The organism is Streptomyces sp. B93, from assembly GCF_018070565.1.
GTDB lineage: Bacteria > Actinomycetota > Actinomycetes > Streptomycetales > Streptomycetaceae > Streptomyces.
Map to the genome: position 1 here is coordinate 1 of NZ_JAGPXL010000037.1, position 57508 is coordinate 57508.

General features: G+C 71.5%; 47 protein-coding genes and 1 pseudogene (1 of these 48 cut by a window edge). 29 read left to right on the plus strand and 19 right to left on the minus strand.

Annotated elements, in window-relative coordinates; all coding sequences use genetic code 11:
• Window positions 1-618, minus strand: a pseudogene (locus KBY47_RS27545) (hypothetical protein); the annotation flags it as partial.
• Between the two features lie 206 nt (window positions 619-824).
• Here KBY47_RS27545 and KBY47_RS27550 point away from each other — a divergent pair.
• The 3 genes from KBY47_RS27550 to hutH all read left to right on the plus strand — a co-directional run bounded on the left by KBY47_RS27550 (window position 825) and on the right by hutH (window position 5202).
• Window positions 825-1625, plus strand: coding sequence for an enoyl-CoA hydratase/isomerase family protein (locus KBY47_RS27550; protein WP_210925572.1), 801 nt, complete (start codon window positions 825-827; stop codon window positions 1623-1625).
• Between the two features lie 817 nt (window positions 1626-2442).
• Window positions 2443-3585, plus strand: coding sequence for a GGDEF domain-containing protein (locus KBY47_RS27555; RefSeq protein ID WP_210925574.1), 1143 nt, complete (start codon window positions 2443-2445; stop codon window positions 3583-3585).
• Window positions 3586-3663: 78 nt separating this feature from the next.
• A complete protein-coding gene (gene hutH / locus KBY47_RS27560; protein ID WP_210925683.1) occupies window positions 3664-5202 on the plus strand; it encodes a histidine ammonia-lyase in 1539 nt (512 codons plus the stop codon).
• Between the two features lie 45 nt (window positions 5203-5247).
• Here the strand turns inward: hutH and KBY47_RS27565 are convergent, their stop codons facing one another.
• Together KBY47_RS27565 and KBY47_RS27570 are read right to left on the minus strand one after the other, a co-directional pair.
• Window positions 5248-6054 (minus strand): hypothetical protein, encoded by an 807-nt coding sequence (locus KBY47_RS27565; RefSeq protein WP_210925577.1) that lies wholly within the window; start codon window positions 6052-6054, stop codon window positions 5248-5250.
• A gap of 57 nt (window positions 6055-6111) precedes the next feature.
• Entirely contained in the window at window positions 6112-6426 is a 315-nt protein-coding gene (locus KBY47_RS27570; protein ID WP_210925579.1) for a hypothetical protein, read from the minus strand.
• A 428-nt stretch (window positions 6427-6854) separates the two neighbouring features.
• On the opposite strand from KBY47_RS27570, the gene KBY47_RS27575 reads away from it, so the two are divergent.
• From KBY47_RS27575 to KBY47_RS27590, 4 genes are all read left to right on the plus strand, one after another.
• Window positions 6855-8108 carry an Ig-like domain-containing protein gene (locus KBY47_RS27575; RefSeq protein ID WP_210925582.1) on the plus strand — a complete coding sequence of 418 codons (1254 nt, stop codon included), beginning with the start codon at window positions 6855-6857 and terminating at the stop codon, window positions 8106-8108.
• Between the two features lie 134 nt (window positions 8109-8242).
• Window positions 8243-9700: an ABC transporter permease gene (locus KBY47_RS27580; RefSeq protein WP_210925584.1), complete on the plus strand. Its 1458-nt coding sequence runs from the start codon at window positions 8243-8245 to the stop codon at window positions 9698-9700.
• A 49-nt stretch (window positions 9701-9749) separates the two neighbouring features.
• Entirely contained in the window at window positions 9750-10427 is a 678-nt protein-coding gene (locus tag KBY47_RS27585; RefSeq protein ID WP_210925587.1) for an ABC transporter ATP-binding protein, read from the plus strand.
• Window positions 10428-10630: 203 nt separating this feature from the next.
• A complete protein-coding gene (locus KBY47_RS27590; protein ID WP_308405312.1) occupies window positions 10631-13936 on the plus strand; it encodes a S8 family serine peptidase in 3306 nt (1101 codons plus the stop codon).
• A gap of 88 nt (window positions 13937-14024) precedes the next feature.
• On the opposite strand, the gene KBY47_RS27595 is transcribed toward KBY47_RS27590, so the two are convergent.
• Window positions 14025-14927, minus strand: coding sequence for a helix-turn-helix domain-containing protein (locus KBY47_RS27595; RefSeq protein WP_210925591.1), 903 nt, complete (start codon window positions 14925-14927; stop codon window positions 14025-14027).
• Between the two features lie 167 nt (window positions 14928-15094).
• Between KBY47_RS27595 and KBY47_RS27600 the strand changes: the two genes are divergently transcribed.
• The 3 genes from KBY47_RS27600 to KBY47_RS27610 all read left to right on the plus strand — a co-directional run bounded on the left by KBY47_RS27600 (window position 15095) and on the right by KBY47_RS27610 (window position 16932).
• Window positions 15095-16135 carry an NAD(P)-dependent alcohol dehydrogenase gene (locus tag KBY47_RS27600; RefSeq protein ID WP_210925593.1) on the plus strand — a complete coding sequence of 347 codons (1041 nt, stop codon included), beginning with the start codon at window positions 15095-15097 and terminating at the stop codon, window positions 16133-16135.
• A gap of 90 nt (window positions 16136-16225) precedes the next feature.
• Window positions 16226-16723 carry a DUF2975 domain-containing protein gene (locus KBY47_RS27605; protein ID WP_210925595.1) on the plus strand — a complete coding sequence of 166 codons (498 nt, stop codon included), beginning with the start codon at window positions 16226-16228 and terminating at the stop codon, window positions 16721-16723.
• Complete coding sequence (locus tag KBY47_RS27610; RefSeq protein ID WP_210925597.1) at window positions 16723-16932, plus strand: helix-turn-helix transcriptional regulator; 210 nt, start codon at window positions 16723-16725, stop codon at window positions 16930-16932. Before KBY47_RS27605 ends, KBY47_RS27610 begins: the two co-directional genes overlap by 1 nt.
• A 99-nt stretch (window positions 16933-17031) precedes the next feature.
• Here the strand turns inward: KBY47_RS27610 and KBY47_RS27615 are convergent, their stop codons facing one another.
• Together KBY47_RS27615 and KBY47_RS27620 are read right to left on the minus strand one after the other, a co-directional pair.
• Window positions 17032-17706 carry a M15 family metallopeptidase gene (locus KBY47_RS27615; protein ID WP_210925599.1) on the minus strand — a complete coding sequence of 225 codons (675 nt, stop codon included), beginning with the start codon at window positions 17704-17706 and terminating at the stop codon, window positions 17032-17034.
• A 38-nt stretch (window positions 17707-17744) separates the two neighbouring features.
• A complete protein-coding gene (locus tag KBY47_RS27620) occupies window positions 17745-20153 on the minus strand; it encodes a glycoside hydrolase domain-containing protein (protein WP_210925601.1) in 2409 nt (802 codons plus the stop codon).
• 325 nt (window positions 20154-20478) lie between these two features.
• Here KBY47_RS27620 and KBY47_RS27625 point away from each other — a divergent pair, with 325 nt between their 5' ends.
• Window positions 20479-22077: a hypothetical protein gene (locus tag KBY47_RS27625; RefSeq protein ID WP_210925603.1), complete on the plus strand. Its 1599-nt coding sequence runs from the start codon at window positions 20479-20481 to the stop codon at window positions 22075-22077.
• A 24-nt stretch (window positions 22078-22101) separates the two neighbouring features.
• Here the strand turns inward: KBY47_RS27625 and KBY47_RS27630 are convergent, their stop codons facing one another.
• A complete protein-coding gene (locus tag KBY47_RS27630) occupies window positions 22102-23220 on the minus strand; it encodes a hypothetical protein (RefSeq protein ID WP_210925605.1) in 1119 nt (372 codons plus the stop codon).
• Between the two features lie 132 nt (window positions 23221-23352).
• On the opposite strand from KBY47_RS27630, the gene KBY47_RS27635 reads away from it, so the two are divergent.
• On the plus strand, window positions 23353-24507 hold the full coding sequence (locus tag KBY47_RS27635) for a cystathionine gamma-synthase (RefSeq protein ID WP_210925607.1): 1155 nt from the start codon (window positions 23353-23355) through the stop codon (window positions 24505-24507).
• Between the two features lie 69 nt (window positions 24508-24576).
• Here the strand turns inward: KBY47_RS27635 and KBY47_RS27640 are convergent, their stop codons facing one another.
• From KBY47_RS27640 to KBY47_RS27650, 3 genes are all read right to left on the minus strand, one after another.
• Window positions 24577-24825: a hypothetical protein gene (locus KBY47_RS27640; protein ID WP_210925609.1), complete on the minus strand. Its 249-nt coding sequence runs from the start codon at window positions 24823-24825 to the stop codon at window positions 24577-24579.
• Window positions 24822-25331, minus strand: a complete 510-nt coding sequence (locus KBY47_RS27645) for a sigma factor-like helix-turn-helix DNA-binding protein (protein ID WP_210925611.1) — start codon at window positions 25329-25331, stop codon at window positions 24822-24824. Before KBY47_RS27645 ends, KBY47_RS27640 begins: the two co-directional genes overlap by 4 nt.
• Before the next feature lie 173 nt (window positions 25332-25504).
• Window positions 25505-26011 carry a MarR family winged helix-turn-helix transcriptional regulator gene (locus tag KBY47_RS27650; protein ID WP_210925685.1) on the minus strand — a complete coding sequence of 169 codons (507 nt, stop codon included), beginning with the start codon at window positions 26009-26011 and terminating at the stop codon, window positions 25505-25507.
• Between the two features lie 163 nt (window positions 26012-26174).
• On the opposite strand from KBY47_RS27650, the gene ilvA reads away from it, so the two are divergent.
• The 3 genes from ilvA (at window position 26175) to KBY47_RS27665 (ending at window position 29447) form a co-directional block, all read left to right on the plus strand.
• Window positions 26175-27404 (plus strand): threonine ammonia-lyase, encoded by a 1230-nt coding sequence (gene ilvA / locus KBY47_RS27655; RefSeq protein ID WP_210925613.1) that lies wholly within the window; start codon window positions 26175-26177, stop codon window positions 27402-27404.
• Window positions 27405-27621: 217 nt separating this feature from the next.
• Window positions 27622-28596 carry an ATP-binding cassette domain-containing protein gene (locus KBY47_RS27660; protein WP_210925615.1) on the plus strand — a complete coding sequence of 325 codons (975 nt, stop codon included), beginning with the start codon at window positions 27622-27624 and terminating at the stop codon, window positions 28594-28596.
• Complete coding sequence (locus KBY47_RS27665; RefSeq protein ID WP_210925617.1) at window positions 28593-29447, plus strand: ABC transporter permease; 855 nt, start codon at window positions 28593-28595, stop codon at window positions 29445-29447. The genes KBY47_RS27660 and KBY47_RS27665 overlap by 4 nt, the downstream gene beginning before the upstream one ends.
• A 95-nt stretch (window positions 29448-29542) precedes the next feature.
• Here KBY47_RS27665 and greA read toward each other — a convergent pair whose 3' ends face one another.
• On the minus strand, window positions 29543-30043 hold the full coding sequence (gene greA, locus KBY47_RS27670) for a transcription elongation factor GreA (RefSeq protein WP_210925620.1): 501 nt from the start codon (window positions 30041-30043) through the stop codon (window positions 29543-29545).
• 188 nt (window positions 30044-30231) lie between these two features.
• A complete protein-coding gene (locus KBY47_RS27675) occupies window positions 30232-30630 on the minus strand; it encodes a DUF4307 domain-containing protein (protein WP_210925622.1) in 399 nt (132 codons plus the stop codon).
• 196 nt (window positions 30631-30826) lie between these two features.
• On the opposite strand from KBY47_RS27675, the gene mca reads away from it, so the two are divergent.
• Both mca and KBY47_RS27685 read left to right on the plus strand, forming a co-directional pair.
• On the plus strand, window positions 30827-31708 hold the full coding sequence (gene mca, locus KBY47_RS27680) for a mycothiol conjugate amidase Mca (RefSeq protein WP_210925624.1): 882 nt from the start codon (window positions 30827-30829) through the stop codon (window positions 31706-31708).
• Entirely contained in the window at window positions 31701-31940 is a 240-nt protein-coding gene (locus KBY47_RS27685) for a hypothetical protein (protein ID WP_210925627.1), read from the plus strand. The genes mca and KBY47_RS27685 overlap by 8 nt, the downstream gene beginning before the upstream one ends.
• A 2-nt stretch (window positions 31941-31942) precedes the next feature.
• On the opposite strand, the gene KBY47_RS27690 is transcribed toward KBY47_RS27685, so the two are convergent.
• A complete protein-coding gene (locus KBY47_RS27690) occupies window positions 31943-35149 on the minus strand; it encodes a tetratricopeptide repeat protein (protein WP_210925629.1) in 3207 nt (1068 codons plus the stop codon).
• Window positions 35150-35482: 333 nt separating this feature from the next.
• Here KBY47_RS27690 and KBY47_RS27695 point away from each other — a divergent pair, with 333 nt between their 5' ends.
• From KBY47_RS27695 to KBY47_RS27715, 5 genes are all read left to right on the plus strand, one after another.
• On the plus strand, window positions 35483-37519 hold the full coding sequence (locus KBY47_RS27695; RefSeq protein ID WP_210925631.1) for a thioredoxin domain-containing protein: 2037 nt from the start codon (window positions 35483-35485) through the stop codon (window positions 37517-37519).
• Between the two features lie 207 nt (window positions 37520-37726).
• Window positions 37727-38989, plus strand: a complete 1263-nt coding sequence (locus KBY47_RS27700) for a glycosyltransferase (protein ID WP_210925634.1) — start codon at window positions 37727-37729, stop codon at window positions 38987-38989.
• Window positions 38986-40635, plus strand: a complete 1650-nt coding sequence (locus KBY47_RS27705; RefSeq protein ID WP_210925635.1) for a glycosyltransferase family 39 protein — start codon at window positions 38986-38988, stop codon at window positions 40633-40635. Before KBY47_RS27700 ends, KBY47_RS27705 begins: the two co-directional genes overlap by 4 nt.
• On the plus strand, window positions 40632-41816 hold the full coding sequence (locus KBY47_RS27710) for a glycosyltransferase family 2 protein (protein ID WP_210925642.1): 1185 nt from the start codon (window positions 40632-40634) through the stop codon (window positions 41814-41816). The genes KBY47_RS27705 and KBY47_RS27710 overlap by 4 nt, the downstream gene beginning before the upstream one ends.
• On the plus strand, window positions 41813-44197 hold the full coding sequence (locus KBY47_RS27715; protein WP_210925644.1) for a galactose oxidase early set domain-containing protein: 2385 nt from the start codon (window positions 41813-41815) through the stop codon (window positions 44195-44197). Before KBY47_RS27710 ends, KBY47_RS27715 begins: the two co-directional genes overlap by 4 nt.
• A 61-nt stretch (window positions 44198-44258) precedes the next feature.
• Here KBY47_RS27715 and KBY47_RS27720 read toward each other — a convergent pair whose 3' ends face one another.
• Together KBY47_RS27720 and KBY47_RS27725 are read right to left on the minus strand one after the other, a co-directional pair.
• Window positions 44259-44990: a Mut7-C ubiquitin/RNAse domain-containing protein gene (locus KBY47_RS27720; protein WP_210925646.1), complete on the minus strand. Its 732-nt coding sequence runs from the start codon at window positions 44988-44990 to the stop codon at window positions 44259-44261.
• Window positions 44991-45025: 35 nt separating this feature from the next.
• A complete protein-coding gene (locus KBY47_RS27725; protein WP_210925648.1) occupies window positions 45026-45739 on the minus strand; it encodes a hemolysin III family protein in 714 nt (237 codons plus the stop codon).
• A 350-nt stretch (window positions 45740-46089) separates the two neighbouring features.
• Here KBY47_RS27725 and KBY47_RS27730 point away from each other — a divergent pair, with 350 nt between their 5' ends.
• Together KBY47_RS27730 and KBY47_RS27735 are read left to right on the plus strand one after the other, a co-directional pair.
• Window positions 46090-47928, plus strand: a complete 1839-nt coding sequence (locus KBY47_RS27730; RefSeq protein WP_210925650.1) for a phosphoenolpyruvate carboxykinase (GTP) — start codon at window positions 46090-46092, stop codon at window positions 47926-47928.
• A 287-nt stretch (window positions 47929-48215) separates the two neighbouring features.
• Window positions 48216-48707, plus strand: a complete 492-nt coding sequence (locus tag KBY47_RS27735; protein ID WP_247695344.1) for a hypothetical protein — start codon at window positions 48216-48218, stop codon at window positions 48705-48707.
• Between the two features lie 512 nt (window positions 48708-49219).
• Here the strand turns inward: KBY47_RS27735 and KBY47_RS27740 are convergent.
• Entirely contained in the window at window positions 49220-49642 is a 423-nt protein-coding gene (locus KBY47_RS27740; RefSeq protein WP_210925652.1) for a hypothetical protein, read from the minus strand.
• A gap of 78 nt (window positions 49643-49720) precedes the next feature.
• The gene (locus KBY47_RS27745) at window positions 49721-50932 is read right to left on the minus strand and encodes a pyridoxal phosphate-dependent aminotransferase (RefSeq protein WP_210925653.1); all 1212 of its coding nucleotides are present in this window, start codon (window positions 50930-50932) and stop codon (window positions 49721-49723) included.
• 136 nt (window positions 50933-51068) lie between these two features.
• On the opposite strand from KBY47_RS27745, the gene KBY47_RS27750 reads away from it, so the two are divergent.
• Window positions 51069-51749, plus strand: coding sequence for a hypothetical protein (locus KBY47_RS27750; RefSeq protein ID WP_210925655.1), 681 nt, complete (start codon window positions 51069-51071; stop codon window positions 51747-51749).
• Window positions 51750-51753: 4 nt separating this feature from the next.
• On the opposite strand, the gene KBY47_RS27755 is transcribed toward KBY47_RS27750, so the two are convergent.
• Together KBY47_RS27755 and KBY47_RS27760 are read right to left on the minus strand one after the other, a co-directional pair.
• Window positions 51754-53367 (minus strand): amidohydrolase family protein, encoded by a 1614-nt coding sequence (locus tag KBY47_RS27755; protein WP_210925658.1) that lies wholly within the window; start codon window positions 53365-53367, stop codon window positions 51754-51756.
• Window positions 53368-53380: 13 nt separating this feature from the next.
• Window positions 53381-54649 carry an amino acid deaminase gene (locus KBY47_RS27760; protein WP_210925660.1) on the minus strand — a complete coding sequence of 423 codons (1269 nt, stop codon included), beginning with the start codon at window positions 54647-54649 and terminating at the stop codon, window positions 53381-53383.
• A gap of 138 nt (window positions 54650-54787) precedes the next feature.
• Here KBY47_RS27760 and KBY47_RS27765 point away from each other — a divergent pair, with 138 nt between their 5' ends.
• The 4 genes from KBY47_RS27765 to KBY47_RS27780 all read left to right on the plus strand — a co-directional run.
• Window positions 54788-55807 carry a sugar kinase gene (locus tag KBY47_RS27765; protein ID WP_374103118.1) on the plus strand — a complete coding sequence of 340 codons (1020 nt, stop codon included), beginning with the start codon at window positions 54788-54790 and terminating at the stop codon, window positions 55805-55807.
• Entirely contained in the window at window positions 55804-56565 is a 762-nt protein-coding gene (locus tag KBY47_RS27770; protein ID WP_210925662.1) for an IclR family transcriptional regulator, read from the plus strand. The genes KBY47_RS27765 and KBY47_RS27770 overlap by 4 nt, the downstream gene beginning before the upstream one ends.
• A 9-nt stretch (window positions 56566-56574) precedes the next feature.
• A complete protein-coding gene (locus tag KBY47_RS27775; protein ID WP_210925664.1) occupies window positions 56575-56985 on the plus strand; it encodes a RidA family protein in 411 nt (136 codons plus the stop codon).
• 70 nt (window positions 56986-57055) lie between these two features.
• Window positions 57056-57508: the 5' portion of a hypothetical protein gene (locus tag KBY47_RS27780; RefSeq protein ID WP_210925666.1), read on the plus strand. 90 nt of this gene lie beyond the right edge of the window; only the first 453 of its 543 coding nucleotides appear in the window; it begins with the start codon at window positions 57056-57058; the stop codon falls past the right edge of the window.

Sequence of the window (57508 nt, forward strand, 5' to 3'; positions counted from 1 at the left end):
GTTCGGGTGGTGCGGTTCGGGGGCCGTCTCGGGCTTGTCCCCGGGGGCCGTGGTGAGGGCCGGGGGCGTCGCCGGGAGTGTGCGGCGGGGCTCGGGGCGCGCGGTGGCGGGACCGCCGACGCCGGGGTCGGGGGCGAGCTGTACGAGGCTCAGCACGCCCGCGGCGAGGGCGAGGGCGGCGGCGACAAGCCACAGGCGGTGGGGGCGGGTACGGCGGTGACGGCCCCGGAGGCGGAAGCGGGGGCGGTCGGGGTCGTGCTTGTCGGCGGGGGTGGTCGGGCCGGGCGGGCTGGTCGGGCGGGGCGTGGGGGTGGCGCTGGGCGTGGGAGTGGCGCCGGGCGTGCCGGGGGCCAGGGTGGCTCTGGCGGGGTTGCCGGCTCCCGCGGTTTCGGTTGGCCCGGGTGTGTGGGCTTGGGTGTCGTTCGCCTGCTTGGTTCCGGTGATCTCCGTTGGTTCGGTGACCCGTGTGGTCTCGTGGGCGTCGGCGGCGGCCTCGTTGCCCTCGGCGGTCCCGTCGGCCCCGGCGGTCTCGGTCACCCCGGTTGCGTCGGCGGCGGTTCCGTCGGCCCTCTTGGCCCTGGCCGCCCCGTTCGGCTTCGTCGTGCTGTCCGTGATCACCGCAGCCCCTCCCCGATGCGCTCGCGCCCCCGATGCGCCGTCGCGGTGCGCACGCTACGCGCTGGTGTCGGCGTGGGGGCGTGGTCGGGGTGGATGTCACTCGAACGGGTGGTCGGGCATGGGGTCGGTGTCCGGTCTTCTCCCGGCGGGGCGGGGCTGCGATGATCGAGGTGGACTTTGTTAACACGCGTTAACCGGAGGGTGCTGTGAGCGAGGAGCGGTTCGGCGAGTTCGTGGTGGTGCGTCGGCACGGCGAGGGGTATGTCGCGGAGCTGGCCCTGGACCGGCCCAAGGCCATGAACGCCGTGTCGACCGAGATGGCGCGGTCCGTCACCGCCGCCTGCGCGGCCCTGGGGGCGGACCGGGACGTCCGGGTGGTCGTGCTGACCTCGACGCACGAGCGGGCGTTCTGTGTCGGCGCGGACCTGAAGGAGCGCAACTCCTTCAGCGACGCGGAGCTGGTACGGCAGCGGCCGGTGGCGCGGGCCGCGTACACGGCGGTGCTGGAGCTGCCCGTACCGGCGATCGCGGCGGTGCACGGCTTCGCGCTCGGGGGCGGTTTTGAGCTGGCGCTGTCCTGCGATGTGATCGTCGCCGACCGTACGGCGGTGGTGGGGCTGCCCGAGGTGTCCGTCGGGGTCATTCCGGGCGGTGGCGGTACGCAGTTGCTGCCGCGGCGGGTGGGGGCGGCGCGTGCCGCCGAGCTGATCTTCAGCGCGCGGCGCCTGGAGGCGGCGGAGGCGCGGGAGCTGGGGCTGGTGGACGAGCTGGTCGAGGAGGGCCGGGACCGGGAGGAGGCGCTCGCGCTGGCGTCCCGGATCGCCGGGAACTCGCCGGTGGGGTTGCGCGCGGCCAAGCGGGCGCTGCGGCTGGGGCAGGGGCTTGACCTGCGGGCGGGGCTGGAGGTGGAGGACGCGGCCTGGCGGTCGGTGGCGTTCTCGGGGGACCGCGCGGAGGGCGTCGCGGCGTTCAACGAGAAGCGCAAGCCGGTGTGGCCGGGGGAGTGAGGGAAGCCACCACCAGCGGCCCCGGCCCCGGCCCCGGCGCCGCGACCGACCGGGCCCGCACCTAGCCGTCCTAGCCGTCTGAGCCGTCGGAGCCCGGGCGGTCTGAGCCGTCTGAGCCGGGGCCGTCTGGGCCGTCGGAGCCCGAGCCGTCCGGGCCGTCCGGGCTGTCTGAGCCGTCCGAGCCGTCCGGCCGTCCGCGGTGAGCGGCGCCCCCACGACCCCTTTCCGCAGCGGCCACTGCCCCGACCCGGAGCTACCGTGCGGCCCGGACGCGGAGCTGGGCGCAGTCGGTTGCGTGGGTGCGGCAGCTCGTCCCGGCGTGGGTGGTGCTGGCCGTCCGAGCCCGAGCCGTCCGGGCTGTTTGAGCCGTCCGGCCGTCCGCGGTGAGCGGCGCCCCACGACCGCTTTCCGCAGCGGCCAGTGAAACCCGACCCGGAGCTACCGTGCGGCCCGGACGCGGAGCTGGGCGCAGTCGGTTGCGTGGGTGCGGCAGCTCGTCCCGGCGCGGGTGGTGCTGGCCGAGTCGTAGGCGCTGATCCCGGCTGCGGGGCGGTCCGGGCGCCGAGCGGGGCGTGGCCGGTGTGCGGGTGCGGCTGCTCGCAACGGTCCGGGTGGCGCCGGCTGACCCGTACACGTTGATCCCGGATGCCGAGCTGGGCGCAGTGCGCGGGTGCGGCGGCTCGCCCAGGTGCGGGCGGCCGTGCTGCCGTACCCGTACGCGTCCGTCCCGACGAGGTGCGCAGAGCGCGTCCGGGCCTGCCACCCCGCTCGGCCCATCAATGTCCCGCTTTGCGTCGAACATCCCTAGCCTGGGGGGATGGGTGACGACAAGCGGCTCGCGGATGTCGTGGCGTTGGCGCAGGGGATGGCCTCGGCGCGCACTCCGCGGGAGTCGTGGCGGGCGGCGGCGCTCGGGGCGTGCCGGGCGCTGGACGGGAGCTTCGCGGCGTTGTCGGTGTGGGAGCGGGAGCTGGGGCGGCTGCGGGTGCTGGTGAACGTGGGGGAGCGGGCCGCGGGCGAGCTGGAGTTCCCGGAGGACGAGGCGTACCCGGTGCACCAGTTCGCCGAGATCACCGAGTTCCTGCACGAGCAGTGGGCGGCGGGCGGTGAGCCCAACGCCTGGGTGGAGACCGCCGAGGGCACGGCGGCCGGACGGCCCGGGTACTGCCACCAGCGGGTCGCCGCGCTGCGCCGCCGGGGCCGCGGGTGCTGTGTGGTGGCGCCGGTGGTGCTGCACGGCCGGGCCTGGGGTGAGCTGTATGTCGCCCGTCCGGTCGGCGCGGCCGTCTTCGACCGGGCCGACGCCGACTTCGCGACCGTGCTGGCCGCCGTCGCCGCCGCGGGGCTGACCCAGACCGAGCTGCTGGAGGAGGCCCGGCGGCTGGCCTTCACCGACTCCCTCACCGGTCTCGCCAACCGCCGCTGCGTGGACATGCGCCTCGACGAGGCGATCGAGCGGTACCGCGAGGAGGGCGTCGTCGTCAGCTTGGTGGTCTGCGATGTGAACGGGCTGAAGCGGGTCAACGACACCTTCGGGCACGCCGTGGGCGACCGGCTGCTGGAACGGTTCGGCTCGGTGCTGTCGCTGTGCGGCGCCATGCTGCCGGGCGCGCTCGTGGCCCGGCTCGGCGGGGACGAGTTCTGCCTGCTCGCGGTCGGCCCGCCCGCCGACGACGTGGTGAAGGTGGCCGACGAGCTGTGCCGCCGCGCCGCCGAGCTGGAGCTGGGGGACGGGGTCGCGTGCGGGGTGGCGTCCACCGAGGAGCCGATCGGGCCGGTGCGCAGCGCCCGCCGTCTGTTCCGGCTGGCGGACGCCGCCCAGTACCGGGCCAAGGCCGAGCGGTCCGCCCGGCCGGTCGTCGCGGGCCGGGAGGGGCCGGACGATCCCGTCGTACGGCTCGCCGACACCCCCGCCGACGAGGCGGGTCCGGAGCGGCGGCGGTTCCGGGGGCGTGGCTGAGCCGGGCCGTGTAAGGGGCGGGGACGGTCCCCACTCGTGACATCGTAGGATTCACTGCGTACGCTCCTGAATATGGATATGCACACTGTGGTGGTGGGGACCTCCGGGACGACCGCGTCCGACGTGCTCGCCGTGGCGCGCGGCGGCGCCCGGGTCGAACTGTCCGAGGAGACGCTGGCCGCCCTCGCCGCGGCCCGCGAGATCGTCGACGCGCTGGCGGCCAAGCCCGAGCCCGTCTACGGCGTCTCCACCGGCTTCGGCGCCCTCGCGACCCGGCACATCAGCCAGGAGTTGCGGGCCCGGCTCCAGCGCAACATCGTCCGCTCGCACGCCGCCGGGATGGGGGCGCCGGTCGAGCGCGAGGTCGTCCGCGCGCTGATGTTCCTGCGGCTGAAGACGGTCTGCTCCGGGCACACCGGCGTGCGCCCCGAGGTCGCGCGGACCATGGCCGAGGTGCTGAACGCCGGTATCACCCCGGTCGTGCACGAGTACGGCTCACTCGGCTGCTCCGGCGACCTCGCCCCGCTCTCGCACTGCGCCCTGACCCTGATGGGGGAGGGGGAGGCCGAGGGTCCGGACGGGGTCGTACGGCCCGCCGCCGAACTGCTTGCGGCGCACGGCATCGCCCCCGTCGAGCTGCGCGAGAAGGAGGGCCTCGCCCTCCTCAACGGCACCGACGGCATGCTCGGCATGCTGCTCATGGCCCTCGCCGACCTGGACACCCTCTACAAGTCCGCCGACGTCACCGCGGCCCTCTCCCTGGAGGCCCTGCTCGGCACGGACAAGGTCCTCGCCCCCGAGCTGCACGCCATCCGCCCGCACCCCGGGCAGGCCGCCAGCGCCGCCAACATGCTCGCCGTGCTGAAGGGTTCGGGCCTGACCGGGCACCACCAGGACGACGCGCCCCGGGTGCAGGACGCCTACTCGGTGCGGTGCGCCCCGCAGGTCGCCGGTGCCGGACGGGACACCCTCGCGCACGCCCGGCTGGTCGCGGAGCGGGAGCTGGCGTCGGCCGTCGACAATCCCGTCGTACTGCCGGACGGCAGGGTGGAGTCCAACGGGAACTTCCACGGCGCCCCGGTCGGTTACGTCCTGGACTTCCTGGCCGTCGCCGCCGCCGATCTGGCCTCCATCGCCGAGCGGCGCACCGACCGGCTGCTGGACAAGAACCGCAGTCACGGTCTGCCGCCGTTCCTCGCCGACGACCCGGGCGTCGACTCCGGGCTGATGATCGCCCAGTACACGCAGGCGGCGCTGGTCAGCGAGTTGAAGCGGCTGGCCGTACCGGCGTCGGTGGACTCGATCCCGTCCTCCGCGATGCAGGAGGACCATGTGTCGATGGGCTGGTCGGCGGCGCGCAAGCTGCGCACGGCCGTCGACAACCTCACCCGGGTCATCGCCATCGAGATGTACGCCGCCACCCGCGCCGTCGAACTGCGCGAGGGGCTGACCCCGGCCCCGGCGACCCGGGCCGTCCTGGACGCCGTACGGGAGGCGGGGGTGGGCGGGCCCGGCCCGGACCGGTTCCTGGCGCCCGACCTCGCGGCGGCGGACGCGTTCGTGCGGGGCGGGCACCTGGTCGCGGCGGTGGAGACGGTGACCGGGCCGCTGCGGTGAGGCGGACGGGCGGGGCGCGATGGCACACCGGGCCCCGCCCGCAGGTCACTTGAGCTTGGCGGCCTGGGCGTCGATCACCGCGGCGGGGACCTCGTAGACCTCCTCGCCGCCGGACATCATCGCGCCGAGGTTCAGCGTGTAGTACGTCGCGATGGTGCTGCCGTGCCGGACCACCTGGGCGTGCACGGTGGCCGGTTCGCCCTCGGTCTCGTCCATCTCGGCGGTCACGGCGAACGCCACCGACTCGTCGCCGCTGCCCGAGGCGTCCTCGGACTCCACCTTGGTGATCTTGGCGTCCTCGCCGTCCGAGGCGGCGGAGAAGCCGTCCGCGCAGCCCTCGACCGCGTCGGAGACGGACTTCATCGTCTCCCCGGCGCCCTCACCGTCGTAGGAGGAGAGCGTGACGATCGTCATGTCGACGTTCAGCACGCTGGTGAAGGCGTCCTCGAACGCGGCCTCGCCCAGATCCTCCAGGGACTGGGAGGCCGCGTCGGCCGGCTCCTTGTCCTCGGTGGCCATGCGGTTGGTCTCCGCCGTCGGCTCGCCCGGCGCGAGACCGCTCATGACATGGGCGATCGGCAGGCACTTCGCGTCCGCCTGCATGTCGTCCTTGGAGCCAGCGAAGGTGTCGTCGACCGGCTCGATCTTGTAACCCTCGACATCGCCCTGAGCGAGGATCAGCTTCTTCAGCTCGGCCGCGCCGAGCGCCTTGGCGGCCTGCGTCTCCGACCCGGAGCCGGAGTCCTTGGCGTCGCCCGTCGCTCCGCTGTCCGAGCAGCCCGTGACAAGGGCGAGCGACAGCACGCTCACGACGGCCGTGGCGCCCAGTCGCGCACCCGATGATCTCTTCATGAGCGGACTATGAGGATGAGGTCAAGGGCACGTCAAATCGACCGAATTTTCGGGCAGTTACAGCCCGAGCCGCTCGCGACGCACCGAATACACCACGAATCCGGCGCCCAGGGTGAGGCAGAGCGTGCCGCCGACCACGTAGGGGGTGCTGTCGAAGCTGCCGGTGTCGGCGAGCCGGGTGCCGGTCTCCGAGGTGGTCACCGAGGCGGCCCTGGCCTGTGTCGTCTGCGTGGCCGCGGGCTGCTGTCTGGCCGGGGCCTCTCCTGTCGCGTCGGCGGATCCCGTCGCGTTCGCGGAGGGGACGAACCACAGGGCTCCCAGCAGGGTGCCTGCGGCGGTGGCGGTCAGCAACGGGCGGCGAGCGGATGACACGGAATATCGATCCCCTTGTGGCACTGGCGAATTGGCCGTGTGGCCCGATGCTAATGAAAGGCCGGGGTCATGGGAAAGCCACGGGAGGCAAGGGCCGTACGGGCCATGGTGGAAAACGTGGGTTCGGTTGGTGTTTGTCGGGATTTCTCCCTGGGTTCGGGCGGGGCGTCACGCATGTCACAGCGTCCGCCCGGGGGCGGATTGAGCGATGAGCCTTGGGGAAATCGTGACCATGGAGGGAACCGCGACCGGCGGTTTTGTCGTCTCATGGGACGCAGTGACCGACCAGGCGCCGTCCCGCAGCGACGGGACGTGGCGTGCCCCACACATCGCGCGTATGTGGAACGGGACGAACCGGTCGTAGCGTTGAAAGTTCTTGACGGGGACTCCGGGGTTTTGGGGATTCGGTAACGATGGAGAAGCGTGTGATGACGAACAGTAGGCGGCGCCGGGGCCTGACGGTCGCGTCCGCCCTGCTCGGCGGGGTGCTGGTGCTCTCGGCGTGCTCCGGCGACGACGGCGGCGACGACGCCGCGGGCGGGGGCAACGAGACCTCGGCCGCCAAGGTCGACGAGGCGGCCGCCGCCAAGACCTCCGAGGCGCAGATCAAGATCACGCCGAAGGACGGTTCGGCCAACGCCTCCATCAACAACTCCGCCGCCGTCACCGTGAGCAAGGGCACGCTCACGGAGGTCACCATGCAGACCGCCGACGGCGCCGCCGTCGAGGGCGAGATATCCGCCGACAAGACGAGCTGGAAGCCCAGCGGTCAGCTGGAGCGCTCCACCACCTACAAGATCTCGGTGACCGCCGAGGACTCCGAGGGCCGCGCCGCCCACGAGAACGCCTCCTTCACCACGGTCTCCCCGGACAACAGCTTCCTCGGCTACTTCACGCCGGAGGACGGCTCCACCGTCGGTGTCGGGATGCCCGTGTCGATCAACTTCGACAAGGCGATCACCAACAAGGCCGAGGTCCAGAAGGGCGTCACCGTCACCACCAGCAGCGGCCAGGAGGTCGCCTGCCACTGGTTCAACGCCAACCGCATGGACTGCCGCCCCGACCAGTACTGGCAGGAGGGCTCCACCGTCACGCTGGAGCTGGCGCTCGACGGCGTCGAGGGCGCCGAGGGTGTCTACGGCGTCCAGCAGAAGAAGGTCTCCTTCACCATCGGCCGCAACCAGGTCACCATCGTCGACGCCCAGACGAAGCAGATGAAGGTCACCCAGGACGGCAAGGTCGTCAAGACCATCCCGATCTCCGCGGGCGCCCCCGAGAACAAGACGTACGAAGGCCAGATGGTGATCTCCGAGAAGTTCGAGGAGACCCGGATGAACGGCGCGACGGTCGGCTTCACCGACGACGACGGCAAGGGCGAGTACGACATCAAGGACGTGCCGCACGCCATGCGCCTGACCACCTCCGGCACCTTCATCCACGGCAACTACTGGGGCGACCCGTCGGTCTTCGGCAACGTCAACACCAGCCACGGCTGTGTCGGCCTCCAGGACAAGAAGGGCGCCGACGACCCGAACACGCCGGGTGCCTGGTTCTACAACAACTCGATGGTCGGTGACGTGGTCGTCGTCCAGAACACCGGCGACAAGACCGTCGCGCCGGACAACGGACTCAACGGCTGGAACATGAGCTGGGACCAGTGGAAGGCGGGCTCCGCCGTCTGACGCTTCTCCAGCAGCCGTCGTGAATGCCGCCCTTCGGGGCGGCATTCACGTTTTTCCGGGCCTCGCAAGCCTTCTCATCGTCCTCTTATCCCAGCCTTATCCCTTCATCAGGGTGCCTCCCTAGCTTGCGGCGCATGTTCTTCACCTACCTGAGGCGCGAACTGCGCCGCCGCAGAAAGGCGGCCCTCGTCGTCGCCTCCGGACTCGCGCTGGGCATCGCGCTGGTCATCGTGGTCAACTCCGTGTCCTCCGGCATGGGCAAGGCCCAGGACAAGGTCCTCGAGTCGCTCTACGGCCTGGGCACCGACATGACCGTCACCAAGGCGGCCAGCGCGCCCACCGAGGGGGACACCGAACGGCCCCGCTTCCGGTTCGACGCGCAGGACAGCGACTCCGACGAGGAGCAGAGCACCGACCGTGTCATGGTCCAGGGCTTCCAGACGCTGTCCTCCTCGACCGTGGGCGAGGTCGCCGAGCAGAACGGCGTCTCCGACGCGGTCGGCGGGCTGAGCCTCCAGGTCATCAAGGTCAGCGGCCAGTTCACCCGGGGCCAGTTCCAGCAGGACGGCAGCGGCGGCGAGCAGCAGGGCGGCGGCCCGGGTGGCGGCACCGGAGCGCCCGGCGGCGAGGTGATGGGCGGCGGCGCCGACTTCGACGTCAACAACTACTCGGTCTACGGCACCGACGTCACCGAGCCCGCGCTCGGCCCGCTGACCTCCTCCAAGATCACCAGCGGCCGTACCTTCAAGTCCTCCGAGACCAATGCCGAGGTCGCCGTCGTCGACTCGGCGTACGCGGAGGAGAAGGAGCTGAAGGTCGGCTCCACCGTCAAGATCAAGGACGTGAAGTTCGAGGTCGTCGGCGTCGCCACCGCCGACAGCGGCGACTCGGCGGCCAACCTCTACATCCCGCTGAAGCAGGCCCAGACCCTCAGCGACTCCAAGAACAAGGTCACCACGATCTACGTCCAGGCGACCGACTCGCAGCAGATCGACAGCGTCAAGTCGGAGATCCAGAAGAACATCTCCGGTACGACGGTGACGACCTCCGCCGACCTCGCCGACACCGTCTCCGGCTCCCTCTCCACGGCCTCCTCCCTCGCCACCAGCGTCGGCAAGTGGCTGTCGGTCGTGGTGCTCGTCGCCGCGTTCCTGGTCGCCGGGCTGCTCACCTCCTCGGCGGTCTCCCGCCGGGTCCGCGAGTTCGGCACGCTCAAGGCGCTGGGCTGGCGGTCGGGCCGGGTGACCCGGCAGGTCGTCGGCGAGGCCGTGGTCAACGGGCTGGTCGGCGGTGTCCTCGGCATCGCGCTGGGCCTCGCGGGCGCCTACGCGGTGACGGCGGTGAGCCCCACGCTCCAGGCCCAGTTGGGTACCGGTGGCGGCACGGGCGGTCCCGGGGGCATGGGCGGCGGCGGGCCGATGCGGGAGGCCGCGTCCCGCACGCTGGAGGTCGCCCTGACGGCGCCGGTCAGCGTGGCGACCATCGGTCTCGCGGTGGGTCTCGCCGTGGCCGGCGGGCTCATCGCGGGGGCCTTCGGCGGCTGGCGGGCCTCGCGGCTGCGCCCGGCGGACGCGCTGCGGCGCGTCGAGTAGCCGCAGCGCGCAGCCGACCCCCACCGCACCGACAGGAGTTGTAGTCCCCATGTACGAACTCAAGGCCGTCACCAAGCGCTACACGCGCGGCAAGGAAACCGTCCACGCCCTGGACGGCATCGACCTGACCATCCCCGACGGCGACCGGCTGGTCATCCAGGGCCCGACCGGAGGAGGGAAGTCCACGCTGCTCCAGATGCTCGGGGGCCTGGACCGGCCCACCTCCGGTGAAGTGGTGCTGGACGGGACCGACCTGGCCAGGCTGCCCGAGGCCCGGCTCACCCGGGTGCGCAGCGAGAGCATCGGCTTCGTCTTCCAGAGCTTCAACCTCATCCCGACGCTGACCGCCCAGGAGAACGTCGAGACCGCCCTCGTACCCCTCGGGGTGAAGGCGAAGGACCGGCGGGAGCGGGCCGCCGAGGCGCTGCGGTCGGTAGGGCTCGGGGAGCGGCTCGGGCATCTGCCGGGCGAGATGTCCGGGGGCCAGCAGCAGCGCGTGGCGATCGCACGGGCGCTGGTGAAGCGGCCGAAGGTGCTGCTGGCCGACGAACCCACCGGCAACCTCGACGAGTCGATGCGCGACGAGATCATGGACGTACTGGAGTCCATGTGGAAGGAGCACGGGCTCACCTTCGTGATGGTCACCCATGACTCGGCGATCGCGCGGAAGGCGCCGCGGCTGGCCACCATCAGGAAGGGGCGGATCTCCATCAGGGAGAACGCGTGAACTGATGGCCTATGAGCTGACCGTGTAACAGTCATGTCATAGAAGCCGAGTTGTGGCCGAGTGTTCTATTGAGGTCGCTGATCACCCCCCGGCATACTGCGTATTCCGGGGGGCGGACGCTAATGCGTGCGATAACTCCCTCGGCCGGGTGAAGGGGAATTCATCCGGGACCTCATCTCCCAGGGGGAGTTTTGCGCACACAAGTGAAGAGAGTCGGTGTCGCCGCCGTAGCCACGGCAGCCACCGTCGCCCTCGCCGCGGGCCTGACCAGCCCGGCGTCGGCGAAGCCCACCGACGGGGCGGAGCAGCGCGCGACCGGCGCTGCCGGGATCTCGGCCAAGCAGCGCGTCACGCTGATCACCGGCGACCGGGTCACCGTGGACGCCAAGGGACGCGTCGTCGGCCTGGACCGGGCCGACGGGCGTGAGCACATACCCGTGCAGGTCCGCAAGGTGGACGGCCGCACCCTGGTGATACCCGCCGACGCGGCCCGCCTGGTCGCCACCGGCAAGCTGGACCAGCGGCTGTTCGACGTGACCGAACTGAGCAAGGCCCAGGCCCGCAAGGGACAGAAGAACGCCCTGAAGGTCATCGTCGGCTACAAGGGCGCCGCCACCGCGGCCAAGGAGGACGTCCGCGACGCGGGCACCCTGCGCCGCACCCTGAAGTCCCTGAACGCGGACGCGGTGCAGACCCCGCACGAGGAAGCCCCGCAGCTGTGGGACGCCCTCACCAACGGGGAGAAGACCGCCTCCGGCGTCGCGCACGTCTGGCTGGACGGTGTCCGCAAGGTCACCCTCGACAAGTCCGTGCCGCAGATCGGCGCCCCCAAGGCGTGGGAGGCCGGTTACGACGGCAAGGGCGTGAAGATCGCCGTCCTGGACACCGGCGTGGACACCACCCACCCGGACCTGAAGACGCAGGTCACCGCCTCGAAGAACTTCACCACCGCTGCCAACGCCACCGACAAGTTCGGCCACGGCACCCATGTCGCGTCCATCGCGGCCGGTACGGGCGCCAAGTCGGGCGGCAAGTTCAAGGGCGTGGCGCCCGGCGCCAGCATCCTCAACGGCAAGGTGCTGGACGACGAGGGCTTCGGCGACGACTCCGGCATCCTCGCCGGGATGGAGTGGGCGGCCGCGCAGGGCGCCGACGTCATCAACATGAGCCTCGGCGGCTTCGACACCCCGGAGATCGACCCGCTGGAGGCGGCGGTCAACAAGCTGTCCGCCGAGAAGGGCGTGCTGTTCGCCATCGCGGCGGGCAACTCCGGCCCCGAGACGGTTGGTTCGCCCGGCACCGCCGACGCCGCGCTCACCGTCGGCGCCGTCAACGACAAGGACAAGCTGGCCGGCTTCTCCAGCACCGGCCCGCGCGCCGGGGACGGCGCGATCAAGCCGGACGTCACCGCGCCGGGCGTGGAGATCACCGCCGCCTCGGCCAAGGGCAGCCTCATCGCCCAGGAGGTCGGCGAGTCGCCCGCCGGTTACCTGACCATCGACGGTACGTCGATGGCGACCCCGCATGTCGCGGGCGCCGCCGCGATCCTCAAGCAGCAGCACCCGGACTGGTCGTACACCGAGCTGAAGGGCGCGCTGACCGGGTCCGCGAAGGGCGGCGCGTACACGCCGTTCCAGCAGGGCTCCGGCCGCATCCAGGTCGACAAGGCGCTCAAGCAGACCGTGATCGCCGACCCGGTGTCGGTGAGCTTCGGGGTGCAGCAGTGGCCGCACACCGACGACACGCCGGTCACCAAGGAACTGACGTACCGCAACCTCGGCACCACCGACGTGACCCTGAACCTCGCGGTGAAGGCGACCGACCCCAAGGGTGCCGCGGCCCCGGCGGGCTTCTTCGCGCTGGGCGCGACCACGGTGACGGTCCCGGCGGGCGGCAAGGCCTCCGTGGACATGACCGTCAACACCAAGCTGGGCGGCACGCTCGACGGGTTCTACTCGGCGTACGTGACGGCGACGGGCGGCGGCCAGAGCGTGCGCACCGCCGCGGCCGTCAACCGTGAGGTGGAGTCGTACGACGTCAAGGTCAAGCACATCGGCCGGGACGGCCAGCCGACCGACGCCTACAACACCGCGCTGCTGGGCTACTCGGGCCTCGGCGCGGACCGCGGCTACCAGGTGCCGCCGGTGGAGTCCGGCGTCACCACGCTGCGGGTGCCCAAGGGCACCTACCTGCTGGACGCCTGGATCGCCAAGGACTTCGTCGACCTCAAGGGCGGCCTGGACTGGGTGGTCCAGCCGAAGCTGAGCGTCACCAAGAACACCTCGGTGACCATCGACGCCCGTAAGACGAAGGCGGCGGACATCCGGGTGCCGGACACCTCGGCCAAGTCGAACTTCGCGATGATCAGCTACTACTACGACCGGGCGGGCGGCTTCGGCTTCGGCGCGGGCTCCTTCGCCGACCTGCGCATGGCCCACCTCGGTCCGGAGATCCCGAGCGGTCTCACCCAGACCTGGAGCGGCCAGTTCACCAAGGGGTCGGGCACCGAGTACGACGTCGCCACGACCGCCACGGTGAAGAAGATCGTCGGCAACAAGGTGCGGCACTTCAAGAAGAGCGAACTCGCCACGGTGAAGGCGGGCCTCGGCGCCGCCGCCTCCGGCAAGACCGGCGCGCTCGCCCCCTGGGGCGTCTTCCCCGAGGACTTCGTCTTCGGCGCGGAGATCGAGCGCAAGCTGCCCACCAAGCGCACCGTGTACCTGTCGACCGTCGGCGGCATCCGCTGGTCGTTCGACTTCTACCAGCTCGGCAAGAAGGACGCGCAGGGCATCCCGGTCACCGAGGCGTACTACTCGGGCGGCGACCCGAAGAAGTACACGGCGGGCAAGACGTACTCCACCAACTTCAACCGTGCGGTCTTCGGGCCCACGCTGAACACGGACTACGGCCTGTTCCGCGAGGGCAACGAGATCTACGGCCTGGTCCCGCTGTTCGCCGACAGCTCCAAGCACGCGGGCTCGTCGCTGTTCACCTCGGCGAAGACGTCCCTGTACCGCAACGGCACCAAGGTCGGCACCAACGACGACCCGCTCTTCGGCGAGGAGTCGTTCAAGGTGCCGTCCGGTGACGCCCAGTACAAGCTGACCACCTCGGTCAAGCGGAGCACCAAGCTGGCCGCCGCCTCCACGCGGATCGACGCCAGCTTCACCTTCCGCTCCAAGAAGTCGAGCGCCGACATCGTCCGGCTCCCGGCCTCCACGGTCCGCTTCGGCGCCAACACCACCCTCGACAGCAAGGTGACGGCCGGCCGCACGGCCACCGTCCCGGTCACCGTCGAGGGCGCGGCCAAGGGCTCCAACCTGAAGTCGCTGGCGGTGTACGTGTCCTACGACACCGGCAAGACCTGGAAGAAGGTCACCGTCAAGAGCGGCAAGATCAAGGTGAAGAACCCGGGCAAGGGCAAGGCGATCTCGTACCGCGCCAAGGTCACCGACAAGAAGGGCAACACGTCGGCGGTCACGATCTACAACGCCTACTTCGGCAAGTGACCGGGACGTCGGCAGCACGCTGCTGACCCGCCCCGAGGGCCCCGCGGAGGCTGAGCTTCCGCGGGGCCCTCCGCCGTGCGCCCAGGCCCTAGGTGGAGGCGCCCGCCCGGGACGCGTCGGCGCTCCAACTGGCCAGCAGCCGCAGCGCCTCCGCCGACGGTGAGCCGGGTTCGGCGTGGTAGACGACCAGCGACTGCTCGGTGTCGTCGGCCAGCCGGAAGGTCTCGAAGAGGAGGTTCAGCTCCCCGACCACCGGGTGCCGCATGGCCTTCGTGCCATGGCTCTTCTCCTTGACGTCATGGGTGGCCCACAGCCGCCGGAACTCCTCGCTCTTCACGGACAGCTCGCCCACCAGCGCCGACAGCCGCGGATCGTCCGGGTGGCAGCCCGCGTCCATCCGGAGATAGGCCACGATGTCGGTGGCCTTCTGCTCCCACGGCACGAACAGGTCCCGGTAGTCGGGCCGCAGGAACACCAGCCGTGCCCAGTTCCGCTCCTGCGCGGGCAGCCCCGACCAGTCCCCGAAGACGGCGTCGGCCATCCGGTTCCAGGCGAGGATGTCCGAGCGCCGCCCGACGACGTACGCCGGAACGTTGTCGATGGTGTCCAGCAGCTGCCGCAGCGCCACCCGCACCTGCTGGGTCCGCCCCGCCTGCCGCCGCTTGAGCTGCCCGGGCCGGACCAGATGCGTGAGGTGCGCGTGCTCGGCCTCGGTCAGCCGCAGCGCCCGCGCGATCGCGTCCAGCACCGCCGCCGACACGTTCCGCCCGGTGCCCTGTTCCAGCCGGGTGTAGTACGCCACCGACACCCCCGCCAGCTGAGCCAGCTCCTCCCGGCGCAGCCCCGGCACCCGCCGGTACCGTCCGTGGTCCGGCAGTCCTACGTCCGCCGGCTTCAGCCGGGCGCGCCGGGTGCGCAGGAACTCGCTCAGCTCGGCACGCCGGTCGAGGGCGCCGCCGCCGGACTCGGGGGTGGAGGGCTGCTGGTCCATGCCCTTCAGTATTCCGGGCGGGCCGCTGGTCGTACGACTGTGAGCCTGACCCTGCCAGTGGTAGGCACAGCGAACGTAGGCACAACGGTGGCCTGGGTGAATCGGGGACGGCCGAGCAGGCTGGTGGGCGGACATCCTGATCTGCCTTTCCCAAGGAGAACCTCGGCATGACCTCTGTCGCCGCCTACGCCGCCCCCGCCGCCAAGGCTCCGCTGGAGCGGACCACGATCGAGCGCCGTGCGGTGGGCGAGCACGATGTGCTGATCGACATCAAGTACGCCGGAATCTGCCACTCCGACATCCACCAGGTACGGGAGGGCTGGGGCGAGGCCATCTTCCCGATGGTCCCGGGCCATGAGATCGCGGGCGTGGTCTCCGAGGTCGGCCCCGGCGTGACCCGGTTCGCCGTCGGTGACCGCGTGGGCGTCGGCTGCATGGTCGACTCCTGCCGGGAGTGCGACAACTGCCGGGCCGGTCTCGAGCAGTACTGCACCGGCGGCAACGTGATGACGTACAACGGCGTCGGCAAGGACGGGCGGCCCACCTACGGCGGCTACTCCGAGAAGATCGTCGTCGACGAGAACTTCGTCGTCCGCGTCCCCGACGGTCTCGCCCTCGACGAGGCCGCGCCGCTGCTCTGCGCGGGCATCACCACCTACTCCCCGCTGCGCCACTGGCAGGCGGGACCCGGCAAGAAGGTCGCGGTCGTCGGTCTGGGCGGTCTCGGCCACATGGCCGTGAAGCTGGCGCACGCGCTGGGCGCGGAGGTGACGGTGCTGTCGCAGTCCCTGCGCAAGAAGGACGACGGGCTGCGGCTGGGCGCCGACCACTACCACGCGACCAGCGACCCCGAGACGTTCCGGGCGCTCGCGGGCCGTTTCGACCTGATCGTCTCCACCGTCTCGGCCCCGCTCGACTTCGGCGCCTACCTCTCGCTGCTGCGGACGGACGGTGCCCTGGTGAACGTGGGCGCCCCGGAGGAGCCGGTCTCGCTCAACCTCTTCTCCGTGATCGGCGGCCGCAAGACCCTCGCCGGGTCCAGCATCGGCGGCATCCGGGAGACCCAGGAGATGCTCGACTTCTGCGCGGCGCACGGCATCGGCGCCGACATCGAGGTGATCCGCGCGGACCAGGTCAACGACGCGTACGAGCGGGTGCTGGCGAGCGATGTGCGGTACCGGTTCGTGATCGACGCGGCGACGATCTGACGCACGCTGCCGTACCCTCACTTGCCGAGCCTATCGACTTTCGATAGATTTCCATCGTAGGGCGATTGGTGACATGGAGGGTGAGGGGCGATGGGAAGACTGACGGTGCTCGCGTTGCGTGCCGTACTGGTGGCGCTGCTGGCCGGGTCGCTGTTCGTGCAGACGGTGATGGTGCCGCTGCTGGCCATCGACATGGAGGGGCTCGACGAGGACGTGGCGCATCTGCGCGTCCCCGTCCTGGTCATCGTCGTCCTCGGGGTCATGACCGCGCAGGCCGTCCTGATCGCCGTATGGCGGCTGGTGACGATGGTGCGACGCGGGACCGTCTTCTCCCACCAGGCCTTCCGCTACGTCCATGTCGTCATCGGCGCCTTCGTGGCCGCCGCGCTCGTGGTGTTCTCCCTCGCCGTCGTCCTCGCGCCCGGTGAGGGGGTCGCGCCCGGCGTGGTCCTGCTGGTCTGCGGGCTCTCCCTGGGACCGTTCGGCGTCGCGCTGATCGTCCTGGTGCTGCGGATGCTGCTCGCCCAGGCCGTCGACCGCGACCTCGAGGCGGCGCGGATGCGGGCCGAGCTGGCGGAGGTCATCTGATGGCGATCGTCGTCGACATCGACGTGATGATGGCCAAGCGCAAGATCTCCGTCGGGGAACTCGCCGAACGCGTCGGCATCACCCCCGCCAACCTGGCCGTCCTGAAGAACGGCCGCGCCAAGGCGGTCCGCTTCACCACGCTGGCCGCGCTGTGCGAGGTGCTGGAGTGCCAGCCGGGGGACCTGCTGCGGTGGGAGGCGGAGGAGTAGGGCGGGCGTGCGGACGCGGGGCCCGGCCGCGGTGCGGGGGCGGGACCCGGACGCGACCGCCGCACCCGGGCCCCGTCGCTCGGAGGCCGCCTCAGCCCGTCACCCGGTCCGGCGCTGGAAGGCGCGGGCCGCGCTGCGGCGCTTGGCGTCGAAGGCGTCGACCGCCCCGGCGCCCTCGTTGCCCGGCCCCGCCTCCCAGCCGCGGATCTTGCGGGCGACGCCCTTGAGACGCGGGTGGCCGGGCGGGACGGCGATCTCGAAGTGCGACTCCTTCGGCGTGGCGAAGTCGCCGCCCCAGACGACCACGCCGTCCATTTCGGTGAGGATGTCCCGGACCACGACCAGCTCGTTGGGGTACAGGTTCCCCCGCGAGCCGACCGGGTAGGCCAGCGGGCGGATCGCGACGGCGGTGCCGGACAGGTGGTTGGACTCGTAGTCCGCCGCGACCTCGCGGTCGTCGGACCAGCCGTGGACGTCCCCGGAACGCAGCTGGTCGATCTCGTAGTTGAAACGTCTCGCCACGTGCAGCAGGACGGTCGCGGCATCCCCTTCCGCGAGCTGGACGCGGTAGCCGCTGCCCTCGATGCGGAACGACGTGGCGGTCGCAAGGACCTCCCAGCCGTTCGCGGACCGGTCCTTGGTCCAGCTGCGGCCGGCCGCGGGGGCCGAGGCGGGGGCTGCCGCGGCCTCGCCGACCGTGGTGAGACTGAGCGCGCCGACCACGCCGGCGGAGGCACCGACGAAGCTGCGCCGGGACAGAGCGGTCCTGATCATGACCGGGGTTCCTTTCGTTTCGAGGTCGGGCCTGGCCGTCAACGGCGCTGGGCGCGCGCACGCGCGTCGCGCAGGAACCGCTCGTGGTTGGTCTTGTACTGGGTGGCCATACGGCTCTCCATGCCGCGCCGGGCGTTGAGCGCGTCGACGAAGCCCTGGCAGAAGTTGTTGACCTTGTCCGTGCCGCCCGGGAGGAGCTTGTAGTCGTTCGGGAGCACGGCGCCGCTCTTGGTGATCAGGCCGAGCTGGGCCGCCATGATCTTCGCCTCGGTGCCGCACAGGGCGTAGTTGGCCGAGTTCTTGCAGGTGGTGGAGGTGCCCCAGCGCTTGGTGAAGTAGTCGTTGAAGCGGCGCAGGCCACCGCCGCCCTGGTAGTGGTTGCGGACCGCGTCGAGGATGTTGGTGCCGCCGCGGACCGCGCGGGCGAGGAGGTAGCCGTCGGCGTCCTCGATGAGGTCGGTGAAGCCGAAGGAGGAGGAGACGCCCGGGACGGCGAGCTTGGCGTGGCAGAAGTCGAGCGGGTTGGCGTACTCCTCCTCGGAGTGGCGCCAGTCGGACCAGAAGGTCATGAAGTCGCCCGCCCAGCCGCCGACGTCGCCGCCGTTGGCCTCGCCGAGGTCGCCGGGGTGGTCGATGAGGACGTGGGCGTTGGCCGTGGCCATCATGTGCTCGGCGCCGAGCGAGTATCCGGTGAACGGGTCGGTGAAGGACTTCTTCACCGACATGCCGTTGGAGTTGGCGTACTCGACGAAGTCCTCGTCGTAGCCGCCGATCAGGATCTTCCACTGCCAGTCGCCGTAGGCCCGGTGGCGGATGTACTCCATGACGAGCTGGCTGCGCCGGGTCCCGGTGGCGCCGTACGAACCGGCGAGGCTGTACAGCCTGCTGACGTAGTTGATGAAGTCGTCCGCCGGGCCCGCCTGGTCGTCGACCGAGGAGACGCCGGGGTCGGAGCCGGAGACGACGTCGCGGTCCAGGTCGAAGGTGTCCGAGCCGTTGACGACCTGGAACTCCTTGATCTGGTTGAACGACCAGTTCCCCGGCAGCGGGAAGCCGAGGTTGCCGGAGAAGCCCCAGGACATGCCGGAGACGAAGGAGTGCCGGGCGAACGTCTTCTCCGTGACGTTGATGCAGACGTTGCGGGACCCGTAGACGCCGTGGTTGTACTTCTTGCCCTGGCTGGCGAGCCCGGCCTGTACGCCGTGGAAGTAGGTGACGATGCCGTAGGGGTGGCCGTCGATCTCGTCCTGGGTGGCGTCGTAGTCGACCGCGAAGTAGATGGTGGTGCCGCGGTTGAACTTGTAGTTGGAGGCCAGCTGGTGGGCGTTGAGGGCGTGCTGGTAGCCCTGTGAGTAGGTGAAGTCGGACAGCTGGCGGGCGTTGTCCTGGTAGATCGGGAAGACCTTCAGACCGGCGCCGAAGATGGTGGCCAGCTCGCCCGGCTTGATCTCCTTGTCGAGGGTGGAGCCGGGCGGGTCGTAGATGTAGCGGCCGACGACGCGGTAGCCGTTGTCGTACAGCCACTTGGCGCGGGAGGCGGTGATCTCGAAGCGGGTGTCGCTGCCGGTCGCGGGGCGGTCCGGGTCGCCCATGGAGACCAGGAGCTGGGCCCAGGTCTGGTAGTCGCCGCGTTCGGTGACGGTCAGCTTGCTGAAGGCCTGGAAGTCCTTCACCCAGTTCTGGATGTCGCTGTTCCAGGAGCTGGTGAAGCTGGCGCGCGGGGTACCGGCACCGGGCGTCGGCTCGTTGAAGACGCAGCCCGCGGAGAAGAACTGCATGAAGATGCCGGAGGAGCCGGGGCCGACCGTGTTGGCCTTCAGCCCGGCCTGGGTGCCGGGGCCGAAGTTGCCGGTCGGGGTGAGGCCCAGCTCGTACTGGATGCCGTACATCAGCGACTTCTGGACGTCGCGGGAGTAGATGCCGTCGCAGGGGCCGATGTTGAACTCGCTGCGGGTCCAGTAGCGGCCGTTGAGCCACCGCTGGATGCTGCGGATCTTGTCGCTGCCGCCCGCGACGACGACGTACGCGTCCATGTTGAGGATCGCCTTGGCGATCTTGGCGTTGATGACGCCCTCGCCGCCGATGCCCATGTTGTCGCGCAGCTGTTCGACGGCGGCGCGGGTGACACCGGTGTACCAGCCCTCACTGCCGGGCTCGACGGCCCAGTAGCCCTTGCACCACAGGCCGTACTCCAGGACGGCGACGATGTTCCGGTTGGCGTCCCAGCCGAAGCCTATGTCGCCGAGCGCGGCGAACCTGGAGGCGGTGGTGGGGCCGAAGGAGGCGACGACCGGGCTGATGCCCAGCTCGTGCTGGAGCCCCATGATCAGCGAGTTCATGGTGGACCAGCCGGTCCGGCCGTCCTCGGGGCAGCGCACGTACCCGGAGACGTTGCCGTAAGTGGAGTTCACCCATTTCTGGGCTCTGAGGACCTGCTCATCCGCCACAGCTGTCACCTTCCGCTCAAGAACATGGCACAGCGCCGGAGACACCTCGGCTCCGGCACCGTGGCGGGAAGTGTATGAACCGGAACTCTTCGTTCCGTCCCTTGGCGCAAGGGAGTTGCTCACGCGGACGACGGCCGCCGCGGGTGCGGCTCGCCCGGCCGGACCACCCCGGTTGCCCCGCACATCACCTCAGGTGACCGCGTGTATACCAAGAGTGCTTGCGTTGGGCGGAGCGCACCGACGACGGGGCGGGCCGCGCCTCACGGCACCGTGTTGACTGGGAGAGACGCTCGTGGGCCGTATCGCGCCGAGAATGTGGTGGTCGTTGACAAGCGTGATGCTCGTCGCCGTGGCCGGGTGCGGTGAGCACCGTGCCGGCGCCCGGTCGGAGCCGACCGGCGGCACGATCACCGCCGGGCTCGTCGCTGACCTGCGCAAGGACGGGTTCGAGGTCAGCCCCGGATACCCGAAGCTCTACACCGAGCAGGACTGCGAGGACTACACCTACCCGAAACTGAGGAACTGCTACGCCAACAACCCCGCCGCCCCGTACGTGGTCCCCGTGGTGAAGAGCTGGCCGGACGAGTACGTCGATCCGGCCCTGACCAACGCCTTCGGGCGGACGAAACCCGGCTACACCTCGACGTACCGGCTCGACCCCCGGGACGCGCTCGTGATCTACGGCAAGATGCCGCCTCCGGGCCGCTACATGGGCCTGCAGACCTGGGAGTTCAGCCAGCACGGCCGCTGGCGGACCAGTGACTACCTCAAGTGGGAGCGCGAACTCGACGTGCCCATGCACTTCCTCTTCGACACCGTCCCACCCGGCGACAAGCGGTCGGAGCGGACCCAGAGCGTCTCGGCGCTCGGGGACATCGTGAACAACGTGGTCATGGAACGGCAGTCGGGCTACTCCTTCGAGAAGAGCCGGTACTTCATCGTCACCCCGAGCGCCACCACCGACCGCGCCGTGCGCAGGGCCCTACAGGCCCAGGGCGTTCCGGGCCGGGACATCTTCACCGAGCAGATCCCCGACCGCGACAGCAGCGGCCAGATCGGGCCGCTGGGCATGGGCAGGAACACCCCCGACTTCCTGACGGCGTTCCGCTACGCCCTTCCCGACGCCGGCCAGGAGGAGGCGGCGGCCGAGTGGCGGCGCGACCCCCCGCTGACGGTGATGCGCGTGCGCGCCCCCGCCTCGGCGGGTCCCGTCCAGCGTTACGGTCCGCTCACCTTCGCCGAGCGGACGGCCGACAGCGAGACCCACCTGGCGGGCGACCTGGGGAACCTGGTCAGCGCCGTGTGCGACCGGATCCGCACCACGACGCACCTGAAGGCCAAGGACTGCACGCGGCCACTGCCGGACTCCACGCGGTTGGTCGACCCGGTGGAGGAGTACGGGTGGACCGGGCCGTACTGCCGGGAGGTCAACATGGACTGCCTGGGCGACCAGCAGGATGCCGCGTACTACCTGTCGCAGCGACCGCTCCCGCTCGACTCGGGGGAGGTCTACGCCGTGGTCAACACGCTCGCCACCGAGACCGGGAACGCGACCTACAGCGCGCTGTCCGTCAACGACGCCTCGATGCTGGCCGGGGTGGCGAACGTGCTGGACACGACCCTCAAGGGTTCCGCCGACGGCTACGCGAAGACGGTCAGGAACACCGGCAAGTTCTTCGTGCACTACTTCACCCGGGACTGCGGGGTGCTGCGGGGCATGCCCGGCTGGCCCAGGAACTGCACCGACATCACCACCGAGATGCTGCCTTCGAGCAGCGACCCCTCCGCGGTGGGCGACCCCGCCCTGCGCGGCACGCTCGTGGCCGGGCCGCGCAACTACATCAAGCCGGGCACCGAACGCGGCCCGGACAGCAGCAAGCTGCTGACGCCGAGGGTGCTCACGTTCACCCAGCCCGGGAAGTAGCCGGACGCTGCCGGGGGCCGGTGCTCAGCTTCGCAGTGTCGCCGGGCTGCCGCCGTTCGCCTCGTAGCCCGCGACCGCCAGGGCGCGGTACACCGCGAACTCGGCGGCCGGGTCGGGGGAGTGCGTCCACGGGAGGGCGCCGACGTGGCCGTCGACGTGGACGAGCTGGGTCATGGCCTCCGCCCAGCGCTCGGCGCGGACCAGGAAGAAGATCAGCAGATGGCGGACGTGCGCCAGCATCGGGTCGTCGGAGCGGGCCGAGTGCACCGCGTGCAGGGCGCCGTGGATCGCCTTGGTGACGACCTCGCCCTGGTAGAAGCCCCGGACCAGGTTCAGCTCGGGGAGGTGCTCGAAGACCGAGAACAGCGGCATCGCCGCGAGCAGCGAACCCTGCGGCGCCCGGGCCGCCGCGGCCTCCGCGAACGACGTCGCCAGCTCACGCGAGCCGTGCCACTTCTCGCACCAGTAGTGCAGGGCCGCCAGATGGGCGCCCATGTGGTTCGGCGCGCGGTCCAGGATCTTCAGCCACACCTGCTCGAACTCCGGGCGGGGATACGCCAGGCCGCGCGCCACGGACAGCTCGACGATGTACGGGATCGGGTCGCCGGGCGCCAGCAGCGCCGCGTCGGAACAGGCCGACCTCGCCTCCTCCATGATGATCCGGAACTCGTCCGTGCCGGGCGTCGCCGTCCGCCACGCCTGCTGCACCAGGAACTCGGCGTGCACCGCGGCGCCGCCCGCGTCCTTCGGGTGCTCGGTCCGCCAGTTCCGCAGCCACTGCCCGCCCGGCAGCTCGCTCACTCCGCCCGGACGCTGCGCCAGCTCCAGGGACGCGGCGCCCGCGAAGGCCTGCACGCGCTGCCAGCGCAGCTCGCCCTCCGCCTCGGTGCCGGCCAGCAGCTGCGCCGCCGCGCGGTAGTCCTGGGAGCGCTGCACCAGGTCCAGCACGTCCAGCAGGTCCTGGTCGGGGCCGGGCATGCGCACGTCCAGCTCCTCCTGCCGCACGAAGCCGTAGTCCGCGGGGTCGGCGGCGTCCGGGTGGCCCGCCGGGACCTGCTCGATCACGCCCCGCCTGCGCCGTACGAGGGGCAGCACCACGAAGCCCAGCATGACCAGCGCGATCAGGACCCAGAGAATCTCCATGCCTCAAGCGAACCAGACGCCGGTGACAATTGGCCAACCCGTGCGAGCGGCCCTGTGGAAAACTCCGGCGGCCGGTGTCCGATGTGTCCGCCGGGCGCCGTTCGCGCCCCGGGCGCACTACGCTCGGTGCCCATGAGCGACAGGCACATCAGTCAGCACTTCGAGACCCTCGCGATCCACGCGGGCAACACCGCCGACCCCCTCACCGGCGCCGTCGTCCCCCCGATCTACCAGGTCTCGACCTACAAGCAGGACGGCGTCGGCGGCCTGCGCGGCGGCTACGAGTACAGCCGCAGCGCCAACCCGACCAGGACCGCGCTGGAGGAGAACCTCGCCGCCGTCGAGGGCGGCCGCCGCGGTCTCGCGTTCGCGTCCGGACTGGCGGCCGAGGACTGCCTGTTGCGTACGCTGCTCAGCCCCGGTGACCACGTGGTCATCCCCAACGACGCCTACGGCGGCACCTTCCGGCTGTTCGCCAAGGTCGTCTCGCGCTGGGGCGTGGAGTGGTCGGTCGCCGACAGCTCCGACCCGGCCGCCGTACGGGCCGCGATCACCCCGAAGACCAAGGCGGTCTGGGTGGAGACCCCCTCCAACCCGCTGCTCGGCATCACCGACATCGCCGCGCTCGCGCAGGTCAGCCGGGACGCGGGCGCCCGCCTCGTCGTCGACAACACCTTCGCCACGCCCTACCTCCAGCAGCCGCTGGCGCTCGGCGCGGACGTCGTCGTGCACTCCCTCACCAAGTACATGGGCGGCCACTCGGACGTCGTGGGCGGCGCGCTGGTCGTCGCCGACGAGGGGCTCGGCGAGGAGCTGGCGTACCACCAGAACGCGATGGGCGCGGTGGCCGGACCGTTCGACTCGTGGCTGGTGCTGCGCGGCGTCAAGACGCTCCCGGTGCGCATGGACCGGCACAGCGAGAACGCCGCCAAGGTCGCCGACATGCTCACCCGGCACGCGCGCGTGACGCGGGTGCTGTACCCGGGGCTGCCGGACCACCCCGGTCACGAGGTCGCCGCGAAGCAGATGCGGTCGTACGGCGGCATGGTCTCCTTCCGGGTCGAGGGCGGCGAGGAGGCGGCCGTCGAGGTCTGCAACCGGGCGAAGGTGTTCACGCTCGGCGAGTCCCTGGGCGGTGTCGAGTCGCTGATCGAGCACCCGGGACGCATGACGCACGCGTCGGCGGCCGGATCGGCCCTCGAGGTCCCCGCGGACCTGGTGCGGCTCTCCGTGGGCATCGAGAACGTCGACGACCTGCTGGCCGACCTCCAGCAGGCGCTGGGCTGAGCAGCCGGTGGGCCGTGGTCGCCGACGAAGATGACCACGGCCCACTCGCTCGGACGAGGGCGGTCCGTGTCACCAGTCCGTCAGCGTCGGTGTCGTCTCCGAGGGCTGTCGTGTCCAGGGTTCGGCCACCAGCGCCCACACGGTGAACGCCAGCACCGCCGCGCACAGCAGCAGCCACAGCAGACGCCGGGTGGTACGGCGGCGGCGCAGGATGCGGGTGCCGCGGCGCACGGCGTCGGGGTACAGCTCGGGCGCCGTCCTCGGCGGCGTGCCGACCATGATCCGGCGGGCGGCCGCCTCGCGGTCGGCGCGGCTCATGACGCCGCCACCTTCGCGCCGCCGACCACGGCCGGTGCCGGGTCCCGGGGCGGGTGCAGCAGCAGGGCCGTCGCCCGGTCGCAGAGCGTGCGGACGCGTTCGAGGGGCAGCCCGAGCAGGGCCGCCGTCTGCTTCTCGGCGACGGCCTCGTACAACCTGAGGACGACGACCAGCCGCTCCTGCGGCGAGAGGTGGACCAGCGGGCGGCGCGGGTCGGGCCGGGCCCGCCGCAGTCCGCCGTGGTGGTGCCAGGCCGCGTGCGCGAACCGGGTGACCAGGAGGCTGCGGGTGCGTTCGTAGGGATCCTCGCAGCGCACCCCGTCCCAGCGGGCGTAGGTGTGGGCGAGGGCCAGGGTCAGCAGGCGCCGCGCGCGCGGGTTGTCGTCCGGGGGCTCGGCGGTGAGCAGGGTGGCGGCATGCAGCAGCCGGCCCGCCGCACCGGCGACGAAGGCCTCGAACTCGCCGTCCCGGCGGTTGGCTCCCCGGGACGCTCGCCGTTCTCGCACCGTGCCTCCCCCATGAGGACACGGGCCCCGGCCAGGACGACGACACGGCGTACGAACCCGCGTACGAGGGGACCAGGACCCGGTCTCATCTGAGGGCAGGGGTGCCCTTTCGGTCAAGAGCCGCGCACCACCGGCGTGCGGGCACCGGGCCCCGCGTCACCCGGCCGGAGGCGTCAGGACGGCGTCGACTGCTCCGCCACCGGCATGCCCTGGGCACTCATCCGGGCGGAGAGGGACTGGTTGAAGCGGGTGAGGAGGGTGCAGAACGCCTCGCGCTCCTCCGGCGCCCACTCGTGGGTCAGCTCGGCCATCAACTGACGCCGCGAGGAGCGCACTTCCTCCAGCCGGGAGTGCCCGCGCGGGGACAGCTGGAGGACGACCGCGCGCCCGTCCTCGGGGTGCGAGGTGCGCTTGACCAGGCCGGTGTCGACGAGTGGAGCCACCTGCCGGGTGACCGTCGAGGAGTCGATGCCCATGCTCGCGGCGAGCGCCTTGACACCCATCGGCCCCTCCTTGTCGAGCCGGTTGAGCAGCAGGTACGCGGCGCGGTCCATGGAGTTGCGCACCTGTCCGACGCCGCCGAGCCGGGTCTGCTCGGCACGGCGGGCGAACACCGCCACCTCGTGCTGGAGCGTGTCGAGAAGACCGGTGTCACCGACGGTCGTCATGTCCATCGACATTTCAGGTGTTGTGGGCATGGCGGGGGGCTCACTTCATTGCCGGGTGCTTGGGTTGGGGGACAGGTTACGCGGCTGGAAGGCGGCCCGTAGCTGCGCCGCCAAAACCGGTCTCGGTGGTTGGTCACAGCGGTCGTCGGCGCGTGTGAACTGCGAGACTTGAGGCATGAACTACCGCAAGTCCACTCCCGTGCCGCCCGTCACCCTGGACGACGTGCGGGGCGCGCAGAAGATGCTCACGGGTGTGGCGCGGGTGACCGCGATGGAGGGCAGCAGGCATCTGACGCAGCTGGTCGGCGCGCCGGTGCACTTCAAGTGCGAGAACCTCCAGCGGACGGGTTCGTTCAAGCTGCGCGGCGCGTACGTGCGGATCGCGGGGCTGCTGCCGGAGGAGCGGGCCGCCGGGGTGGTCGCGGCGAGCGCGGGCAACCACGCGCAGGGCGTGGCCCTGGCGTCCGCGCTGCTCGGGGTGCGGTCGACGGTGTTCATGCCGAAGGGCGCCCCGCTGCCGAAGATCAGCGCCACCCGGGAGTACGGCGCCGAGGTGCGGCTGCACGGCCAGGTGGTCGACGAGACGCTGGCGGCGGCGCAGGAGTACGCGGCGCGGACGGGTGCGGTGTTCATCCACCCCTTCGACCACCCGGACATCATCGCGGGGCAGGGCACGGTCGGCCTGGAGATCCTGGAGCAGTGCCCGGAGGTGCGCACGATCCTGGTGGGGGTCGGCGGCGGTGGTCTGGCGGCGGGGATCGCGGTGGCGGTGAAGGCGCTGCGGCCGGACGTGCGGATCGTCGGGGTGCAGGCGGAGGGCGCGGCGGCGTACCCGCCCTCGCTGGCCGCGGGGCGGCCGGTGGCCATCGAGCGCCCGGCGACGATGGCCGACGGGATCAAGGTGGGGCGGCCGGGCGACGTGCCGTTCCGTATCGTCGGCGAGCTGGTGGACGAGGTCCGCACGGTCACCGAGGACGAACTGTCGACGGCGCTGCTGCTCTGTCTGGAGCGGGCCAAGCTGGTGGTGGAACCGGCGGGGGCGAGCCCGGTGGCGGCGCTGCTGAGCGAGCCGGCCGCGTTCGAGGGTCCGGTGGTGGCGGTGCTGTCCGGCGGCAACGTCGATCCGGTGCTGATGCAGCGGGTGCTGCGGCACGGCATGGCGGCGCAGGGCCGCTACCTGGCCGTACGGCTGCGGCTGACGGACCGGCCGGGTGCCCTCGCGACGCTTCTCGGGGTGTTGTCAGTGGTGGACGCTAACGTCCTCGATGTGAGTCACGTACGGACCGATCCACGGCTCGGGCTCACGGAGGCGGAGGTGGAACTGCACCTGGAGACGAAGGGTCCGGCCCACTGCGCCGAGGTCGGTGCCGCCCTGCGCGACGCGGGTTACCTGGTCATCGACTGATCCTCAAGCTCTGGTCCACCCGTTCGAGCTAATTGCATTGAGAGACGCGATACATCGCGATACGGTGGTGGTCGCGCACACCGCTTGGCGCACCACTGGACCGCCCTTTCCGCCGGGCGGATCGAAGCACAGATCCCCAGGCTTTTCGAATCAATTTCGAAGCCACCCCCTCGAACACGACCGAACACGACAACAACCCAATGACGTGGAGACCTATATGCCAGGCGCCATCTACGCCGAAGGCCTGGTCAAGACCTTCGGCGACGTAAGGGCTCTCGACGGCGTCGACCTCGACGTCCCGGAGGGCACGGTCCTCGGCCTGCTCGGACCGAACGGCGCGGGCAAGACCACCACGGTCCGCTGCCTGACCACGCTGCTACGCCCCGACAGCGGCCGAGCCGTGGTCGCCGGACTCGACGTGCTGAAGCACCCCAACGAGGTGCGGCGCTCGATCGGCCTGTCCGGCCAGTTCGCCGCGGTGGACGAGTACCTGACCGGCCGGGAGAACCTCCAGATGGTCGGGCAGCTCTACCAGATGCGGCCCAAGGACGCGAAGGCCCGCGCCGCCGAGCTGCTGGAGCAGTTCAACCTCGCGGACGCCGCCGACCGTCCGGCCAAGACCTACTCCGGGGGCATGCGCCGCCGCCTCGACCTGGCGGCGGCGCTGGTCGTCTCCCCGCCGGTGATGTTCATGGACGAGCCGACGACCGGCCTCGACCCGCGCAACCGCCAGCAGCTGTGGGAGGTCATCAAGCAACTGGTCTCCGGCGGTACGACGCTGCTGCTGACCACGCAGTACCTGGAGGAGGCCGACCACCTCGCGCACGACATCGCGGTCGTCGATCACGGAAAGGTGATCGCCCGCGGCACCTCCGACCAGCTCAAGGCCCGCACCGGCGGCGAGCGCGTGGAGGTCGTGGTGCACGAGCGCGAACACATCGCGACCGCGGAGGAGGTGTTGCGCGGCTTCGGCAAGGGGGACACCAGCGTCGAGGAGCACACCCGCAAGCTCACCGTGCCCGTCACCGGCGGCGCCAAGCTGCTCGCCGAGGTCATCCGCGAGCTGGACTCCCGGGGCATCGAGATCGACGACATCGGCCTGCGCCGCCCCACCCTCGACGACGTGTTCCTGTCGCTGACGGGCCATGTGGCCGAGGCCAAAGATGAGAACGAGAAGGAGGCCGTCAGGTGAGTGCCGTCACCGACACCGTGCGGGTCGCCGCGCCGTCGAACCCGCTCAGCCAGTCCGTGCGCGACTCACTGGTCGTCGCCAAGCGCAATCTGATCCGGATGTCCCGGATCCCGGAGATGGTCATCTTCGGGCTCATCCAGCCCATCATGTTCGTGGTGCTGTTCAGCTATGTGTTCGGCGGCTCGATCAACGTCCCGGGCGCCGGCCTCAGCGCCTCCGGCTACCGCGAGTTCCTGATGGCGGGCATCTTCGCCCAGACCGTCACCTTCGCCACCGCCGGAGCGGGCGCGGGCATCGCCGACGACATGCACAAGGGCCTGATCGACCGGTTCCGTTCCCTGCCCATGGCGCGCGGCGCGGTCCTTACCGGCCGTACCCTCGCCGACCTGGTGCAGACGGCGCTGACCCTGATAGTCCTCGCGGTGGTCGCCGTCCTGGTCGGCTGGCGCACCCATGAGAACTTCGGCAAGGTGCTCGCCGGGTTCGGTCTGCTGCTCCTGCTCGGGTACGCGTTCTCCTGGATCGGCGCCCTGATCGGCCTGTCCGTGCGCACACCCGAGGCGGCCACCTCCGGCGGTCTGATCTGGCTGTTCCCGCTGACGTTCATCTCGAACGCCTTCGTGCCGGCGGAGAACATGCCGACGTTCCTCCAGACCATCGCCAACTGGAACCCGTTCAGCGCCACGGTGCAGGCCTGTCGTGAGCTGTTCGGCAACCTCCCGGCGGGCTATCCGGTGCCGGACGCCTGGCCCATGCAGCACCCGGTGCTGGCGTCCTTCCTGTGGTCGCTGCTGATCCTCGCGGTCTTCCGGACGCTGGCGGTGCGCAAGTACCGCTCGGCGACCGCCTGACCCGGCCCGGCCTCCGGATCCCGCACTCCGGACACGGCGACGCCCCCGGCATCCAGGGATGCCGGGGGCGTGCCGAGGTCCTGCGGGATCGGCGGTCAGGCGCTGTAGGGCTCCGCCTTCAGGATGCGCACCGAGGCCTTCTTGCCGTTCGGCAGCTCGTACTCCGCGTCCTCGCCGACCTTGTGGCCGATGACGCCGGTGCCGAGCGGGGACTGCGGCGAGTAGGTCTCGATGTCGCCGCTGGCGTACTCGCGCGAGGCGAGCAGGAAGGTCAGCGTGTCGTCCTCGTCACCGTCGAAGGCGATCGTGACGACCATGCCCGGCGCGACGGCGCCGTCAGCGGAGGCGGGTGCCTCGCCGACCTGCGCGTTCTCAAGGAGCTGGGTCAGCTGGCGCACGCGGAGCTCCTGCTTGCCCTGCTCCTCCTTGGCCGCGTGGTACCCGCCGTTCTCACGCAGGTCGCCCTCCTCGCGCGCGGCCGCGATCTTGGCGGCGATCTCCGTGCGCGCAGGACCAGTAAGGTACTCAAGCTCGTCCTTGAGCTTGTTGTACGCCTCCTGGGTCAGCCAGGTGACGTTCTCGCTGGTCTGGGTCACAGGGTGCTCCTCGTCGGTACTGGGAATACAAAGCATCGCCCTACCCAGAAGAATGTTCCTTCAGGAGTGGGCGAAACCACGAGCCTAACAATTCGGGGGCGGAAGGGGGAGGACATAACTCACTAAAGTCATGTCAACGCAGGTCAGCGCCTACGTATTCCGGATGACACCCGGAGCGGCCCGGAGGCTCAGTCGGCGTGGCAGCCGACCAGCTCGGCCGTGGAGCCCGGCGCCGTGGTGCGGAGGGTGACCACCTGGGTGACGGTGGTGGCGTCACCGCCGAAGCGGAAGTCGGCCCGGCCCACCTCGGCCCCGTCCTCGGCCTGGGAGCGGACGGTGCAGTAGCCGGAGACGTCGGCGTCCTTCTCGATCTGGAGGCGCACCTTCACGGCGTCGTCCGCCAGATCGAAGCTGATGACCTGGCCGCTGACCCTGTTCCCGCCGATGTAGTGGTAGGCGAAGTAGCCGATCACGGCGACGAGTACGGCGCCCAGGACGGCGCCGACGACCTTGAGCGTGCGGTTGGCACGTTCGTCCGAGGAACGGCCGTAGCGGCCCTCGGGCAGGCGCGTGCTCGCCGTGCTCATGATCGTCGTCCTCCCGGTCGTCTCCGAGACCGTTCAACGGGCCCGGGGGCGGAATTATTCACACTCCGATTCCGTCACTATAGAAGGCCCGCCCGTCACCCGACCGCCGCCCCTCAAGGACGCCCCTGCGGGGCGGCACCTATTGGATTCCGTTGCGCCGCCGCACACAGGGCGCCGACCGACTGAGGATTGAGTCTTGACTGACCAGCTGCGACTGATGGCCGTGCACGCCCACCCCGACGACGAGTCGAGCAAGGGCGCGGCCACCATGGCGAAGTACGTGTCCGAGGGGGTGGACGTGCTGGTCGTGACCTGCACGGGCGGGGAACGCGGATCCATCCTCAACCCCAAGCTCCAGGGCGACAAGTACATCGAGGAGCACATCCACGAGGTCCGCAAGAAGGAGATGGACGAGGCCCGGGAGATCCTCGGGGTGAAGCAGGAGTGGCTCGGCTTCGTCGACTCGGGCCTTCCCGAGGGCGACCCGCTGCCGCCGTTGCCGGAGGGCTGCTTCGCCCTGGAGGACGTCGACCACGCGGCCGGGGAACTGGTGCGCAAGATCCGCGCCTTCCGCCCCCAGGTGATCACCACTTACGACGAGAACGGCGGGTACCCGCACCCCGACCACATCATGACCCACAAGATCACGATGGTGGCGTTCGAGGGCGCGGCGGACACGGAGAAGTACCCGGAGGACGAGTACGGACCGGCGTACCAGCCGCTGAAGGTCTACTACAACCAGGGCTTCAACCGTCCGCGCACCGAGGCGCTGCACCAGGCGATGCTGGACCGCGGGCTGGAGTCGCCGTACGGGGACTGGCTCAAGCGCTGGGACGAGTTCCAGCGGGCCGAGCGGACGCTGACCACGCACGTCCCGTGCGCCGACTTCTTCGAGATCCGTGACAAGGCGCTGATCGCGCACCGTACGCAGATCGACCCGGACGGTGGCTGGTTCCGCGTGCCGATGGAGCTCCAGAAGGAGGTCTGGCCGACGGAGGAGTACGAGCTGGCGAAGTCGCTCGTGGAGACCTCCCTCCCCGAGGACGACCTCTTCGCGGGCATCCGCGACAATGCCTGACATGAGCGCAAGCCTGGCACTGACACACGTCGCGACCCTCGCCAAGGAACTCGACGAGGACAAGGTGACGCCCGGCGTCCTCGGCTTCATCGTGTTCGCGGTGATGGCCCTGGCCGTGTGGGCCCTGATGAAGTCCATGAACCGGCACATGGGCAGGGTCGACTTCAAGGAGGCCCCGGAGCCGGACGGCGCCGCGTCCGACTCCGGAGCCCCGCGGCCCGGCAAGGGCTGACCTCACGGCGTCGCCGGTACCGCGACCCCCATCACCTCGCGGGCGTGGCGGCTGGGCACCATGCCGAGCCGCCATGCCTGCCATCCCGCCTCCAGGCTGATGCCCCGCTCCAGCAGCAGCTCGTAGGCGCCGACGAAGTCGTCGAGCTTCTCGTCCCGCGCCGGGTGCCCCGCCCGGGACAGCTGGGCCAGCTCCTCCTGCGCCACCGCCGTGCCGACCTCCACCCCGCCGGGGGCGGCGTACGGCAGCAGGGTGCAGCGCAGGAAGCGCGCCCAGTCCTCCCCGCGCCGGTCGCCGTAGGAGGCGAACAGTCCGGCCGCCTCGTCGCACAGGGTGAGGGCCTGCTGGGCGCGGGCGTTGCCCGCGTCGACGACGGCCAGCTCCAGGCAGGTCCAGGCCTCGCCGTGGGCGACGCCGATGCGCTGGAAGTCGGCGCGGGCGTCGACGAGGAGCTGCCGGGCGAACCCTGAGTTGCGCAGCGAGCCGGTCTGGGCGGCGCGCTGGTCGCGGGTGACCCGGGCCGAGTGGTGCCGGGCGCAGGCCAGACCGTAGACGTCCCGCATCCGGGAGAACATCGTGCGGGCCCGCTCCAGGTCCCGGACGGCCTGCTCCAGATCGCCGGTCTCCTCCAGCGCCTGCCCGAGGTAGTACAGGGTCCAGGCCTCGCCGCGGGCGTCCTCGTTGTCGCGGTGCCGGGCGGCGGCGCGGCGCAGTTCGCTCACCGCGTCGGTGGCGTCCCCGGCGACCAGGCGGGCCCGCGCCAGCTGGGTCAGGGCCCAGGCCTCGCCGCGGGCGTCGCGGGTGCGGCCGTAGCGGTCAAGGGCGCTGCGCAGCTCCGCCTCGGCGCGCGGCACGTCGCCGAGGCGCAGGCAGAGCTGGCCGAGCTGGAAGTGGGCCCAGGCCTGGCCGTGCAGGGACTCGCCCGCGCGGTGCAGTTCCAGGGAGCGGGTGAGCAGGTCGAGGGCTTCGGCGAGGTGGGCGCGGTCGCGTTCGACGGCGGCGAGGGCGTGCATGGTCCAGGCCCGGTCGGTGGCGAGGGCGGGGGAGGCCTGGAGGTCGAGGGCCTCGCGGAGCTTGGCGGCGGCCTCGGTGAGGTTGCCCTGGTGGTGCAGGGTGATGCCGAGGGAGCACAGGGCGCGGGCGGCGCCCGCGTCGTGGTGGGCCTCCCGGTAGAGGTCGACGACCGAGGTCAGCGTGGTGCGGGCCTTGTCGAGTTCGCCGAGCTGGCGGGCGGCGATGCCGGTGCGCCACTGCACGGAGCGGATCAGGAGCCCCTGGTCGACGGCCTGGGCGAGTTCGCTGATCTCGCCGAGCCGGTAGAGGTCGCCGCGCAGCAGGCAGTAGTCGCACAGCGCGCCCAGCAGGTTGAGCACCGCGCCCTGGTCGACGCCCTCGGCGTGCCGCAGGGTGGCGGTGATGAAGCTGGACTCGTCGTCGAGCCAGCGCAGGGCCTCGTCGAGGGAGGTGAAGCCGTGCGGGCCGAAGCGGTCGGAGCGGGTGGACATGTTGCCGTCGACGAGCCGGAGCACGGAGTCGGCGAGGTCGGCGTAGTTGACGATGAGGCGTTCCTGCGCGGCGGCGCGTTCGGCGGGGTCCTCCTCGTCGAGGAGGCGGGCGTGGGCGAAGGCGCGCACCAGGTCGTGGAGGCGGTAGCGGTCGCCGCGGACGTGGTCGATGAGCCCGGCGCGGGAGAGGGCGACGAGGTGCCGGGTGGCGTCGGCCTCGTCGGTGGCGAGGAGGGAGGCGGCGGCCGCCGCGCCCAGCGAGGCGCGTCCGGCGAGGGCCAGGCGCCGCAGCAGCCGCCGGGCGGGCTCGGGCTGGTCGGTGTAGCGCAGCCACAGGGCCCGTTCGACGGGCTGGACGGGGCCGTAGGCGCCGAGGTCGGTGGCGAGCTGCCGGGGTGAGCGGGGGCCGAGGGAGGACCCGGCGACGCGCAGCGCCAGCGGCAGCCCGCCGCACAGCTCCCGGACGTGGTCGGCGGATTCGGCGTCGTAGGGCCCGGCGGTGTCCTGCGCTGCGGCGTCCAGCAGTTCCTCGGCGCCCGCCGCGTCCAGCGGCTCCACGGGCAGGTGGTGCACCCAGGCGGGCAGGTCGGCGGGGAGTTCCAGGGGCTCGCGGGCGGTCACCAGGACGAGGCTGTCGGAGCGCTCCGGGACGAGGGTGCGGATCTGCTCGGGGTCGGCGGCGTCGTCGAGGACGACGGTGACGGGTACGCCGGTCAGGTGCTGGTGGTACAGCTCGCTGAGGCGTTTGACCTGCTGGTCGGGGGACGACCGCTCCCGGAACAGGAGTTGTTCGCGGGAGGCGCCGAGCCGGTTCAGCAGGTGCAGCAGGGCGTCGCGGGTGGGCAGCGGCGGCTCCTGGGGGCTGTCGCCGCGCAGGTCGACGACGCAGGCGCCGCGGAACTGGTCGCGCAGATCATGGGCGGCCCGTACGGCGAGGGTCGTACGGCCGCTGCCGGGCGCCCCGTGCAGGACGACCACGGTGGGCCGGGTCCGGGTGCTGGCGCGGGCGGCCTGCACCCACTGCCGGATGCGGCCCAGTTCGGCGCGCCGCCCCGCGAACGGGCCGACGGGGTCGGGGAGTTGGGCGAACGACTGCTCCAGTACGCTCCGGCCGCGGGCCTTGGCGCTCTTGTCGGCGCCGCGCAGCTGCGGCCCCGACTTCTTCCCGACCGGCCCGGTGGACGCGGCCAGCACCCGCTGCTGGTCGAGGAACGGCCGGATGCCGCGTACCTCCAGCGCGGTCAGCCACTGGAGCCGCAGCTGCTCGGGCCCGCCCGGCTGTCCGGCGGCCCCGGCGCGGTGGTGGGCGGCGGGCAGGTGCGCCCCGGCGACCTTGACGACCGTCGCCGCGGCCCCGGCGACGCCGACGGTCACCCCGGCGCCGAGGGCGGTGCCGGCGCCGGTACCGAGCGCCAGGTCGGCGACGACGGCGGCGAGCCCCGCCACGCCCGCCACCAGCAGCGGGGTCCCGGCGCCCTCACGGGCGTACCGCTGGGCGAAGGTGAGCCGTCCGGCCTCGGACTCGTCGAGGGCGTGGGTGTAGGCGGCGTACTCCTCCGCCGCGGTCTCGGCCATCGCGTCCAGCGCGCCGCGCGCCCGGGTCAGCAGCACCTGTCCGTCGGTACGGCCGCCCGAGCGCCGCACCTCCTCCTCCACGGCCCGCCGCAGCAGCCGCTCGGCCTCCGCCCGGTGCGCGTCCCGCATGTCGTGTCCCCCTCCGGCGGATCACTGTCCTTGGTCATCAAGTGTGCTGCGGAGGGGCCGACATGGGGAGGGGGCCGGATCATCCGGCTGTGTTGCGTGTGAGGTTCCCGGCCGGCACGGGCCCGGCGTCCGGTCGAGTCCGGCCCGGGTGGACGGCAGCGGTTCGGCTCGGCCGTCGGACACGTCGCCGTCGCGGACCGGGACGGTCAGGAGTATCCGGGCGTCCTCGCAGGGGGTGACCGTGGGGAAGGGGCCCGTGCCGGGGGTGATCTCCCAGGGAGCCCGCCGACGTGCCACCGGCGTCCGGTGGGGTACTGCGGCAGGATGGACCCCATGCCGAACCGACTCGCGCACGAGACCTCGCCGTATCTGCTCCAGCACGCGGAGAACCCGGTCGACTGGTGGCCCTGGTCCGACGAGGCCTTCGCGGAGGCGCGGCGGCGGGACGTGCCGGTGCTGCTCAGCGTCGGGTACTCCAGCTGCCACTGGTGCCATGTGATGGCCCACGAGTCCTTCGAGGACCGGGCCACCGCCGAGGTCATGAACGACCACTTCGTGAGCGTCAAGGTCGACCGGGAGGAGCGGCCGGACGTCGACGCGGTGTACATGGAGGCGGTGCAGGCGGCCACCGGGCAGGGCGGCTGGCCCATGACGGTGTTCCTCACCCCGGACGCCGAGCCGTTCTACTTCGGCACTTACTTCCCGCCCGCCCCCCGGCACGGGATGCCGTCCTTCCGGCAGGTGCTCCAGGGCGTCCACCAGGCGTGGACGGACCGGCGCGACGAGGTCACCGACGTGGCCGGGAAGATCGTCCGGGACCTCGCCGGGCGGGAGGTGTCCTTCGGCGGCAGCGGGGTGCCCGGCGAGGAGGAGCTGGCGCAGGCGCTGCTCGGGCTGACCCGGGAGTACGACCCGCAGCGCGGCGGGTTCGGCGGGGCGCCGAAGTTCCCGCCGTCGATGGTGGTGGAGTTCCTGCTGCGGCACCACGCGCGGACCGGGGCCGAGGGTGCCTTGCAGATGGCGCAGGACACCTGTGAGCGGATGGCCCGGGGCGGGATCTACGACCAGCTCGGCGGCGGTTTCGCGCGGTACTCCGTGGACCGCGACTGGACCGTGCCGCACTTCGAGAAGATGCTCTACGACAACGCGCTGCTGTGCCGCGTCTACGCCCACCTGTGGCGGTCCACGGGCTCCGCACTCGCGCGCCGGGTCGCCCTGGAGACCGCCGACTTCATGGTCCGCGAACTCCGCACCGAGCAGGGCGGGTTCGCCTCCGCGCTGGACGCCGACAGCGACGACGGCACGGGCAGGCACGTGGAGGGCGCGTACTACGTCTGGACGCCCGCGCAGCTGCGGGAGGTGCTCGGCGACTCCGACGCCGAACTCGCCGCCCAGCACTACGGCGTGACCGAGGAGGGCACCTTCGAGGAGGGCGCGTCCGTGCTGCTACTCCCGCAGCGCGAGGGCGTCGTCGTGGACGCCCAGCGGATCGACTCCATCAGGCGGCGGCTGTTCGAGGCGCGCTCGGCGCGGCCCGCCCCAGGCCGGGACGACAAGGTCGTCGCCGCCTGGAACGGCCTCGCCATCGCCGCGCTCGCCGAGACCGGCGCCTACTTCGACCGCCCTGACCTGGTGGAGGCCGCGGTGGCCGCCGCCGACCTGCTGGTCCGGCTGCACCTGGACGACGCCGCCCGGCTCACCCGCACCAGCAAGGACGGCCGGGCCGGGGCCAACGCGGGCGTGCTGGAGGACTACGCGGATGTCGCCGAGGGGTTCCTGGCGCTGGCCTCGGTCACCGGGGAGGGCGTCTGGCTGGAGTTCGCCGGTTTCCTGCTCGACCATGTGCTGGCCCGCTTCACCGACGAGGAGTCCGGCGCGCTGTACGACACCGCCGCCGACGCCGAGCGGCTGATCCGGCGCCCGCAGGACCCCACCGACAACGCCGTGCCGTCCGGCTGGACCGCGGCGGCGGGCGCCCTGCTGGGCTACGCCGCCCAGACCGGCGTCGAACCCCATCGCGCCGCCGCCGAACGGGCGCTCGCCGTGGTGAAGGCGCTCGGGCCGCGGGTGCCGAGGTTCATCGGGTGGGGGCTGGCGGTCGCGGAGGCGCTGCTCGACGGGCCGCGCGAGGTCGCCGTCGTGGGACCGGCGCTGGACGACCCGGGCACCCGGGCGCTGCACCGCACGGCCCTGCTGGGCACCGCGCCGGGCGCGGTGGTGGCGTACGGGACCGTCGGCAGTGACGAGTTCCCGCTGCTCGCCGACCGGCCGCTCAGCGGCGGTGAGCCGACGGCGTACGTCTGCCGTCATTTCACCTGTGACGCCCCGACGACCGATCCGGAACGGCTGAGGGGCACGCTGAACCGCTGATCAGACGGCTGGAGCGATTCGTTCCGGATGTCCGGATCGGGCGGGCGTCCGGATAGATGCCGTTTGCAGTCATCCTGTTGCGAAACATGGTTTTCATCGAGATACCTCCCGCGTTTCACACTTCCCCCCTAATCTCTGCACAGTGGCGCGACAGGTTGGGGCCTTTCGTCGCGCTTGGGGGGATTGTGAAGATCTGGGGGGATCTTTTTGCTGACGTCCGTCTTCGTCGCTGCCGTTTCGCTCGCCCTGTTCTGGATGGCGGCCTTCACCCTGTGGTGGCAGATGCACGCGTGGCGCACGCCCGAGGTGCTGGCCTCCACCCGGTTCAGCAGTCCGGACGGCGCCGCACACGTGTCGTTCTCGCTGCTGCTCCCGGCACGGCACGAACAGGCCGTGCTGGACCACACCATCCAGCGGCTGCTGGAGTCCAGCCACACCGACTTCGAGATCATCGTCATCGTCGGCCACGACGACCCGGAGACGACCGCGGTCGCCGAACGGGCCGCCGGCCGTGACCCGCGGGTGCGGGTCGTCGTCGACACCCACGAGAAGAAGAACAAGCCCAGGGCCATGAACACGGCGCTGCCGCACTGCCGCGGCGACGTCGTCGGGGTCTTCGACGCCGAGGACCAGGTCCACCCCGAACTGCTCGCCCATGTCGACCACGCCTTCCGCACCACCGGCGCGGACGTGGTCCAGGGCGGCGTCCAGCTGATCAACTTCCACTCCAGCTGGTACAGCCTGCGCAACTGCCTGGAGTACTTCTTCTGGTTCCGCTCCCGGCTGCACCTGCACGCGCAGAAAGGGTTCATCCCGCTCGGCGGCAACACCGTCTTCGTCCGCACCGACGTCCTCAGGGCGGCGGACGGCTGGGACCCCGACTGCCTCGCCGAGGACTGCGACCTGGGCGTCCGCCTGTCCAGTACCGGCAAGAAGGTCGTCGTCGCCTACGACTCCGACATGGTCACCCGCGAGGAGACCCCGGGCTCGCTGCTGTCGCTGCTCAAGCAGCGCACCCGCTGGAACCAGGGCTTCCTCCAGGTCTACCGGAAGAAGGACTGGCGCCAACTGCCCACCCTCGGGCAGCGACTGCTCGCCCGCTACACCCTGATGACCCCGTTCATGCAGGCCTTCACCGGTGTCGTCATCCCGCTCAACGTGGTGATCGCGCTCTTCCTCGACGTCCCCGTCGGCATCGCCTTCATCACCTTCCTGCCGGCCGTCACCGCCCTGGTCACCTTCGTCTTCGAGGTGGTCGGGCTCCATGACTTCGGCCGGCAGTACGGCCTGCGCGTCCGCTTCGTCCACTACCTCAAGCTCGTCGTCGGCGGCCCGTTCTACCAGGTGCTGCTCGCCGGAGCCGCGGTCCGCGCGGTCTGGCGCGAGCAGCGCGGCCGCAACGACTGGGAGCTGACCAGCCACGTCGGCGCACACCTCGCCCATGTGACCCGAGAGGACGTTCCCGCGTGACCTCCACCCTTCCCGCGGCGACCGGTGTCAAGGTCCCCGCGTGGCGGACAGCCGCGCCCGAAACACGCCCGGCCGAGCGCCCGACACCGCCCCGACGGCTGCGTTCCTCCCGCCCCGACCTGCTCCTGTGCGGCCTGCTGCTCGTGGCGGTCATGCTCGTACAGGGCTGGAACATCGCCGCCTACCCCACCCTCAGCGACGACGAGGGCACCTACCTCGCCCAGGCCTGGGCCGTCCAGCGGGGCGCGGGCCTCGCCCACTACACCTACTGGTACGACCACCCGCCGCTCGGCTGGATCCAGCTGGCCCTGCTCACCTGGATACCCGCCTGGCTCAGCCCCGAGTCGATGACCGTCGGCACCATGCGCGTGGTGATGCTGCTGGTCAGCGCCGTCAGCGCGGTCCTCCTCTACGTCCTCGCCCGCCGACTAGCACTGCCCCGCTGGGCCGCCGGCCTCGCCATGGCCCTGTTCGGGCTCTCCCCGCTCTCCGTCGTCCTCCAGCGGGAGATCTTCCTCGACAACCTCGCCGTGATGTGGACGCTGCTGGCGTTCTGCCTGGCCGCCTCGCCCAGCCGCCATCTGTGGCACCACTTCGGCGCGGGCGTCGCCGCCGCGACCGCCGTGCTCACCAAGGAGACCATGCTGGTCGTCCTCCCGGCGCTGCTGGTCACCATGTGGCGGCACAGCCACCGCGACACCCGCAAGTTCGCCGTCACCGGCGCCGTCACCGCCTGCGCCCTGATCGGCCTGTCGTACCCCCTCTTCGCCCTGCTCAAGGGCGAACTCCTCCCGGGCAGCGGGCACGTCTCCCTCTGGGAGGGCGTCAGGTACCAGATGACCAGACCCGGTTCGGGCTTCATCCTCGACGAGGGCTCCGGCTCCCACGGCGTCTTCCAGTCGTGGCTCTACTACGACCGTGTCCTGCCGCTCGGCGGACTCGCCGGAGCCCTGCTGCTGCTCGCCGTGTGGCGCTGGTCGGTCACCGCCCGCGCCCTCGCCGGACCCGCCCTCGCCGTCGCGGTCTTCGCCGCGCTGGCACTCCGGCCCGACGGCTACCTGCCCGCCATGTACGTCATCCAGGCGCTGCCGTTCCTCGCCCTCGTCCTCGCGGGCGGCACCGCCTCCGTGGCCCACGCCGTGCTGCGCCGGGGCCGCCGCCCCGGCGAACGGCGCTGGACGGTCGGCGGCCGGTACGCCCTCGCCGCTGTGCTCGCGATCGGCGCGGGCGCCTACGTCGTACCGCGCTGGTACGAGGGTGACCGCACCGCCGTCACCGCCGACGCCAACGCGCCCTACCGGGCCGCCGCGAAGTGGCTCGGCAGCGAGGTGGCCGAGCCGCGGGAGGCCCGGGTCCTCGTCGACGACGCGCTCTGGCTGGACCTGGTGCACTCCGGGTACCGGGCCGGGGACGGCGTCATCTGGTTCTACAAGGCCGACCTCGACCCGTCGGTGAAGGAGACCATGCCGCGCGGCTGGCGGGACCTGGACTACGTGGTCGCCTCGCCGACGGTCCGCCGGGACGCGGCCGACCTGCCGATCGTCCGGGCCGCCATGGAGCACTCGACGCCGGTCGCCGTCTTCGGCACGGGCGAGGACCGTATCGAGATCCGGCGGCTCGACACCGCCGCGGGAGGCGCCCGATGAGCCAGGAGTCCACCGTCCCCGGCGAGTTGGGCGACCCGGCCGCCATCGCGGCCGAGGTGGCCGAACCCGGCGCCGTCACCATCGTCGTACCGACGTTCAACGAGTCCGCCAACGTACGGCGGCTGCTCCACCAGATCACCGAGTCGGTGCCCTCCCGGCTGCCCTGCGAGGTCCTCTTCGTCGACGACTCCACCGACGACACCCCGCACGTCATCGAGGAGGCGGCGAAGGACTGCCCCTTCCCGGTGGCCGTGCTGCACCGGGAGGAACCCGTCGGGGGCCTCGGCGGCGCGGTCGTCGAGGGGATGGCGGTCGCCGGGTCGGAGTGGATCGTCGTCATGGACGGCGACTGCCAGCACCCGCCCTCCCTCGTCCCCGACCTCGTCGCCACCGGCGAGCGGGCGGGCGCCGGGCTCGTCGTCGCCTCCCGCTACATCACGGGCGGCAGCCGCGCCGGGCTCGCGGGCAGCTACCGCGTGGCCGTGTCCCGGGCGGCGACCTGGCTCACCAAGTCCCTCTTCCCGCGTAGGCTGCACGGCATCAGCGACCCGATGAGCGGCTTCTTCGCCATCCGCCGCAGCGCCGTCACCGCGGAGGTCCTCAAGCCCCTCGGCTACAAGATCCTCCTCGAACTCGCGGTGCGCAGCCGGCCCCGGCAGGTCAGCGAGGTCCCCTTCGTCTTCCAGGAACGGTTCGCCGGGGAGTCCAAGTCGAGCGCGCGGGAGGGCCTGAGGTTCCTGCGCCACCTGGTCGGACTGCGCACCGCCTCGCCGCTCGCGCGGATGGCCGTCTTCGGGCTGATCGGCGTCAGCGGGTTCGTGCCCAACCTGCTCGCCCTGTGGGCGCTGACCCACGCCGGGATGCACTACGTGCCCGCCGAGATCCTCGCCAACCAGCTCGGCGTCGCCTGGAACTTCCTGCTCATCGAGCACCTGCTGTTCCGCGACCGACGGCTGTTCCGCCGCTGGTGGGACCGGCTCGGCCGGTTCGCGCTGCTCGCCAACGCCGATCTGCTGCTGCGCATCCCGCTGATCGCGCTGCTGGTCGGCCGGTCCGGCATGGACGCGCTGTCCGCCACCGCGCTCGCGCTGGTGATGACCTTCGTCCTGCGCTTCGTCGGGACCGAGGCGCTCGTCTACCTGCCGCGCAGACCGCTACGCAAGAAAGGGAGAGCCGCATGAGGCACAGGAAGAGAACAGCGCTGCTGGGGGTGGGCGCGCTCACCGCCGGCCTCCTCCTGACCGCACCCCACCCCGCGTCCGCGGCCAACCTCATCGCCAACCCCGGCTTCGAGACCGCCGGGACCGGCGACATGCCGTACTGCTGGTCCAAGTCGGGCTGGGGCGACAACGACTTCGGCTTCGAGACGGTCGCCGACGCGCACTCCGGCTCCAAGGCCATGAAGGTCACGCTGACCCGGCGCGTCGACGGCGACCGCAAGGCGCTGATCACCGAGTCCGCGCAGTGCGCGCCGCCGGTGAGCACGGGCAGGCAGTACGACCTCTCGCTCTGGTACAAGACGACCACCCCGGACGCCAACATCACGCTCTTCCGGCACGACACCACCGCGGGCTGGCAGTACTGGACCGACCTGAAGACCCTCGACATGGCCGCCGACTGGACCGAGGCGACCGTGCGCACCCCCGAGGTCCCGGCGGGCACCGACCGGATCTCCTGGGGCGTGTCGGTGTACGGCACCGGCTCGGCGACCACCGACGACTACACGATGGAGCAGGTCCCCGACGTCACCCCGCCGCCCGACTGCACCGGCACCGCCGTCCAGTGCGCCGACGGGTCGTGGGACGTGCTGCCGGTGCGGAACCCGGTCCGCTCCATGCACTCCGTCGTGCTGCACAACGGCAAGGTGCTGCTGATCGCGGGTTCCGGCAACAGCGAGGAGATGTTCGAGGCCGGTACCTTCACCTCGGCGGTCTACGACCCGGCCGACGGCTCCTACCGGGTCATCCCCACGCCCGACGACATGTTCTGCGCCGGGCACGTCCAGCTCCAGGACGGGCGGGTGCTGGTGATGAGCGGCAACAAGGGCTATCCGTCGGCGGACGGCACCATCGGCTACCAGGGGTACAAGGACTCCTACGTCTTCGACCCGGAGACCGAGACGTACACCAGGACCAACGACATGAACGACGGCCACTGGTACCCGTCGGCGACCATCCTCGGCAACGGTGACGTGATCTCCTTCGGCGGACTGAAGGAGGACTCCACCGGCTCGGTCACCGCGGAGGTGTTCTCCGAGGCCGAGCAGCAGTGGCAGCCGCTGTGGAAGGTCAACCAGACCTGGTCCTACTGGGGCCTGTACCCGTCGATGATCCTGATGCAGGACGGCCGCCTCTTCTACTCCGGCAGCCATGTCTTCGGCAACAACATCCCCGGCACCGGATCGGCGATCTACGACTACGACGCCAACACGGTCACCGAGGTGCCCGGACTGCGGAACAAGGACGAGCGGGACCAGTCCGCGTCCGTGCTGCTGCCCCCGGCGCAGGACCAGAGGGTCCTCACCCTCGGCGGCGGCAACATCGACTCCAACCCGGACGCGAACCGCCTCACCGACATCATCGACCTGAAGGCGGCCAGCCCGCAGTACGTGGCGGGACCGCCGATCCCGCAGGGCACCGTCGACCTCGGCAACGGGCCCGTCCCGCAGACCGGTGACCAGGGCAAGATGTACGTCTCCGCGGTGCTGCTGCCCGACGGCAAGGTGCTGGAGACCGGCGGCGCGCTGCACAACCGGGCCGACCCGGTGTACGAGACGTCGATCTTCGACCCCGGCACGGAGACCTTCGACCCCGTCGCCGCCGACCCCGAGGCCCGCGGCTACCACTCCTCGGCGTTCCTGCTCCCCGACGGCCGGGTCATGGCCACCGGCGACAACCCGGGCAACGGCAGCTGGAACCACGACGTGTCCGTCTACACCCCGCCCTACCTCTACAGGGGCGACCGGCCGACGATCACCTCGGTCATCGACACCGAGTGGACCTACGGCGACACCCAGCGCATCACCGTCGACCGCCCGATCGCCAAGGCCGAGCTGATCCGCCCGGCCGCCGTCACCCACTCCTCCGACCCCAACCAGCGCTTCGTCGACCTGCCCCTGTCGGTGGACGGCAACAACGTCGACCTCAACGTGACGAGCAACCCCAACCTGGCGCCGCCCGGCTGGTACATGCTCTTCGCGGTCGACGCCAACGGGGTGCCGTCGGTGGCCGAGTGGGTGCACCTCCAGGGGCCGCGGGCGCTCGCCTCCGCCCACGTCCACGCCTTCGCGGACGCGCCCGAGGGGAAGGTCACTGGACCCGGCAGGAAACGCGCCGCACACCCGGTCGCCCCGACGATCTCCGGCTGCGACCGCCACTACGGCTCCGCCAACGTCTGCGTCCCGACGGCCTTCCCACCCACGGTGAAGGCGACGGCCAAGGCCCGCTGCGCATGGCTGCGGGCGAACGACTACGGCCCCTTGAAGCTCAACGGCACGGACGACCCCCTAGAACTGGACCGCAACGGCGACGGAACGGCGTGCGGCAAGCAAGACGCCCTGTAGGGGCGCGGGGAACTGCGCGACAAGCCACAACGGCCCCGCAGTCGCCCACAAACCGCAACCCTCAACGGCGCTCCGAACGCAACGCAAGGGCGCGCTCCACGATCGCTTCCAGCTGATCGTGGTGCGCGCCCTTCCAGTACGCCCGCCCACACTCACCACACCGCGCGAACACGTCGTACGACCGCCGCGTCCCGCCCTTCAACTGGTCCGCGACCTCGTCCTTCGTCGCCGTACGCAGCACCCCGTTGCAGGCCGTGCACCGCGTCCACGGCCGCAGCTCGGGCGCGAACCGGTCCAGCACGTCCTGGAGCTGTTCGTCGGGCCGCGTGCTGTACACGAACGCCCCCGCCCACAGCTCACGGCGGCGCAGCAGCCCCCGGTCGCGGCTGAGCATCACCCGTTTCTCGGCCGCGGAGCGGGTGGCCAGCGCCGGATCGCCGATGTCCGTCGACTCGTACGCCGTGTCCACGCCGAGCAGCCGCAGCCGCCGCGCCAACGTGCCGAGGTGGACGTCGAGCAGGAACCGCAGCGGGGCCCCCGCGACCACCTGTGGCCGGGGCACGGCCCGCACGCTCACGGCCTCCCCGCCCACCGGGACGTGCCCGGTGGCCACCGCCTCCCCGTCCACCAGCAGCTCACCGACCTCGGTGAGCGGCACGCCCAGGGACTCCACGACGTGCCCGAGCGTGGACACGCCGTCGGTGACGACCGGGGTGCGTCCGGCCCGCCGGGCGGCGGGCAGGAAGACATGGAGTTCGGCGGCGAAGTCGACGTGGATCTCGGGTCCGTTCACGAGGCCCAGGATGTCAGGTCGCCCGCCGCCCGGTCCTACGCGTGCTGGTACGCGACCAGCGAGATCCCCACGTAGTGCGCGATGAACGCCGCCAGCGTGAAGGAGTGGAAGACCTCGTGGAAGCCGAACCAGCGGGGGGAGGGGTTGGGGCGCTTGATGCCGTAGATGACCCCGCCCGCGCTGTAGAGGACGCCGCCGACGATGACGAGGACGAGGACGGCGATGCCGCCCGCGCGCATGAAGTCGGGGAGGTAGAAGACGGCCGCCCAGCCCATGGCGATGTAGCAGGGGGTGTAGAGCCAGCGGGGGGCGCCGACCCAGAAGACGCGGAACAGTATCCCGGCGAGGGCGGCGGCCCAGATGCCCCACAGCAGCCACTGCCCCTTGGCTTCGGGCAGCAGCAGGATCGTCAGGGGCGTGTAGGTGCCCGCGATGATCAGGAAGATGTTGGCGTGGTCCAGCCTGCGCAGGAGGCCGTCCATGCGCGGGGACCAGTTGCCCCGGTGGTAGAGCGCGCTGACGCCGAACAGCAGGCAGGCGGTCAGGGCGTAGATCCCGCAGGCCACTCGGCCGCGCGGGGAGTCGGCGAGGGCGGTGAGCACCAGGCCCGCGACGAGGACGGCGGGGAACATGCCCAGGTGCAGCCAGCCCCGGAGCTTGGGCTTGATCGGGTGCGGCAGGGAGAGCGCCGCGGAGACGCGGCCGGCGGCCGGCGTGTCCACGGGCGCGTCGGGGACGGACGCAGTCATGGGTCGCATCGTACCTACGGAACCGTAAGTTACGGATCAGTCCGTGGCCGGTAGTGGCCATCGTCTCATGCCAGTTGGGGTCCGGGGAGCGCCCCCCGGGTGGCGTAAAGAATCAGTTGGCTGAACGCAATGTGCACGTAAAGTGACATTTCATACGTGGTGATGGTCACGTCGCTCAGTTGTGAGGCCCTCTGGACAGATGGGCACTCGCATCGCATGATCATATGAGTGCGGTCGGCACCGGATGAGCGCACGCACGGGAATCCCGCCCCGCGCAGCGTCCGGGTCGCGGCCCCTACGGGGCAGACAACGACATATCCCTCACGACAAACCCTCACCTAGGAGCGATCGTGGCGCGCGATATCGCGGCTCCCCCCGTCATCCCCACCAACCACCAGGAACTGATCTCGTGGGTCAACGAGATCGCCGAACTGACCCAGCCGGACGACGTGGTCTGGTGTGACGGATCCGAGGCCGAGTACGAGCGGCTGTGCGGGCAGCTCGTCGAGGCGGGCACCTTCCGCGAACTCGACCCGATCAAGCGCCCCAACTCCTACTACGCGGCCTCCGACCCCACGGACGTGGCCCGCGTGGAGGACCGGACCTTCATCTGCTCCGAGAAGGAGGCCGACGCCGGTCCCACCAACCACTGGAAGGACCCCGCCGAGATGCGGGAGATCTTCAGCGGGAACAAGGGCCTGTTCCGCGGCTCGATGCGGGGCCGCACCATGTACGTCGTGCCCTTCTGCATGGGCCCGCTCGGCTCGCCGCTGTCCGCGATCGGCGTCGAGATCACCGACTCCGCCTACGTCGCCGTCTCCATGCGCACCATGACCCGCATGGGGCGGCCCGTCCTGGACGAGCTGGGAGACCAGGGCTTCTTCGTGCGCGCCGTGCACTCCCTCGGCGCCCCCCTGGAGCCCGGCCAGCAGGACGTCCCCTGGCCCTGCAACCAGACCAAGTACATCTCCCACTTCCCGGAGACCCGCGAGATCTGGTCCTACGGCTCCGGTTACGGCGGCAACGCCCTGCTCGGCAAGAAGTGCTACGCCCTGCGCATCGCCTCCGTCATGGCCCGCGACGAGGGCTGGCTCGCCGAGCACATGCTGATCCTCAAGCTCACCCCGCCCCCCTTTGCTTCCAGCCGGGTTGAGCCCAAGTACGTCGCCGCCGCCTTCCCCTCCGCCTGCGGGAAGACCAACCTCGCCATGCTGGAGCCCACGATCTCCGGCTGGACCGTGGAGACCATCGGCGACGACATCGCCTGGATGCGCTTCGGCGAGGACGGCCGCCTGTACGCCATCAACCCCGAGGCCGGTTTCTTCGGCGTCGCGCCCGGCACCGGTGAGCACACCAACGCCAACGCGATGAAGACGCTGTGGGGCAACGCCGTCTTCACCAACGTCGCCCTCACCGACGACGGCGACGTGTGGTGGGAGGGCATGACCGAGGAGCCCCCGGCCCACCTCACCGACTGGAAGGGCAACGACTGGACCCCCGAGTCCGGGACGCCCGCCGCGCACCCCAACGCCCGCTTCACCGTCCCCGCCGCGCAGTGCCCGATCATCGCGCCGGAGTGGGAGGACCCGAGGGGCGTGCCGATCTCGGCGATCCTCTTCGGCGGGCGCCGCGCCACCGCCGTACCCCTCGTCACGGAGTCCTTCGACTGGAACCACGGCGTCTTCCTCGGCGCCAACGTGGCCTCCGAGAAGACCGCCGCCGCCGAGGGCAAGGTCGGTGAGCTGCGCCGCGACCCCTTCGCCATGCTGCCGTTCTGCGGCTACAACATGGGCGACTACATGGGCCACTGGGTCGACGTGGCCAAGGGCAAGGACCAGTCCAAGCTGCCGAAGATCTACTACGTCAACTGGTTCCGCAAGAACGACGAGGGCAAGTTCGTCTGGCCCGGCTTCGGTGAGAACGGCCGCGTCCTGAAGTGGATCGTGGAGCGACTGGAGGGCAGGGCCGAGGGCGTGGAGACGCCGATCGGCGTCCTGCCCGCCAAGGGCGCCCTGGACACCGACGGCCTCGAACTGTCCGACAGCGACCTGGACTTCCTGCTCACCGTCGACAAGGACGTGTGGCGCGAGGAGGCCGCCCTGGTCCCCGAGCACCTCAACACCTTCGGCGACCACACGCCCAAGGAGCTGTGGGACGAGTACCGCGCCCTGGTCCAGCGCCTGGGCTGAGGCCCCACGCGGGCTGACGCCCACCCCCGAGAACCCCCGCGGCCGGCCCCTCGATGGGAGCCCTGACCAGCGATCGTCACGGTCGGCCGCGGGCGGCGGCACACATGTCACGAACCGATGCCCCGCACAACGGCGTGCGGGGCGTGCTGCCGCCGCCCCCGACGGTGTGCCCCCTTGATCACAGGATCTTCACCCCTGTTGCATGGGTGACACACGGGTCTCGTCGCGTCCTACGGGGCCCAACACAGCTGGAGTCCGACGGGCCCGTCCCCGCCGGGACGCTGAAGGTGACGGCGACCCGGACGGACGCGGGCGGCAGCCACGACCTGGGCCCCGCCACCGTCAGGTCCGACGGCACCTTCACCGTCCTCGACGAGCCAGACCTGGTCGGCGAGGCCACCTACACGGTGTCCTTCCTCGGCGACCTCACGCACCGACCCGCCACCGACCTCACCCACACGGTGACCGTCGGCAAGGCGCCCACCTCGATCGCGCTCACCGCCCCGGCGGAGGCGTCCCTGTCGGGCGGCGTGCACGCACATCACCGGCACGTTCACCGCGCAGGGCAAGGCGCTCCCCGAGCGGGCGACGCTGAGGTGGAGCGGACCGACCGGCTCGGCTCGGGCACGCTGTCGTCGGTGACGGTCGCCGCGGACGGCACCTTCACCATCGACGACCTGCCGCGCACCCGCCGCGACACCACCTACACGGTCAGCTGGCCCGGCGACGACCCGCACCAGCCGTCCACCGCGGCGGCGACGGTGTACGTCACCCGCTGAGCCCGCCACGGTCCTCCAGGTACCGCGTGTGCGACTCCTGGCGAACGCGTCGACGGCCTCGGGAACGTCCTGCCGTACCGTGCGGGACACCGCGTGCACCCCCTCCGGGTCGGTGGAGAGGAGCCGGCCGACGGTGCGGCCGTCCTCGGTGAGCGGTACGACGGTGTGGTCGCTGTTGACGGTGGTGTCCGGGTAGCGGACGGTCAGGTCGTCGGTGCCGTCGACGCCGTCCGCCATGAGCAGGGAAGTCCGCCTTCTCCGAGCCGATCACCGCGCGCACGGTCTTCGTTGCCGTGCCCTGGTCCCCGTTGTCCCGGCCCGCTACGACGGCTGCCACCACTCCGCCGATCAGCACGACCGCGAGGACGATGCCTGCGATTCTTCTACCGGGGCCGGTACGCAACGGGCGCCGGGCGGGTGCGCCCGGCGCGCCGGTGGTGTGTGGCGCCCGGTCCGCGCGTCGCTGCGGGTGCACGCGGACCGGGGCCGTCAGGGGGAGGAGCCCGGTGGGCTCAGCGGGACGCCAGCACGCGGGGTTCGAGGGCGGCGGCGTGGGCGTCCATGCGCTCGGCGGAGAGGATGGCGGCGGCGGTGTCGGCGCGGGACGCGGCGACGACCAGGGCGCGTCCGGCGAGGGTGTGCGCCCGCCGGTGCAGGGCGGCGAGGTGCTGCTCGCCGGTGGCGGCGGTCAGCGGCAGCCGGGCCGGTGCACCACCTCCGCGCAGCCGGGTGACCTGCTCGGCGAGCCGTTCGGCCGCGGTGTCCAGGTCGGCGGAGGGGGCCAGGGCGCGCAGCTCGTCGGTGACGCCGAGCAGGGCGGCGAGGTGGCCCGCGAGCTGGATGTCCAGCTCTTCCTCGCGGGAGCGGTGGGGGAAGTCGGTGGTGCGGCCGGCCATCGTGCTGTGGACCGACTTGTCGCGGATCGGTTCGTACATGGGATGGCCTCCTGTGCAGTGACAGAAGCCATCCTACATTAGATCTCGTCTAAAGTTGTGTCGTTCAAAAAGAACCGCTCAAGGCTGGCTGTAGCCGTCCAGGAAGTTCCCGATCCGCCCCATCGCGTCCCGCAGGTCCCCGGCCGACGGCAGGGTCACCACCCGGAAGTGGTCGGGCTCCGGCCAGTTGAAGCCGGTGCCGTGCACCACCATGATCTTCTCGCGGCGGAGCAGGTCGAGGACCATCCGCCGGTCGTCCTTGATCTTGAAGACCTTGGGGTCGAGGCGCGGGAAGAGGTACAGGGCCCCCTTCGGCCGTACGCAGGACACGCCGGGAATCCGCGTCAGCAGCTCGTACGCCACGTCCAGCTGTTCCTTCAGCCGCCCGCCCGGCAGCACCAGGTCGTTGATCGACTGCCGTCCGCTGAGCGCGGCGGCCACCCCGTGCTGGCCCGGCATGTTGGCGCACAGCCGCATGTTCGCCAGGATCGTCAGACCCTCGATGTAGGAGTCGGCGTGCGCGCGCGGCCCGGAGACCGCCATCCAGCCGACCCGGTAACCGGCGACCCGGTACGCCTTCGACATGCCGTTGAAGGTGAGCGTCAGCAGATCGGGTGCCACGGACGCGGTCGGGATGTGCACGGCGTCGTCGTAGAGGATCTTGTCGTAGATCTCGTCCGAGCAGACCAGCAGGTTGTGGCGGCGGGCGATGTCGGTCAGCCCCTTGAGCACCGCCTCGTCGTACACCGCGCCCGTCGGGTTGTTCGGGTTGATGATGACGATCGCCTTGGTGCGGTCGGTGACCTTGCGCTCCACGTCCGCGAGGTCCGGCGTCCAGTCCGCCTGCTCGTCGCAGCGGTAGTGCACCGCCGTACCGCCGGACAGGGACACCGCCGCGGTCCACAGCGGGTAGTCCGGGGCCGGGACCAGCACCTCGTCGCCGTCGTCCAGCAGGCCCTGCATCGCCATCGTGATCAGCTCGGAGACGCCGTTGCCGATGAAGACGTGCTCGACGTCCGTCTCGATGCCGAGGGTCTGGTTGTGCATCACCACCGCCCGGCGCGCGGCCAGCAGGCCCTTCGCGTCGCCGTAGCCGTGGGCCGTGGAGACGTTGCGGAGGATGTCCTCCAGGATCTCCGGCGGGCACTCGAAACCGAACGCGGCCGGGTTGCCCGTGTTCAGCTTGAGGATGCGGTGACCGGCAGCCTCCAGCCGCATCGCCTCCTCGAGCACCGGGCCCCGGATCTCGTAACAGACGTTGGCGAGCTTGGTCGACTGGATCACCTGCATGTCTGGGAGCTTACGGCCCGGTAACGCTCCATGGGTGGTGTTGTCCGCCACGTGGAACCCTGCGGGACCCGGAAGTATGTCCCGTTATCGCCGTCCGCTGTCTCAGGAGTCCCTTCGGTCCCTACAATGCCCGGCCATGTCCGAGCACCCCCAGCAGCCGCACCCGGAGGACGGCGAGCCGAAGGTCTACCACCCGCAGGCCGCCGAGACCCCCGCCTACGAGGAGTACGCCGACCCCGCCGCCGCACACGGCTGGCAGAACGCGTACGACGAGACACGCGAGCTGCCCACGGTCGCGGACGGGGAGCACCCGGCGCCGCCCACGGCACCTCGCGTTCCCGATGTCGCACCCGGGTTCGCCGCCACCGGGCGCCCCCGCGGCGGCCGGGGCGCGCGCCGCAAGCCCAGCGCCTGGCGCTCGCGCCGCACGGCCGTCGCCGCCGGTGCCGTGGGCGCAGTCTCGGCCGCCGCGCTGATCGCCGGGTTCACCTTCTCCGGCTCCTCCTCGGGCGGCTCCGACGACCAGCGCGACCGTACGGGCGTGCCGTCCGCCGGGGACACCGACCCCACCCCGACCCCCGGCACCAGCGGCCCGGACGCCTCGGACGCCTCGGACGGCGCGGGCGGCGGCAAGCCGTCCGGCTCCGCCTCCCCGTCCCCGAGCACCAGCAGCGGCGCGGGCGACGACACCGACGGCAAGGACGACAAGCCGTCGTCCACCGCCCCCACCACCACCGCGCCCGCGGGCGGCGGCGGTCCCGGCAACTCCGATCACAAGCCCGGCAACGGCCAGGGCACCACCAAGGGCCCGAAGTAGCGGCTCACACCGGCGTACGCCGCACCGACCGGCCCGCCAGCACGTCCGTGCGCCGCCCGTCCTCGATGACGAACCGGCCGTCGACCAGCACGTGCGGTATGCCGGTCGGCAGGGCGCGCGGCTGCTCGAACGTCGAGCCCGCCGCCACCGTCTCCGGGTCGAACAGCACCAGGTCGGCCCGGTGGCCCTCGCGCACCAGCCCCCGGTCCGGCAGCCGCAGCCGGGCCGCCGGGCGCGAGGTGAGGTGGGCCACGCACTCCTCCAGCGACAGCACGCCCAGCTGCCGCACGTACCGGCCGAGGTAGTGCGGGAAGGTGCCGTGGGCGCGCGGATGTGGCCGGGCGCCCTGGAGGATGCCGTCCGAGCCGCCGGTGTGGACGCGGTGGCGCATGATGGCCCGCACGTTCTCCTCGTGCCCCACGTGCTGGAGGACCGTCGTCCCCAGCCGGTCCGCCAGCAGCAGCAGCCGCGCGGTCACCCAGGGCGCCTCGCCGCGCGCCTTCGCCGACTCCTCGACCGTCCGGCCCACGTACTCGGCGAGCGCCGGGTCCGCCACCCCGGAGATCTCGACGGTGTCCCACTCCACCGGCACCCCGTGGCAGCCGTCCGACCCGGCCACCTCCAGGTCGTACCGGATCCGCCCGGCCGTCTCCTCGTCCGCCAGCCGCCGCAGGACCTCCCCCGGGCCGCCCGCGTTCGCCCAGCCGGGCAGCAGCGCGACCAGGGTGGTGCAGCCGGGGGTGTACGGGTAGGTGTCGAGGCTGAGGTCGGCACCGGCCGCCAGCGCCTCGTCCAGGAGCGCCAGCAGCTCCGGGGCCCGGCCCTCGTTCACGCCGAAGTTCATCGTCGCGTGCGCCAGGTGCAGGGCGCAGCCCGCCTCCCGGGCCAGGGCGACCATCTCCTGGTAGGCCTGGAGCGCCCCGGCGCCGTAGGAGCGGTGGTGCGGGCAGTAGTAGCCGCCGTACCCGGCCACCACCCGGCACAGCTCGGTCAGCTCCGCGTCCCCCGCGTACATCCCCGGCGTGTACGTCAGCCCCGACGACATCCCGACCGCGCCCTGCGCCAGTCCCTCGGCGACCAGCCGCCGCATCCGGTCCAGCTCGGCCGGGGTCGCCGGGCGGTCCTCCCAGCCGACCACGAGCGCGCGGACCGTGCCCTGCGGGACCAGGTACGCGGCGTTCACCGCGACGCCCCGGTCCAGGCGGTCCAGGTACTCGCCGACCGACCGCCAGTCGAAGTCGATGTCGTCGCCGGGGCCGTTCCAGCCGGTGACCGCCCGGCGCACCGCCTCCAGGGTGCGGTCGTCGACCGGCGCGTACGACAGCCCGTCCTGGCCGATCACCTCCAGCGTGACGCCCTGCGCGGCCTTCGCGCTGTGGTCGGGGTCGCGCAGCAGCGCCAGGTCGCTGTGGGCGTGCATGTCGATGAAGCCGGGGGAGAGGACCAGGCCCTCCGCGTCCAGCTCCCGGGTGGCGGTGGGGCGCTGACAGCCCGCAGCCGCCGCCTCCTTGACGATCGAGACGATCCGGCCGTCGTCGATCGCGACATCGGCGCGGTACGAGGGCGCGCCGGAGCCGTCGACGACGTCGGCGTCCCGGATGACGAGGTCCGCTGCCATGCTGCCGGTCCTCCTAGAAGAAGGTGCGGACGTAGTCGACGACGGTGCCGTCCGCCTCGGCCACCGGGATCAGCTGCCACTTGTCGAACGCCGTGCACGGATGCGACAGGCCGAGGCCCACCCAGTCCCCGACCTCGAGGTCCGCCTCCGGGCCGGTGCGCAGCCAGGCGTGCTGGTCGGACAGGGCGGTCACCTCCACACCGGCCGCCGGGCGCTCGGCGCCGTCCCGGCGGACCACCTGGGCGACCGGCAGGTCGAGGTCGTGGGCGGCGTCCCGCTTGCCCGCGTTGACGAACGCCTGCTCCGCCGACGGACGGGAGACCACCTGCGCCCACAGCCGGAACGCGGGCTCCAGGGCGCCCTCCTCGGGGACCCGGTTGAACGGGGTGAGCCTGCGGTAGTGCACGTCGTCGTGGGAGACGTACGCGCCCGAACGCAGCAGCTTCAGCACCGGCCGGGACAGCTCGGGGATCTCCGCGAAGACCTCGGCGACCGCGTCGAACCAGGCGCTGCCGCCCGCGCTGACGACGATCTCGTCCACCCCCGTGAACCGGCCCGCCTTGTCGAAGTCGACGGCCAGCGCCACCAGGGCGCGCAGCCAGGCCGTCACCCGCTCCGGACTCGCCCGCGGCACCTCGCCCTCGTACCCGGCGACACCGACCAGCCTGAGCGCCCCCGGCACGGCCGCCACCGCGTCGGCGACCGCGGCGCACTCCGCCTCGGTGCGCACACCGGTCCGGGCGCCTTCCCCCGCGGCCAGCTCCACCACCACGTCCACCGGGCGGGCGGACCCGCGCAGCGCCTCGGCCATCAGCTGGACACCGCGCACCGAGTCCACGTAGGCGACGAGGCGGAAGTCCGGGTCGGCGGCGAGTTCGGCGGCGATCCAGCGCAGGGCGGCCGGGTCGACGACCTCGTTGGCGAGGAACACCCGCCGCACGCCGAACGCCCTGGCCACCCGTACCTGGTGGGGGACGGCCAGGGTGATGCCCCAGGCGCCGTGGTCGAGCTGGCGCTGGAACAGCCGCGGGGCCATCGACGTCTTGCCGTGCGGTGCGAAGGCGAGGCCGTGGCGGGCCGCGTACGTCTCCATGAGCCGCAGATTGTGTTCCAGGCGCTCGGCGGAGAGGGCGAGGACGGGCGTGGTGAAGCCGTCGGTGAACAGGTTGCGGCGCTGGGCGGTCAGCTCGCCGACGGTCAGGCCGTCCGCGTCCGGCGGGAGGCCCTTGAAGCGGTGGTCGACGCGTTCCGCGGCGAGTCGGGCGAGCGCCTCGTGGCTCATGGAACCTCCCTGATCAGGTGCGTTGCGGTGAACGCAACGACCATTGCGTATATCGCTTGCCGCTGTCTAACATCTCGGCCATGCGGGGTCAACGGATCCGTACCCCGTGCGGCCCGCCGCAGAGGAGACCCGACGATCGTGACCGACCACGGACCCTTCGACGTCGTCGCCCTCGGCGAGTCCATGGTCACGTTCCTGCCCACCCGACCCGGCCGCCTCGCCGACGTCCCCTCCTTCGACCGCGGCATCGGCGGCGCCGAGTCCAACGTGGCCTGCGCGCTGGCCGCCGCCGGACACCGCACCCGGTGGGTGAGCCGGGTCGGCGCCGACGGGTTCGGCGACCACCTGGTCGCGGCCGTCGCCTCCTACGGCGTCGACGTGTCCCAGGTGGCCCGCGACCCCGGCCGCCCCACCGGTGTCTACTTCCGCACCGCCGGGGACCGGGCCACCGACGCCCACGAGGTGGCCTACTACCGCGCCGGGTCGGCGGCCTCCGCGATGACACCGGGGAACGTGGACCTCACGGCGGTGCGCCACGCACGCATCCTGCACCTGTCCGGCATCACCGCCGCGCTCTCCGACGGCTGCCTGGAACTGGTCCGGGAACTGACGGCCCCCCGACGGGGCCGCCCGCTCGTCTCCTTCGACGTCAACCACCGGCCCGGACTGTGGCGGGACGCGGACGGCTCCGCCCTGCTGCGGGACCTCGCGCGCCGCGCCGACCTCGTCTTCGTCGGCGAGGACGAGGCCTGGGGACTCGACGGCCCCCGCGCCGTGCGCGCCGCTCTCCCCGAACCCGAGGTGCTGGTCGTCAAGCAGGGCCCCGCCGGAGCCACCGCCTTCCACGGGCCGCACGCCACCTTCGTACCGGCCCTCGACGTGGACGTCGTCGCCGAGGTCGGCGCCGGGGACGCCTTCGCCGCCGGGTTCCTCTCCGCCACCCTGCGCGCCCTCGCCGTCCGCGACCGCCTCCGCCACGGCCACCTCTGGGCCGCCGCCGCCCTCACCGCCCCCGGCGACCTCGTCGCACCCCCGGCCCGCGACCACGCCGACCGCCTCGCCGCCCTCGACGACGAGACGTGGGGGAGACTTCGACTCGGCCCCGGCTGGACCGACGACACCAGGCAGCCGGGCGAGGAGGAGGTACCCACCCCATGAGCCAGACCGTCGACCGCGCGCTGACCATCCTGCCGCTGCTCGCCGAGGGCCCCGCCGATCTCGGACAGGTCGCCGACCGTCTCGGCGTCCACAAGTCCACCGCCCTGCGGCTGCTGCGCACCCTGCACGACCACGGCTTCGTCTACCGCCAGTCCGACCAGCGCTACCGGCTCGGCGCCCGGCTCTTCGCCCTCGCCCAGGAGGCCATGGAGAACCTCGACATCCGCGAGATCGCCCACCCCCACCTCGTACGGCTGAACGAACAGTGCGGACACACCGTGCACCTCGCCGTCCACGAGGAGAACGAGGTGCTCTACATCGACAAGGTCGACAGCCGCTACCCGGTGCGGATGTACTCACGCATCGGCAAACCGGTCGCCATCACCGTCGCGGCCGTCGCCAAACTCCTCCTCGCCGATCTCCCCGAGCCCGAGCGCCGCGCCCTCGCGGAGAAGCTCGACTACCCCCTCTACACGGCCCGTTCGACACCCAGCGCCCCCGCGTTCCTGCGGGAGCTGGAGAAGGTGCGCGAACAGGGCTGGGCCACCGACCTCGGCGGCCACGAGGAGTCCATCAACTGCGTCGCGGCCCCCATCCGGGGCGCCGACGGCCGGGTCGTCGCCGCGATGTCGGTCTCGGCGCCCAACGTCGTCGTCACCGCCGACGAACTCCTCACCCTGCTCCCGCTGGTGCGCCGTACGGCGGACGCGATCAGCGGGGAGTACTCCGGCAGGACACCAGGACTCGCAACCCCGTAAGGACCCCCCGTGACAGAGAAGACCGCCCTCACCCCCAAGACCCACACCACCCCGCCCGCGAAGTTCTCCCACGGCGTCCGCAAGGGCAACATCCTCCAGGTCGCGGGCCAGGTCGGCTTCCTCCCCGCCGAGGAGGGCAGGCCGCCCACGCCCGCCGGACCCACCCTGCGCGAACAGACCCTCCAGACCCTCGCCAACGTCAAGGCGATCCTCGAGGCGGGCGGCGCGTCCTGGGACGACGTGATGATGATCCGCGTCTACCTCACGGACGTCGACCACTTCGCCGAGATGAACGAGATCTACGACGCCTACTTCGAGGCCCAGGGCCTGACCCAGCCGCCCGCCGCCCGCACGACCGTGTACGTCGGCCTGCCCGCGGGGCTGCTCATCGAGATCGACGCGCTGGCCGTGCTCGGCTGACGGGCATGTTCGTGTAACGATGCCGGGGCTGGCTGTGTCCGGCACAGGTTCGTGGACCATACTGCCCGCTGTGGAGCAGCGCATAGGTTCGAGCAGCCAGCCCCTGGAAGGCGCCGGATTCGACCCGGCCTTCGTCCCCGGGCTCACCTCACCCGCGTCCGGGAAGTCCGGGAAGTCCGGGAAGGACGACGCCCCCGAGGTCACCGACGAGGTCGAGCCGGAGTCGGAGGAGGCGGAGGAGGCGGTCGAGGCCGAGGCCGAGGTCGAGGAAGAGGCTTCGGAAGACGCCGCCTCGGAGGTGGAAGACGCCGTCGATGGCCCCGTCTTCGAGGCCGCCGACCGCCGGGCCCGTATCGTCGCCGACCGCAGGGGCGTACGACTCTCCCTGGACGACCAGGCGTGCGAGTTCCGCTGGGACGAGATCGGGGCGGTGGAGACGGAGACCGGGCGCTTCGGCAAGCGGTACACCATCACCGTGCACACCCCTGACCGGCGCTGGTACCCGATCGAGATCGAGGCGCCG

Excerpts from the sequence above, each read along its gene's own strand:
- KBY47_RS27555 (WP_210925574.1), top strand. The coding sequence starts at position 2,443 with ATGGGTGACGACAAGCGGCTCGCGGATGTCGTGGCGTTGGCGCAGGGG.
- hutH (WP_210925683.1), top strand. The coding sequence starts at position 3,664 with ATGCACACTGTGGTGGTGGGGACCTCCGGGACGACCGCGTCCGACGTG.
- KBY47_RS27565 (WP_210925577.1), bottom strand. The coding sequence starts at position 6,054 with ATGAAGAGATCATCGGGTGCGCGACTGGGCGCCACGGCCGTCGTGAGC.
- KBY47_RS27575 (WP_210925582.1), top strand. The coding sequence starts at position 6,855 with ATGACGAACAGTAGGCGGCGCCGGGGCCTGACGGTCGCGTCCGCCCTG.
- KBY47_RS27580 (WP_210925584.1), top strand. The coding sequence starts at position 8,243 with ATGTTCTTCACCTACCTGAGGCGCGAACTGCGCCGCCGCAGAAAGGCG.
- KBY47_RS27585 (WP_210925587.1), top strand. The coding sequence starts at position 9,750 with ATGTACGAACTCAAGGCCGTCACCAAGCGCTACACGCGCGGCAAGGAA.
- KBY47_RS27595 (WP_210925591.1), bottom strand. The coding sequence starts at position 14,927 with ATGGACCAGCAGCCCTCCACCCCCGAGTCCGGCGGCGGCGCCCTCGAC.
- KBY47_RS27600 (WP_210925593.1), top strand. The coding sequence starts at position 15,095 with ATGACCTCTGTCGCCGCCTACGCCGCCCCCGCCGCCAAGGCTCCGCTG.
- KBY47_RS27605 (WP_210925595.1), top strand. The coding sequence starts at position 16,226 with ATGGGAAGACTGACGGTGCTCGCGTTGCGTGCCGTACTGGTGGCGCTG.
- KBY47_RS27610 (WP_210925597.1), top strand. The coding sequence starts at position 16,723 with ATGGCGATCGTCGTCGACATCGACGTGATGATGGCCAAGCGCAAGATC.
- KBY47_RS27615 (WP_210925599.1), bottom strand. The coding sequence starts at position 17,706 with ATGATCAGGACCGCTCTGTCCCGGCGCAGCTTCGTCGGTGCCTCCGCC.
- KBY47_RS27630 (WP_210925605.1), bottom strand. The coding sequence starts at position 23,220 with ATGGAGATTCTCTGGGTCCTGATCGCGCTGGTCATGCTGGGCTTCGTG.
- KBY47_RS27635 (WP_210925607.1), top strand. The coding sequence starts at position 23,353 with ATGAGCGACAGGCACATCAGTCAGCACTTCGAGACCCTCGCGATCCAC.
- KBY47_RS27640 (WP_210925609.1), bottom strand. The coding sequence starts at position 24,825 with ATGAGCCGCGCCGACCGCGAGGCGGCCGCCCGCCGGATCATGGTCGGC.
- KBY47_RS27650 (WP_210925685.1), bottom strand. The coding sequence starts at position 26,011 with ATGTCGATGGACATGACGACCGTCGGTGACACCGGTCTTCTCGACACG.
- ilvA (WP_210925613.1), top strand. The coding sequence starts at position 26,175 with ATGAACTACCGCAAGTCCACTCCCGTGCCGCCCGTCACCCTGGACGAC.
- KBY47_RS27660 (WP_210925615.1), top strand. The coding sequence starts at position 27,622 with ATGCCAGGCGCCATCTACGCCGAAGGCCTGGTCAAGACCTTCGGCGAC.
- KBY47_RS27675 (WP_210925622.1), bottom strand. The coding sequence starts at position 30,630 with ATGAGCACGGCGAGCACGCGCCTGCCCGAGGGCCGCTACGGCCGTTCC.
- KBY47_RS27685 (WP_210925627.1), top strand. The coding sequence starts at position 31,701 with ATGCCTGACATGAGCGCAAGCCTGGCACTGACACACGTCGCGACCCTC.
- KBY47_RS27690 (WP_210925629.1), bottom strand. The coding sequence starts at position 35,149 with ATGCGGGACGCGCACCGGGCGGAGGCCGAGCGGCTGCTGCGGCGGGCC.
- KBY47_RS27695 (WP_210925631.1), top strand. The coding sequence starts at position 35,483 with ATGCCGAACCGACTCGCGCACGAGACCTCGCCGTATCTGCTCCAGCAC.
- KBY47_RS27710 (WP_210925642.1), top strand. The coding sequence starts at position 40,632 with ATGAGCCAGGAGTCCACCGTCCCCGGCGAGTTGGGCGACCCGGCCGCC.
- KBY47_RS27715 (WP_210925644.1), top strand. The coding sequence starts at position 41,813 with ATGAGGCACAGGAAGAGAACAGCGCTGCTGGGGGTGGGCGCGCTCACC.
- KBY47_RS27725 (WP_210925648.1), bottom strand. The coding sequence starts at position 45,739 with ATGACTGCGTCCGTCCCCGACGCGCCCGTGGACACGCCGGCCGCCGGC.
- KBY47_RS27740 (WP_210925652.1), bottom strand. The coding sequence starts at position 49,642 with ATGTACGAACCGATCCGCGACAAGTCGGTCCACAGCACGATGGCCGGC.
- KBY47_RS27745 (WP_210925653.1), bottom strand. The coding sequence starts at position 50,932 with ATGCAGGTGATCCAGTCGACCAAGCTCGCCAACGTCTGTTACGAGATC.
- KBY47_RS27750 (WP_210925655.1), top strand. The coding sequence starts at position 51,069 with ATGTCCGAGCACCCCCAGCAGCCGCACCCGGAGGACGGCGAGCCGAAG.
- KBY47_RS27755 (WP_210925658.1), bottom strand. The coding sequence starts at position 53,367 with ATGGCAGCGGACCTCGTCATCCGGGACGCCGACGTCGTCGACGGCTCC.
- KBY47_RS27760 (WP_210925660.1), bottom strand. The coding sequence starts at position 54,649 with ATGAGCCACGAGGCGCTCGCCCGACTCGCCGCGGAACGCGTCGACCAC.
- KBY47_RS27770 (WP_210925662.1), top strand. The coding sequence starts at position 55,804 with ATGAGCCAGACCGTCGACCGCGCGCTGACCATCCTGCCGCTGCTCGCC.